The sequence below is a fragment of the Streptomyces sp. NPDC006602 genome, assembly GCF_042870385.1.
GTDB lineage: Bacteria > Actinomycetota > Actinomycetes > Streptomycetales > Streptomycetaceae > Streptomyces.
The window spans coordinates 114,280-171,950 of record NZ_JBIAHG010000016.1; the positions used below are offsets into that span (position 1 = coordinate 114,280).

General features: G+C 70.2%; 46 protein-coding genes and 4 pseudogenes (2 of these 50 only partly in view). 20 read left to right on the forward strand and 30 right to left on the reverse strand.

Annotation, left to right across the window (positions count from 1 at the left end; genetic code table 11):
- Nucleotides 1-1,069, reverse strand: the 5' portion of a protein-coding gene (locus ACFYO2_RS32025) for an aminotransferase class I/II-fold pyridoxal phosphate-dependent enzyme (RefSeq protein WP_388355939.1). The gene continues 395 nt to the left of window position 1, outside the view; only the first 1,069 of its 1,464 coding nucleotides appear in the window; it begins with the start codon at nt 1,067-1,069; the stop codon falls past the left edge of the window.
- Between the two features lie 498 nt (nt 1,070-1,567).
- Here ACFYO2_RS32025 and ACFYO2_RS32030 point away from each other — a divergent pair, with 498 nt between their 5' ends.
- The 3 genes from ACFYO2_RS32030 to ACFYO2_RS32040 all read left to right on the forward strand — a co-directional run bounded on the left by ACFYO2_RS32030 (nt 1,568) and on the right by ACFYO2_RS32040 (nt 4,482).
- On the forward strand, nt 1,568-3,085 hold the full coding sequence (locus ACFYO2_RS32030) for an alpha-N-arabinofuranosidase (protein ID WP_388355941.1): 1,518 nt from the start codon (nt 1,568-1,570) through the stop codon (nt 3,083-3,085).
- 183 nt (nt 3,086-3,268) lie between these two features.
- Nucleotides 3,269-3,376, forward strand: coding sequence for a hypothetical protein (locus ACFYO2_RS32035; RefSeq protein ID WP_388355942.1), 108 nt, complete (start codon nt 3,269-3,271; stop codon nt 3,374-3,376).
- 98 nt (nt 3,377-3,474) lie between these two features.
- Entirely contained in the window at nt 3,475-4,482 is a 1,008-nt protein-coding gene (locus ACFYO2_RS32040) for a LacI family DNA-binding transcriptional regulator (RefSeq protein ID WP_388355943.1), read from the forward strand.
- Between the two features lie 367 nt (nt 4,483-4,849).
- On the opposite strand, the gene ACFYO2_RS32045 is transcribed toward ACFYO2_RS32040, so the two are convergent.
- The 3 genes from ACFYO2_RS32045 to ACFYO2_RS32055 all read right to left on the reverse strand — a co-directional run bounded on the left by ACFYO2_RS32045 (nt 4,850) and on the right by ACFYO2_RS32055 (nt 8,520).
- Entirely contained in the window at nt 4,850-6,043 is a 1,194-nt protein-coding gene (locus tag ACFYO2_RS32045; protein WP_388355945.1) for a glutamate--cysteine ligase, read from the reverse strand.
- Nucleotides 6,044-6,462: 419 nt separating this feature from the next.
- Nucleotides 6,463-7,434, reverse strand: a complete 972-nt coding sequence (locus tag ACFYO2_RS32050; protein WP_388355947.1) for a hypothetical protein — start codon at nt 7,432-7,434, stop codon at nt 6,463-6,465.
- A gap of 390 nt (nt 7,435-7,824) precedes the next feature.
- Complete coding sequence (locus tag ACFYO2_RS32055) at nt 7,825-8,520, reverse strand: TetR/AcrR family transcriptional regulator (RefSeq protein ID WP_388355949.1); 696 nt, start codon at nt 8,518-8,520, stop codon at nt 7,825-7,827.
- 222 nt (nt 8,521-8,742) lie between these two features.
- Here ACFYO2_RS32055 and ACFYO2_RS32060 point away from each other — a divergent pair, with 222 nt between their 5' ends.
- Both ACFYO2_RS32060 and ACFYO2_RS32065 read left to right on the forward strand, forming a co-directional pair.
- Nucleotides 8,743-8,907: a hypothetical protein gene (locus ACFYO2_RS32060; protein ID WP_388355951.1), complete on the forward strand. Its 165-nt coding sequence runs from the start codon at nt 8,743-8,745 to the stop codon at nt 8,905-8,907.
- A gap of 198 nt (nt 8,908-9,105) precedes the next feature.
- Nucleotides 9,106-9,319, forward strand: a pseudogene (locus ACFYO2_RS32065) (pyridoxamine 5'-phosphate oxidase family protein); the annotation flags it as partial.
- A 41-nt stretch (nt 9,320-9,360) separates the two neighbouring features.
- Here the strand turns inward: ACFYO2_RS32065 and ACFYO2_RS32070 are convergent.
- The 9 genes from ACFYO2_RS32070 to ACFYO2_RS32110 all read right to left on the reverse strand — a co-directional run bounded on the left by ACFYO2_RS32070 (nt 9,361) and on the right by ACFYO2_RS32110 (nt 20,153).
- On the reverse strand, nt 9,361-10,275 hold the full coding sequence (locus ACFYO2_RS32070; RefSeq protein ID WP_388355953.1) for a hypothetical protein: 915 nt from the start codon (nt 10,273-10,275) through the stop codon (nt 9,361-9,363).
- The gene (locus ACFYO2_RS32075) at nt 10,272-12,377 is read right to left on the reverse strand and encodes a PEP/pyruvate-binding domain-containing protein (protein ID WP_388355954.1); all 2,106 of its coding nucleotides are present in this window, start codon (nt 12,375-12,377) and stop codon (nt 10,272-10,274) included. The genes ACFYO2_RS32070 and ACFYO2_RS32075 overlap by 4 nt, the downstream gene beginning before the upstream one ends.
- Nucleotides 12,378-12,380: 3 nt before the next feature.
- On the reverse strand, nt 12,381-13,076 hold the full coding sequence (locus ACFYO2_RS32080) for a DedA family protein (protein ID WP_388355956.1): 696 nt from the start codon (nt 13,074-13,076) through the stop codon (nt 12,381-12,383).
- A 5-nt stretch (nt 13,077-13,081) separates the two neighbouring features.
- Complete coding sequence (locus tag ACFYO2_RS32085; RefSeq protein ID WP_388355958.1) at nt 13,082-13,831, reverse strand: hypothetical protein; 750 nt, start codon at nt 13,829-13,831, stop codon at nt 13,082-13,084.
- A 438-nt stretch (nt 13,832-14,269) separates the two neighbouring features.
- Entirely contained in the window at nt 14,270-15,265 is a 996-nt protein-coding gene (gene hpaD / locus ACFYO2_RS32090; protein WP_388355960.1) for a 3,4-dihydroxyphenylacetate 2,3-dioxygenase, read from the reverse strand.
- Nucleotides 15,262-16,743 (reverse strand): 5-carboxymethyl-2-hydroxymuconate semialdehyde dehydrogenase, encoded by a 1,482-nt coding sequence (hpaE, locus tag ACFYO2_RS32095; RefSeq protein WP_388355962.1) that lies wholly within the window; start codon nt 16,741-16,743, stop codon nt 15,262-15,264. Before hpaE ends, hpaD begins: the two co-directional genes overlap by 4 nt.
- A gap of 2 nt (nt 16,744-16,745) precedes the next feature.
- The gene (gene dapA / locus ACFYO2_RS32100; RefSeq protein ID WP_388355964.1) at nt 16,746-17,681 is read right to left on the reverse strand and encodes a 4-hydroxy-tetrahydrodipicolinate synthase; all 936 of its coding nucleotides are present in this window, start codon (nt 17,679-17,681) and stop codon (nt 16,746-16,748) included.
- Nucleotides 17,678-19,138 carry a fumarylacetoacetate hydrolase family protein gene (locus tag ACFYO2_RS32105; RefSeq protein ID WP_388355966.1) on the reverse strand — a complete coding sequence of 487 codons (1,461 nt, stop codon included), beginning with the start codon at nt 19,136-19,138 and terminating at the stop codon, nt 17,678-17,680. The genes dapA and ACFYO2_RS32105 overlap by 4 nt, the downstream gene beginning before the upstream one ends.
- A 10-nt stretch (nt 19,139-19,148) precedes the next feature.
- Nucleotides 19,149-20,153 carry a ketopantoate reductase family protein gene (locus tag ACFYO2_RS32110; protein ID WP_388355967.1) on the reverse strand — a complete coding sequence of 335 codons (1,005 nt, stop codon included), beginning with the start codon at nt 20,151-20,153 and terminating at the stop codon, nt 19,149-19,151.
- Nucleotides 20,154-20,266: 113 nt separating this feature from the next.
- Between ACFYO2_RS32110 and ACFYO2_RS32115 the strand changes: the two genes are divergently transcribed.
- The 4 genes from ACFYO2_RS32115 (at nt 20,267) to ACFYO2_RS32130 (ending at nt 25,472) form a co-directional block, all read left to right on the forward strand.
- Nucleotides 20,267-21,862 (forward strand): PucR family transcriptional regulator, encoded by a 1,596-nt coding sequence (locus tag ACFYO2_RS32115; protein WP_388355969.1) that lies wholly within the window; start codon nt 20,267-20,269, stop codon nt 21,860-21,862.
- A gap of 140 nt (nt 21,863-22,002) precedes the next feature.
- Nucleotides 22,003-22,782, forward strand: coding sequence for a class II aldolase/adducin family protein (locus ACFYO2_RS32120; protein ID WP_388355971.1), 780 nt, complete (start codon nt 22,003-22,005; stop codon nt 22,780-22,782).
- A 96-nt stretch (nt 22,783-22,878) separates the two neighbouring features.
- A complete protein-coding gene (locus ACFYO2_RS32125; RefSeq protein WP_388355973.1) occupies nt 22,879-24,213 on the forward strand; it encodes an MFS transporter in 1,335 nt (444 codons plus the stop codon).
- A 176-nt stretch (nt 24,214-24,389) separates the two neighbouring features.
- Entirely contained in the window at nt 24,390-25,472 is a 1,083-nt protein-coding gene (locus ACFYO2_RS32130) for an MBL fold metallo-hydrolase (protein WP_388355974.1), read from the forward strand.
- Nucleotides 25,473-25,644: 172 nt separating this feature from the next.
- Here ACFYO2_RS32130 and ACFYO2_RS32135 read toward each other — a convergent pair whose 3' ends face one another.
- Nucleotides 25,645-26,664: a LacI family DNA-binding transcriptional regulator gene (locus tag ACFYO2_RS32135; RefSeq protein ID WP_388355976.1), complete on the reverse strand. Its 1,020-nt coding sequence runs from the start codon at nt 26,662-26,664 to the stop codon at nt 25,645-25,647.
- A 101-nt stretch (nt 26,665-26,765) separates the two neighbouring features.
- The gene (locus ACFYO2_RS32140) at nt 26,766-27,239 is read right to left on the reverse strand and encodes a hypothetical protein (RefSeq protein ID WP_388355978.1); all 474 of its coding nucleotides are present in this window, start codon (nt 27,237-27,239) and stop codon (nt 26,766-26,768) included.
- A gap of 370 nt (nt 27,240-27,609) precedes the next feature.
- Between ACFYO2_RS32140 and ACFYO2_RS32145 the strand changes: the two genes are divergently transcribed.
- The 5 genes from ACFYO2_RS32145 to ACFYO2_RS32165 all read left to right on the forward strand — a co-directional run bounded on the left by ACFYO2_RS32145 (nt 27,610) and on the right by ACFYO2_RS32165 (nt 33,371).
- Nucleotides 27,610-28,974, forward strand: coding sequence for an ABC transporter substrate-binding protein (locus ACFYO2_RS32145; protein ID WP_388355979.1), 1,365 nt, complete (start codon nt 27,610-27,612; stop codon nt 28,972-28,974).
- A gap of 75 nt (nt 28,975-29,049) precedes the next feature.
- Nucleotides 29,050-29,982, forward strand: a complete 933-nt coding sequence (locus ACFYO2_RS32150) for a carbohydrate ABC transporter permease (RefSeq protein ID WP_388355981.1) — start codon at nt 29,050-29,052, stop codon at nt 29,980-29,982.
- Complete coding sequence (locus tag ACFYO2_RS32155) at nt 29,966-30,817, forward strand: carbohydrate ABC transporter permease (RefSeq protein ID WP_388355983.1); 852 nt, start codon at nt 29,966-29,968, stop codon at nt 30,815-30,817. Before ACFYO2_RS32150 ends, ACFYO2_RS32155 begins: the two co-directional genes overlap by 17 nt.
- Before the next feature lie 92 nt (nt 30,818-30,909).
- Nucleotides 30,910-31,956, forward strand: a complete 1,047-nt coding sequence (locus ACFYO2_RS32160) for a glycosyl hydrolase 53 family protein (RefSeq protein ID WP_388355985.1) — start codon at nt 30,910-30,912, stop codon at nt 31,954-31,956.
- Between the two features lie 74 nt (nt 31,957-32,030).
- On the forward strand, nt 32,031-33,371 hold the full coding sequence (locus ACFYO2_RS32165; protein ID WP_388355987.1) for a right-handed parallel beta-helix repeat-containing protein: 1,341 nt from the start codon (nt 32,031-32,033) through the stop codon (nt 33,369-33,371).
- Between the two features lie 185 nt (nt 33,372-33,556).
- Here the strand turns inward: ACFYO2_RS32165 and ACFYO2_RS32170 are convergent, their stop codons facing one another.
- Nucleotides 33,557-34,546, reverse strand: coding sequence for a pirin family protein (locus ACFYO2_RS32170; RefSeq protein ID WP_388355989.1), 990 nt, complete (start codon nt 34,544-34,546; stop codon nt 33,557-33,559).
- A gap of 91 nt (nt 34,547-34,637) precedes the next feature.
- Between ACFYO2_RS32170 and ACFYO2_RS32175 the strand changes: the two genes are divergently transcribed.
- Together ACFYO2_RS32175 and ACFYO2_RS32180 are read left to right on the forward strand one after the other, a co-directional pair.
- Entirely contained in the window at nt 34,638-35,132 is a 495-nt protein-coding gene (locus ACFYO2_RS32175; RefSeq protein WP_388355991.1) for a carboxymuconolactone decarboxylase family protein, read from the forward strand.
- Between the two features lie 58 nt (nt 35,133-35,190).
- Nucleotides 35,191-35,460 (forward strand): annotated as a pseudogene (locus ACFYO2_RS32180) (HAD family hydrolase); the annotation flags it as partial.
- Nucleotides 35,461-35,759: 299 nt separating this feature from the next.
- Here the strand turns inward: ACFYO2_RS32180 and ACFYO2_RS32185 are convergent.
- From ACFYO2_RS32185 to ACFYO2_RS32230, 10 genes are all read right to left on the reverse strand, one after another.
- Entirely contained in the window at nt 35,760-40,967 is a 5,208-nt protein-coding gene (locus tag ACFYO2_RS32185; protein WP_388355993.1) for a family 43 glycosylhydrolase, read from the reverse strand.
- A 277-nt stretch (nt 40,968-41,244) separates the two neighbouring features.
- Nucleotides 41,245-41,517 (reverse strand): hypothetical protein, encoded by a 273-nt coding sequence (locus tag ACFYO2_RS32190; protein ID WP_388355995.1) that lies wholly within the window; start codon nt 41,515-41,517, stop codon nt 41,245-41,247.
- A 251-nt stretch (nt 41,518-41,768) separates the two neighbouring features.
- Complete coding sequence (locus ACFYO2_RS32195; protein ID WP_388355997.1) at nt 41,769-42,770, reverse strand: aldo/keto reductase family protein; 1,002 nt, start codon at nt 42,768-42,770, stop codon at nt 41,769-41,771.
- Between the two features lie 227 nt (nt 42,771-42,997).
- Complete coding sequence (locus tag ACFYO2_RS32200) at nt 42,998-43,729, reverse strand: alpha/beta fold hydrolase (protein WP_388355999.1); 732 nt, start codon at nt 43,727-43,729, stop codon at nt 42,998-43,000.
- Between the two features lie 34 nt (nt 43,730-43,763).
- On the reverse strand, nt 43,764-44,462 hold the full coding sequence (locus tag ACFYO2_RS32205; RefSeq protein WP_388356000.1) for a maleylpyruvate isomerase family mycothiol-dependent enzyme: 699 nt from the start codon (nt 44,460-44,462) through the stop codon (nt 43,764-43,766).
- On the reverse strand, nt 44,459-45,292 hold the full coding sequence (locus ACFYO2_RS32210) for a fumarylacetoacetate hydrolase family protein (protein WP_388356002.1): 834 nt from the start codon (nt 45,290-45,292) through the stop codon (nt 44,459-44,461). The genes ACFYO2_RS32205 and ACFYO2_RS32210 overlap by 4 nt, the downstream gene beginning before the upstream one ends.
- Complete coding sequence (locus tag ACFYO2_RS32215; RefSeq protein WP_388356004.1) at nt 45,289-46,446, reverse strand: cupin domain-containing protein; 1,158 nt, start codon at nt 46,444-46,446, stop codon at nt 45,289-45,291. Before ACFYO2_RS32215 ends, ACFYO2_RS32210 begins: the two co-directional genes overlap by 4 nt.
- Nucleotides 46,436-48,109 carry a (2,3-dihydroxybenzoyl)adenylate synthase gene (locus tag ACFYO2_RS32220; RefSeq protein ID WP_388356006.1) on the reverse strand — a complete coding sequence of 558 codons (1,674 nt, stop codon included), beginning with the start codon at nt 48,107-48,109 and terminating at the stop codon, nt 46,436-46,438. The genes ACFYO2_RS32215 and ACFYO2_RS32220 overlap by 11 nt, the downstream gene beginning before the upstream one ends.
- Nucleotides 48,110-48,120: 11 nt before the next feature.
- Nucleotides 48,121-50,208 carry an acetate--CoA ligase family protein gene (locus ACFYO2_RS32225; RefSeq protein WP_388356007.1) on the reverse strand — a complete coding sequence of 696 codons (2,088 nt, stop codon included), beginning with the start codon at nt 50,206-50,208 and terminating at the stop codon, nt 48,121-48,123.
- On the reverse strand, nt 50,205-51,719 hold the full coding sequence (locus tag ACFYO2_RS32230) for an FAD-dependent monooxygenase (protein WP_388356009.1): 1,515 nt from the start codon (nt 51,717-51,719) through the stop codon (nt 50,205-50,207). The genes ACFYO2_RS32225 and ACFYO2_RS32230 overlap by 4 nt, the downstream gene beginning before the upstream one ends.
- Before the next feature lie 203 nt (nt 51,720-51,922).
- Between ACFYO2_RS32230 and ACFYO2_RS32235 the strand changes: the two genes are divergently transcribed.
- The gene (locus tag ACFYO2_RS32235) at nt 51,923-52,732 is read left to right on the forward strand and encodes a PaaX family transcriptional regulator C-terminal domain-containing protein (protein WP_388356011.1); all 810 of its coding nucleotides are present in this window, start codon (nt 51,923-51,925) and stop codon (nt 52,730-52,732) included.
- Between the two features lie 105 nt (nt 52,733-52,837).
- Here the strand turns inward: ACFYO2_RS32235 and ACFYO2_RS32240 are convergent.
- Nucleotides 52,838-53,107, reverse strand: a pseudogene (locus tag ACFYO2_RS32240) (hypothetical protein); the annotation flags it as partial.
- Between the two features lie 135 nt (nt 53,108-53,242).
- The gene (locus ACFYO2_RS32245; RefSeq protein WP_388356013.1) at nt 53,243-54,043 is read right to left on the reverse strand and encodes a class I SAM-dependent methyltransferase; all 801 of its coding nucleotides are present in this window, start codon (nt 54,041-54,043) and stop codon (nt 53,243-53,245) included.
- 175 nt (nt 54,044-54,218) lie between these two features.
- Between ACFYO2_RS32245 and ACFYO2_RS32250 the strand changes: the two are divergent.
- Nucleotides 54,219-54,650 (forward strand): annotated as a pseudogene (locus tag ACFYO2_RS32250) (cation transporter); the annotation flags it as partial.
- A 181-nt stretch (nt 54,651-54,831) separates the two neighbouring features.
- A complete protein-coding gene (locus tag ACFYO2_RS32255; RefSeq protein ID WP_388356015.1) occupies nt 54,832-55,359 on the forward strand; it encodes a GNAT family N-acetyltransferase in 528 nt (175 codons plus the stop codon).
- Nucleotides 55,360-55,442: 83 nt separating this feature from the next.
- Here the strand turns inward: ACFYO2_RS32255 and ACFYO2_RS32260 are convergent, their stop codons facing one another.
- Nucleotides 55,443-55,991, reverse strand: coding sequence for a hypothetical protein (locus ACFYO2_RS32260; RefSeq protein WP_388356017.1), 549 nt, complete (start codon nt 55,989-55,991; stop codon nt 55,443-55,445).
- Between the two features lie 143 nt (nt 55,992-56,134).
- Nucleotides 56,135-56,899: an alpha/beta fold hydrolase gene (locus ACFYO2_RS32265; protein ID WP_388356019.1), complete on the reverse strand. Its 765-nt coding sequence runs from the start codon at nt 56,897-56,899 to the stop codon at nt 56,135-56,137.
- Between the two features lie 231 nt (nt 56,900-57,130).
- On the opposite strand from ACFYO2_RS32265, the gene ACFYO2_RS32270 reads away from it, so the two are divergent.
- On the forward strand, nt 57,131-57,671 hold the 5' portion of the coding sequence (locus ACFYO2_RS32270) for a hypothetical protein (RefSeq protein ID WP_388356021.1). Its footprint extends 53 nt past the window's final position; only the first 541 of its 594 coding nucleotides appear in the window; the start codon lies at nt 57,131-57,133; its stop codon lies off the right edge, out of view.

The window sequence follows — 57,671 nt, forward strand, 5'->3', positions numbered from 1 at the left end:
AGGTGTCGGAGCCGCCGACGTCCACGTGCCGGTGGGGGCGCAGCCATTCGGCCGCCTGCATGCCGCTGATGCCGAGTTCCCGTACGTCGATCACGATCTTCAGGGGGTCGAAGGAGGCGGCGAGCCCCTCCTCGACGACCTCCTTTCCCATGGGCCGCAGGCCCGGCAGGTCACCGGCCGCGACCCGGATCCGTTCCGCGCGCTGCAGCGCGGCGTCCAGGAGTTCTCGCCCGTGCTCGACCATCTGGCGGCGCCAGCCGTCGAGGGTCGCGTAGACCAGGGACGAGGCGCTGGTCGTGCCCAGCAGATCCTCCCGCTGCTTGAGTGCCTCGGGCGACACCCGGTCGTACTGGAGGTGGAAGACGGAGCTCTGCTCGATGGCGCCGCCCATCTTGTGGACGCTGGTGACCACGAGGTCGGCCTCGGCGTCCATGCCCCAGGCGGGCAGGTCGGGGTGGAACGGCAGGTGGGCGCCCCATGCCTCGTCGACGATGAGAGGGACGTCGAACTCGTGGCACACCCGGGCCACGCCCTGGATGTCGGCGCAGGTTCCCCAGTCGGTGGGCGTGATCAGCAGCATGCCCTTGGCGTCCGGGTGCTCCTGGAGGCGGCGGCGTACGTCGTCGGGCTCCGGCGGGTGGGCGAGGTGCCGCTCCCGGTCGAACTTCGGGTGGACCCAGATCGGCTCGACCCCGTTGACGACGACGGCGGCGATCACGGACTTGTGCGCGTTGCGCGACAGCAGCAGTTTCTCGCCGGGACCGGCCACGGCCAGCATGGCGGTCTTCACCGACAGGGAGCTTCCGCACGTGGAGAAGAACGCCTGCTCGGCACCGACCGCGTCGGCCATCAACTCCTGAGCCAGGCTGAGCACGCCCTGGGACTGGCGCCGGTCGTCCAGCCCGTTGAGGGACAGGACGTCCGAGCGGAACACGTCGAGCCCGACGACCTCCGCCACCCGCGGATCCACGCCACGTCCCTGCTTGTGTCCGGGCGGCCCGAAGGCCACGTCCCCACGGCGCCGGAACTCCTGCAACGCCTCCAGTACCGGCACCCGTGAATGATCCATCGTTCCTCCCAAGTAGGTCCCTTCGCACCGCGGCGTCAACGGCACACGGCCTGGGTACACGGACCGTGTTGCACTGGATACGAGGGTCGAAACGCGGAAGCCGGCGCAGCACCCGGACGGTGCAACCGCCACGACGGTACGGACGAGACTCCACGCCGATGCGGGCCGGCCTGCGACGGTCCACCGGCCGTGGCTGCGGCACTCAAGGAGCGCGACCACGTGCGCGGGGCACCACTCGCTCTCACGTTCCTCGGGCGGCGTGAGGGCCGGAATGCCGGTCCCGGCGAGGAATCCCCGCGACCAAATAACTTGAGCGCCCCTCTTGACACGCCCGTAACGCGATGCGAATTTTTATCGATACAAACCTAGGACGGTGACTGATCGGCAGAGCATGAGGCGCGCTGGAGGTGAAGCACTTCGCCGACTCCGGTCTCGGCCTGTGACCTTAAGTCGCACTGCACCGCCCACACACCACCACCCCACCCCTGGAGTACACCTGTGGCCACCGCCACCGCGATCATCAGCCTCGACATCGAGGGCCCGACGATCAACCGACACGTCTACGGCCACTTCGCCGAGCACCTCGGCCGCTGCATCTACGGCGGCTTCTGGGTCGGGGAGGACTCGCCGATACCCAACGAAGGAGGCATCCGGCTCGACGTCGTCCAGGCGCTGCGGGCCCTGAACATCCCCAATCTGCGCTGGCCCGGGGGCTGTTTCGCCGACGAGTACCACTGGAAGGACGGCATCGGCCCCCGCGACCAGCGTCCCCGTATGGTCAACACGCACTGGGGCAACGTCGAGGAGAACAACCACTTCGGCACCCACGAGTTCATGGCCCTGTGCGAACTGCTCGGCACGGAGCCGTACATCAGCGGCAACGTCGGCTCCGGCACCGTCCAGGAGATGAGCGAGTGGGTCGAGTACCTCACCCGCGACGGCGACAGCCCCATGGTGCGGCTGCGCAAGGCCAACGGCCGCGAGGAGCCGTGGCGGGTGAAGTACTGGGGCATCGGCAACGAGACCTGGGGCTGTGGCGGCAACATGCGCGCCGAGTACTCCGCCGACCTGGCCCGCCAGTACGCCACGTACTGCCGCGACCACGGCGACAACAAGCTCTACCGCATCGCCTCGGGCGCGTCCGGCGACGACTACCAGTGGACCCGGACGCTGATGGAGCAGATCAACTGCTTCGGCTGCGAGGCGACCCCGCGCACCTTCTTCCAGGGGATCTCCGTCCACCACTACACGATGGCCGGTCCCTGGGACACGAAGGGCAGCGCCACCGTCTTCGACACGGACGACTACTACCGGACCATGGTCGCCGCCCGGCAGATCGACCGCATCCTCGCCGGCCACTCCACCGTCATGGACATCTACGACCCCGGCCGGAAGGTCGGCCTGGTCCTGGACGAGTGGGGCACCTGGTGGGACGTCGAGCCGGGCACCAACCCCGGCTTCCTGTTCCAGCAGAACACCCTGCGCGACGCACTCGTGGCCAGCACGCACTTCGACATCTTCCACAAGCACGCCGAGCGCCTGTACATGGCGAACATCGCGCAGACCGTCAACGTCCTGCAGGCGATGGTCCTCACCGACGGCGACGCGCTGGTCCTGACTCCGACCTACCACGTGTTCGAGATGAACAAGGGCCACCAGGACGCCGCCTCGCTCGACGTGCATCTGCGCTCCGAGGGCGGCCGCCGCCAGGTGGGGGACGCCGAGTTGGAGACTCTGTCCGCCTCGGCCAGCGTCAAGGACGGGATGGTTCTCATCTCGCTGTCCAACCTCGACGCGGAGGAGGCCGCCGAGGTGACGCTCGACCTGCGCGGCCGCTCCATCGGTGAGCCGACTGCCCGCATCCTGACGGCCGACAAGCTCCAGGACCACAACAGCGCCGACACACCCGCAGCCGTCTCCCCGCGAGCCTTCGACGCCCTCAAGGTCACCGACCGGGGTCTGACTCTGACGCTGCCGCCCCACTCGTTCCTCACCGTTCAGGCCCCGCTGGCCTGATCATCGCCACCACCTACCCCGAGGACCGACCGGGGAGGAGACAGATGGGTAGGAGGGGCGATGAGTGAATCCGCGGCGCACGGAACGGACGCCAATCTGATCCTGGCGGACACCCTGGACGGCCCTGTCGAAACCGGCTGCTGATACTCCATCGGCGCCCGGCGCGACGACCGCATCCGCGAGTTGTGGAACCGTACCGACACGGTGCACGACGGCCACTGCCTGCGGGCCGACCTCCCCGCCCATGGCGCGGCCCTCTACCGCCTCACCCCGCACGACACCGCCGTCTGACCGGGGCGGAGCCTGCGCTGCGCAGCTGAGGCGGGGCCGAGGCAGGGCTGAGGTGTAATGGTGTCGGGTGTGCAGAGACCCGCAGACCGGGGGCGAACGTGACAACGATCCAGGACGTGGCGAAGGCGGCCGGAGTCTCGGCGATGACCGTCTCGAACGTCATCAATGACCATCCCAACGTGCGCGAGGCGACGCGGGAGAAGGTCCTCGACGCCATGGCCCGACTCGACTACCGGGTCAACGTGGCGGCCCGCAATCTGCGCAAGGGGCGGACCGGCACCATCGGTCTCGCCGTCCCCGCGGTGGACAGCCCCTACTACGGCCGGCTGGCCGTCGCCATCATCGCCGAGGCCGAGCGGCACGACCTGCGGGTGTGCATCGAGCAGACCGGCGCCTCCCGGGAGAACGAGCTGGACGCGCTGTCCCTGTCGCGCAACCGTCTCTACGACGGGCTCATCCTCAGCACCGTCGGTATGGGGCCGGCCGACGTCGAGCGGCTCAAGGTGGACTACCCCGTGGTCATCCTGGGTGAGCGGATCTTCGGCGGCCCTGTGGACCACGTGGCGATGCCCAATGTGGAGGGGGCACAGGCGGCCACCCGCCACCTGGTCGAGCGGGGCTGCCGACGTATCGCGATCGTCTGCGGGCCGGTGGTGGAAGAGGTCAACGTGTCCAGCCTCCGCCTCGCGGGCTACCGCCAGGCCCTTCGCAGCGGCGGCCTGCCCGCTGATCCCGACCTCGTGCAGCCCATGGCGGCGCTCACCATGGCCGAGGGCGTGCGCCGCGCCCGCGAGATGGTGGCGCGCGGGCTCGACTTCGACGGCGTGTTCAGCGTGACCGACACCGTGGCCATGGGCGTTCTGCGCGGCCTGGCCGACGCCGGGGTGCCGGTGCCGGAGCAGGTCAAGGTGATCGGTTTCGACAACGTCGCGCAGAGCGAGTTCCTCATCCCCTCGCTGTCCACGGTGGATCCGGACCACGACATGATGGCGCGGCGCGCGGTCGACCTCCTGGCCGGACGGATCGAGAACACGGAGCCAGTCGCGGACCGCGAAGAGTTCATCAGCCGGTTCTCCCTGGTGGTCCGGGGGTCGACAGGCGGCTGAACCGGACTGTCCCGTCGGTGATGCAGTCCATGTCGCCGGAATACTGTTCACGGGCTGCTGCGCGAGATGATCCTCAGCGGTGAGCTGTCCTCCGGGGTCGGTGCTGCTCCCGGCCGAGATGGCCCGGAAGCCGGGTGTCAGCCGTACGCGGGAAGAGCGGCCCGGGCCTTGGCCGAGGACCAACCGTGCCGGGCCAGGGCCGCCTCGATGCCCTGAGGCCACGTCCGCGGACCTGGTGTACGGCGGCGGGTTGCTGAGGGGCGGGGCACGGGCGTACGCCGCGCGCCGCTGTCGGCGCCGGAGACCGCGGCGGCCGGCCCCCAGGGCGCGCCGCACGGCCGCCGCGTCGGCGCGCGGGACGGGCCCCTCAGCGGCTGATGACCTCCGGCGCCCCCGGGCCGACAGACGGACCCGCCATGCCCGCGCCCGAGGACGGGACGTTCTTACGGCCGACGGATGCCGATCTGCGTCCCGTGCGCTCGCCGCGGGTCTCGGCGATCAGCATGTCCACGCAGGCCAGCAGATCCTCTTCCTGTGCCGTCCGGCGCATACGGCGAGCGGCACTGCCGTCCGCGAGGGCCGCCTCTGTCAGCGCACTGACGGTCTGCCAGTCCCCGTGGGCCTCGAGCGCGGGGCGCAGCCGCGTCAGCAGCTTCCGTACGACCTGCGGCGCAGGTGCTTCCTGGTGGGTCTCGGGGTCCACCAGGGTGCCCTCGAGGCCGGACCGGGCGGCCCGCCAGGCGGCGCCGCGCAGCCATTCGTGCCGGCCGTCGCACGTCCGTGCACCGCCCGCCCGAAGCCGCCCGCGGGCCTCGGTCACCAGAGCGCGGAACAGTCCGGCGATGAGCACGAGGGTCTCCGCGCGCGGGCAGGCGTCACAGATACGGAGTTCCAGCGTCGGCAGATGCGCGGACGGGCGTACGTCGTAGTAGATCATCCCCGCGTCGCTGATGATCCCGGCCCGGACGAGATCGCGCACCACGGCGTCGTACTCGGCCGCGCTCGCGAAACAGCCGGCCGGGCCCGCCGTGGGCCAGCGCTGCCACAGCAGTGTGCGCCAGCTGGCGTAACCGGTGTCGGACCCCTGCCAGAACGGCGAGCTGGCGGACATCGCCAGGAGCACGGGCAGCCAGGGGGAGACCGCGCACATCACCCGTACCGCCATGTCCCGGTCGGGGACGTCGACGTGGACCTGGGAGCTGCAGATGAGCTGCTCGTCGGCGACCTTGCCGTACTCCTCGATCATGTGGCGGTAGCGCGCGCCGGCAGTGGGGTGGGCGGAGACGCCGGGTGCCAGGGGCGCGGTACCCGCGGCCACCACCGCGAGCCCCAGCGAGGACGCGGCCGCATCGAGCCGCCTCCTCGTCCTGGCGAGGTCGGCGTACAGATCGTGTAGGGACGTGTGTACCTCGCTGTTCGACTCCACGGTGGTCTGGTGCAGCTCAGTCGTGAAGGTCCGCCTGGGAAGCCGTCGCAGGACGGGGTCGGCGCGCGGCACGAGCAGCCCGCTCTCCACCTCCAGAATGTGGAACTCTTCCTCCACACCGATGCGAATGCTCACGGTCACTCCTCGATGTGCCTGAACGCCTTCCCGTCCCCGGGGACGGTCCCTGACCGGGGGATGCGGCGGCGGGTGGTGACCTCCAAGTGCCCAGGACGGTGATGTGTAAGCACAGCGATGCGCGTCTGTCGCAGGCGCATCTCAGATGAGCGGCATCTGTTCGTACGGGGCGGCCGTCGAGCGCCTGGCGGTCGTCGCCGTCGGCCGCGTGGAACGACTCGCGGCGGAGGCCGCCGCGCGAGTGCCCCCTGCAGAGTGATCGGACGGGGGGATCTCCGCTGTCCTCAGGCTCAGGACGGAGCGCGGTCACGGCCTTCGGAGGTACCGAAGGCTGCCACCCCCACGCAGGGAGATGGCCGCCTGACTGGGACCGGGCGGGGCCGATAGGCGGCCGGTCGCCCGTAGCCGACGGCGGGGCGTCACTCGTGCTCGTGCTCCGCCGAGCCGCTGTCCTCGGCGTGCTCGTCCTCCTCGGCGGCGGTGCCGCCGCCGAGGCCCGCCTGCACCGTGAAGTTCGCGGTCCGCACCTTGCCCTCGTGCTTGAAGTCGAGGAAGAGGCGGTAGCCGTGGGCGCTGGGCGCGGTGGCAGTGAAGGAGACGGTCGGCCCGGGCTTCGTCTTGGCGTCGCCGGCTTCGCTGTTGGGGTGGACGTGAAGGTAGGCCAGGTCTCCGGTGCGCAGCGCGACGAGGTGCCCGTATGCGCCGAGGTAGGGCTGCAGATCGGTCACCGGCTTGCCGTCCTTGCGCACCTCGAAGGTCAACTCCCGCGGGGAGCCGGCGTCGAGGTCCCCGCGCAGGGTGACCGTGTAGCCGTCGACCTCGCTGGTGCTCACCTGCTTGGGCAGCTCCTGTGGCTGGTAGCTCCCCGCGACCGCCAAGTCTGTGCCCAGGGTGAGGCTTTCGACGCTCCCGCCCGCCTCGGCGGCCGGGGCGAAGTCCGCGAAGAGGCGGTAGTCGCCGGCCGTCGGCAGGTCCACGGGCATGCGCCACGTGCCGTCGGCGGAGCGGGTGGGGTGCAGGTGGCGGTAGACGGTCAGGTCGCGGGAGGCCAGGATCAGGTGGAGCTCCTTCTCCTGCTCCACCTCGTAGTCGGTGACCGGTCGCCCCTTCGCGTCCAGGATGGCGAACCGTATGTCGGTGGTGCGCCCGCGCTCGATCCGCGGGGTCTTCAGGTCGATCGAGTAGCCGTGGGCCGAAACCTGCAGCCCCTCGGGTACTTCTGCGGCACCGTCCGCGCCGGCGGCCTCCGCCGCCTCGACCTCACGGGCGGTTTGCGTACCCGGTTTGGTGCCCGCGTCGTCGGATCCGGCAAGGCTGCCCACCCCGTACGCCGCGCCGAACACGACGGCGAGTGCCGCGGCGAAGCCAGTGATCTTCGGCCAGGTCTTCATAAGAGTCTCCCGGGAAGGGCCGACAGCAGGAAGGTCATACGGAAGAACATATACCCCCACCGGGTATGTCGCAACGATCCAAACATACGCCCTGGGGGTATACGCGCATCCGCAGACAGCGCCGCAAGAACCCGGCAGGCCGGGTCGGTGGAGTGTCTGCGTCGGCGGGGCGGGGACGAGCGCCGCTCATGAGACCTGACCTCGTATCGAGCAGGATCTGGCGGGGACCGCTTCGACGTCACCGAGCGCAGTGGCTACGGGATCGTCGCGGTGGCGCTGTCGGCGTTCAAACGCATCGCCGAGCCGGAAGAGGTCGCCGACGCGATCGTCTTCTCTCCATCGACATGTTGCCGTCCCGCCCCCCTCGGCACGGAGATCCGGCCCTCAAGGTCAGTTGCTCTTGCCCGCAGGCGGTGTGGTGGTGCCCTGGCCCGCACGCAGCATGGCCTTGTAAAGGGGTTCGTGCCCGGGTGAGGCGGGCAGGGGGCCGCGGGCCGGGGCCTCAAGGGATTGGATGATCATGGCGACGACGCGCCGCCAGGCGTCGGGGGCGGCGTCGCCGGTGGCATTGACGACGCCGGCGTTGGCCATGTGGATCAGTACCAGGTCCGAGGGGTCGAAGTCCTCACGCAGGCGGCCGGTGGCCTTGGCGCGCTCGATGAGGCGCAGCATGGCCTGGTACGCCTCGTTGCGGCGTTGCTCCAGGACCTTGGCGGTGGGGAAGGTCATGGTCAGGACGTCGGCGAAGCCGCTGTCGGCGGCCTGCATCGCGCAGGCGGCCTCGACGTAGCCGACGAAGCCGTTCCAGGGGTCGGGGTCGTCCAGGGCGACGGCGACCGCGTCGGCGTAGGCGCCCATGCGGTCGGAGAAGACGGCGTCGACCAGTTCCTCCTTGGCGGGGAAGCGGCGGAACATGGTGGCGATCCCCACGCCCGCCTCGCGGGCCACGGACGCCATGGAGGCGCTCAGGCCGTCGCGCGCGAACACCGTCCGCGCGGCGGCGATGATCCGCTCCCGGTTGCGCTCGGCATCACTGCGCAGAGGCTGTGCGGCGGGACCGTCAGAGTGCTGGGCGCCAGGATTCATACCGGTCAGCCTAGCAATCGGATTGACCTATCCATTTTCGGCGCCACGCTGTCCGAAGCGAACCGGGAGAGCACTATCCGACTCCAGAATCGGATAGGCGACTCCAGTCTTTGTGCGGCGGCATCGGCGAGCACCACGGCCCGGACTCGGCCGTCGCCGACCCCGCCATTTCCACCGGCCGCGATTGCCCAGGCCACCAGCCGCATCCACCTGGTCGGCGCCGTGTCCGTGATCCTCACCGAGCACGAACTGTCCGGCCTCGACCGGTCCCTCGGCCAGGTCGACTTCGGAGGCATGCCCGCCCGCATGGTCCACGAGTCCATTGACCCCCTCGCCACCGAGATCGCTCCCGCCATTCGCGAGGAACTCGGCTTGTCGGCAGCGTGAAGGCCGGCGTCACCGGCTCCATGCCCGCCCTCGGCCGATCCCCCCGCCAGGTCGCGCAGGGAACCGGTCTCCCGGGACCGGACCACGCATAGGAAGCGTGTCGCCGCCCCGGGGTCGAGTACGCCGGGGACCAGTACGCCAAGACCGTTCGGGGCGTGCGGCTGAACGGGCTCACCCCTGCTCAGTCTTCAGGCACGGTACGGGGAACTGTGCGGAGTCGAACTGTCAGGCACTGCGGAGTTCGTGGGCGAGATCCCCCGCACCGGGGGACCCTGCATCGAACTCGACACCCTCGAAACCGCTGTTCGCCCGTAGAAACTTCGGTCTCGAGGCAATGCCGCACGATGGCCGGCATGCGTGGATCCGTCTGACACCGTCGAAGACGGTCTCCTGGGACTTCCGCAAGCTGTAACCACCACGGGGCACCTCGACCGTCTTCTCGCCAGAGAGCGGTCAGCCCCGGCGCTCCGCCTGCCCCTCCCCCAGCACGACGGCGCTGGTGCGGTTGGTGTTGGCGTCCTCGATGCACCCGCGCAGCCGCATCACGTCGTGCGAGGGCAGTGCGGGTCGAACGACGCCCGTATACACGCCGGCGTCCATCCGGTTCAGCGTGGCGTCGCCGTTCTCCGAAGCGGTGGAGCGGCGGCAGGTCTCCCACAGGTCCTGGGCGGCGAGCTGGACTGCCTGCGGGCTCTGGTCCCCGCGGGTTTCCACGCGAAAGACCATGGTCGTGCTCGCGGCGTCCGGCGCCTTTTCGGCCCGTGTCTGCGTCGCGTCCGCCAATGCGGACCACAACAGGGGCACCAGCACCAGGCCGGCCACGGCCGCCACCACAGCGATCGCCCTTCGGCCGGTGCGGGCGGGCGGTACGGCCGGCTGGTCCTCCAGGGCGGCCGTCCCGGCGGCCGGCGGGGCGGTCAGGGCCGCCAGCCGTCCGGCCAGGCGGCGCTCCGCGCCCGGCCGTGCCGTGGCTCCGGCGACCTTCTGCAGGACCATGGCGACCCCCGAGAGCGCGGCACCGGCCACCATCAGCACGGGTACGAAGACGAACGTGCGGCTTCCGTTCACATCCGTCAGGTCGCCCGAGCGCAGCCAGTTGAAGCGGTTCGGGACGGGGTCACGGGTCTGTTCGAGGCGCTTGCGCACCTCCTCGACGCGGGCGTCCGACTGTTCCAGCCGGTCCTCCAGCCGGCTCAGGCGGGTGAGCAGCAGGACGGTGGCGAGGAAGACCTCGACGACGATGAGCAGGGCCGCGGAGATCAGAGCCCGCTGCCATTCCCAGCGGGTCAGGTAGAGCACGGTGTAGTAGCCGGCGTAGGCGGCGGACAGGCCGCCGAAGGTGTAGCCGACCAGTCTGATGGCCTTCATGCCGCCGACTCCTCTCGTGTCGTGGCGGCTTCGGTTGCCGCATCGGTGCTGTCGTCCGCGGTGACCGCGCCGGTCCCGCCGTCGACGGTGAGTGCTGTGCCGGCCGGGAAGCGGTCCACCGCTCCGGGTACGCCGACCGCCGTGGGGACGCGGTACTCGCGGGCGAGCACGGCGAGGTGGGACAGGGCGCTGCCGGTCTCCGCGACGAGACCGGCCAGACCGGGCAACAGCGGGGCCAGGGCCGGGTCCAGGGAGCGGACGACGAGGACGGGATGGTCGGGGCGTGCGCCATGGCCGTCCCAGGCCATGCCGGTGCCGAATCCGCCACCGGCTCCCTGCCCCTCGCCGGACGTACGGTGTCCGGGCGGGAGTTGGGCCACCGGGTGGCCGTCGGCCAGACGGAACGCGGCGGGCAGCGGTCCGGTGTCCTCGCGGGGCTGTCGTTCGGCGAGGTCGGCCGGCAGTCCGCCGCCGTCCGCGGCCTTGACCAGTTCGTCCCAGCGCAGCAACGACAGTCGGGTCAGTCCTAGGTGGCATTCACCAGGGCCCAGTCGGCGCGTCATCTCCCGCACCATCTGCGCCTGCATCTCCTGCACCCAGCGGATACGCAGCCGCAGTCCTTCGCGCACCGGCAGTGCTCCGACACCGCGTGGCGCCGTCGTCCAGCCGGTCTGTCCCGGCAGTTGTGCCCGGTCGCCGAGCGTGGGCGGCAGCAGGGCCAGCAGCACGGGGTGGCGTTCGACGAGCTGTTCGTCGGTCAGACCACGGGAGCGGCCCTCGGCCAGCTCCGCCAGCGCCTCCCCCGCGGAGGTGGCGCCGGTCCCGGCGCCGAGCAGGGCGCCCGCGAGGGATTCCTGGGCGTGCAGGGAGGACAGCACTTGCCGGCCCCAGGCGACGGCGTCGAGGAGTTGGCCGCTGAGCATCTCGCCGGGTGGCGGGAAGTCGGCCAGCGCACGGTCCACGTCGGCCATCAGGTCGAGGGCCAGCATCGGCAGCGCCGAGCGCAGTCGGCCCACGCGCCAGGCCGCTCCCGCTTTGCGGGCATTCGGCGCGGGGTTGATGAAGTCCAGGACGGGATGGGCGGATGGTACGGCGCCCAGCAGCTTCAGATCGGCGGCGGCCCGTCCCTCCACGGTGGTCACCAGGTGGACTCTGCGCAGTCGGCGCCGCGGTGCCGCCCCGGCGATGTCGAGGGCCAGGGTGAGGCCGTGGGACATCGGGGTGACCCACAGGTCCTCCTCCAGTGGCTGAAGTACACCGGGCAGGGTCTCGGCGACCGGACCGGGCCCCAGCAGGCGGGCGCCCCGCGGCGGCCGAGCGGCCATCGCCGTGATGGGACGCGCCTGGAACAGCCACAGCCGTTCTTCGGCGTCGAAGCCGAATTCCATGTCCTGCGGCCCGCCGAACACCCGCTCGGTCTGTTTGGCCAGGCCCACCAGGCGGGTCCGCTGCCGGTGCGACAGCAGCCGCTGCCCGCGGGGCTCGGCCGGCTCCGTCCGGACCAGCCGGGCCATACGGGTCAGTTGGTAACGCACGCCTTGCGTACTGCCGTCGACCAGCTGGTCCGGTCCGCCACGTACCGCGCTGACCAGGATCCGGTCGGTGCGGCCGTCCACCGGGTCGGCGCCGAACATCACGCCGCCGACGGCCGACGTGAGCATCGGCTGCACCAGTACCGCCATCCCGTCGTCCTCCGGGGTGTCCTGCGGTGGTCGCAGGGGCCGTACCCGCCGCGCGGAGTCGAGCACCGTCTGCACCGCGATGGTGAAGTCCTCCCACCCCCGCACGTCCAGTACCGACTCGAAACGCCCCGCCATGGAGGATTCCTCGGTGTCCTCGTGGGCGGAGGAGGAGCGCACGACCAGCGCTCTCTCCTGCCCCTCCGGCCCGGCCAGGGAGCGCCACGCGGAACGCACCGCGTCTTCCCCGGATCCTGCCCCCGGCGCCCGCTTCACGGGCACCAGCACGAAGCCTGGCAACGCGGGCAGACCCGCCACCGCCGCCCGAGCGAGATTGGCGGCCTTCGCTCCGGCGACGGTCGCGTCCTCGGCCCGTTCCGAGTCCAGCGGCACCACCGCCAGTTCAGCACCTTCGAATCCCATGGGTCATCCTTCCTGTGAATACGTGAACGTGTGCTTCTGGTCGCGTGCGGAGCTCCGCGCCGGTCCGCCTGAGGCCACGACCGTCGACCTGGCGCGCATGGCGCCGCGACGGCGCCTGCGCAGCCGTGCCACGGCGAGGACCACGACACCCGAGGCGACGAGCCCGGCCATGGCGATCAGGCCGACCGAGTGCAGCAACTCGGTGACAGCCGCGCCGGCGAAGTAGCCGAGGAGCACATTGCCGATGCCCCAGACCAGCGACGCGAGCGTGCTGAAGAAGAGGAACCGGCGGTACGGCAGGCCGGACGCCCCTGCGGCGAAGGGCAGGAAGGCGCGGACGAAGCCGATGAACCGGCCCGTGAACACGGCCGTGCCGCCGTGCCGCAGCAGGAAGTCCTGCGCCCGTTCCATCCCGTTGCCGGGCCGGATACGGCGGGTGAGTCGCGTGTGCGGGCGTCGCTTGCACCGGTGGCCCAGCGCATAGCCCAGGTTGTCGCCGGTCATACCGCCGGCCACGACGAGGACCGCGAGCAGCAGCACGTTCAGGTCGCCCTGCCCCGCGATCGCGGCGGCGAGGAGGATGGCCGTTTCGCCCGGCACCAGCAGGCCGAGGAAGGCGCTGGTCTCCGCGGCCGTCATGGCGAACACGACGACGTACGACCACCATCCGGCGGCCTCGATCAGAGCATCGATGTTCACAGCCGTCAGCCCGCCCGCCGCGGCGGCGCGGATTCCGCGGCGGACCGCGACGGCTCGGCACGGGACGAGGCCGGAGCCATGTGCCCCTTCCTGCCGCGCCGCGCGCCCAGCCAGTCGAGGAACGGCCCGACGGCGTACCAGGCCAGGAGCGGGGCGCCCACGGCGAGCAGCGCGCCGAGCAGGTGACGGTCCGTGGCCAGTACCGCCACCGCGGTCGTGGTGAGGGCGATGAGCAGGACAACGGCCCGGACTCCTGCCCTCGTGCCCGCGGCGACCACCGCCAGCGCGATCAGCACATACGAGCTTGTGCCCGCACCGGGCAGTGCCAGGTAGTCATGGACGAGGGACGTCTCGCGGTCCGGCCAGCTGTGCGAGGCGGCGAAGACGGTCAGTCCGCCCATGGCGGTCAGCAGCACCGCAAAAGCCAGGCGCGCGTAGACGACCGGATCCCGGCGGGCCAGCCAGAGCAGCGTCAGCGCCAGCAGGGGCCACTGGGCCACAGTGTGGATCCAGGAAAGGACATGCCCCGCGTCGTGTCCGAACGCCACGGCGCTGTCCGCGAGGGCGGCCACCCGGGGGCGCAGCTGCTCCGCGCCGGACGACACGAAACCGACGGCGGGGAAGGGCTCCTTGCCCGCGAAGGCCACGAGGAGAACGACGTACACGAGCGCGGCCACCGCCACGCCCACCGCTCCGTGGCGCAGGTTCCGCGGCACTCGCACTCGTCGCGAAGCACAGGCGGTCACCGAACTCACCTGATGGCTCCTCGCACGAGAGCCCCGCCACGTCCGCCTGGCTCACCGGGGGGCGGGGCGGGGGCCAGGCCGAATATCTCGGCCGCCCGCCACAGGGGGATGACGGCGGTGACCTGCTGGTTCGCCACGGACGGCGTCGTGGTCCCGCCGTCTTGCACGGTGCCGATCGGGTCCACGGCAGCCTCCTAGTGGTTGATACATCAACAGCCATCTTTCGCCAAGCATGGTTGATATGTCAACGGAAGGCCGCCCATAGTGGCATCCATCACGCGAGTTCATGACTCCGTCCGAGCCGCACGCAGCGCAAGGCCGTTAAGTTGCCGACACTACAGAGAACGCATGATGCGTCAACTACCCTGCAGTGGGTGCTGCAGCCCCGCCAAGGACCGGCGCCCCGGTGCCGGGGCTTGGGTGTCTGCCCCTCGCGCCCTCTTTGCCTCAGCCGAGGCCGTCGGCTCCCACGGTCACGGCGGATTCGTCGAGGAGGGCGTCGGTGACGGGCTGCGGACGGCCGTGGAGGTCGAGGACCGGGGTGGCCTCCTTGTACCAGGATTCGATGACGGCGTTGCCCCAGAAGTCGCGGCGGCGGTCGTCGTTGACGTTCCACCGGTACGTCTCGTGATCGGGGTCGCCGGTGTAGTAGTCGGAGGTGTAGATCTCGACCCGGTGGCCGTCGGGGTCGCGCAGGTAGAGATAGAAGGCGTTGGAGACGCCGTGCCGTCCCGGGCCGCGCTCGATGTGGTGTTCCTTGCGGATCGATCCGAACAGGTCGGCGCAGCGCAGGACTTGGTGGGATTCGTGGGTGGCGACGCCGAGGTGGTGCAGGCGGGGGCCGGCGCCGCCGGTGAAGGCGACGTCGTGGACGGTCTGCTTGCGGTACATCCAGGCCGCGTACAGCTCGTGCTCGTCGCCCTCGATGGTCTCCGAGCAGCCGAAGCCGAGGGACTGGTAGTGGGCGTAGGCGGCGGGGATGTCGGGGGTGCAGATGTTGAAGTGGTCCAGGCGGGCGACCTCTGCGCCGCGTCGGAGGTCGTAGCGCTGGATGAGGCGTTCGGCGCGGTCGATCTCGTGGAAGAACTCGACGGGGAAACCGAGCGGGTCGATGACGCGGACCGCGTCGCCGATGCCCGGGGTGCCCTCGCCCTTGCCTATGCGCCGGACCGGGCGGCCGAGCTCGGTGAAGAACTTCTCCGCCTTGTCGACGTCCTCGGGGGTGCGTACGCGGTAGGCGATGTGGTCCAAGGCGGCGACATCGCCCTGGCGCAGGACCAGGGAGTGATGGGTGAGCTCGTCGGTGCCGCGCAGGCAGAGGGTGTCGGTGTCCTCGTACTGGACGTGGAATCCCAGCATCTCCACCCAGAACCAGCGGGCCGCGGCGAGATCGGTGACGGCGAGCTGGGCGTAGGCGGAACGGACGACATCCGGTGCGTTCATGAGGCGGCTCCGAAGCGGGGGGTGTGCACCTCGCCGAGGGCGACGTGGACGATCCTCGATTCGGTGTAGAAGTCGATGGAGTGAGCGCCGCCCTCGCGGCCGACGCCGGAGGACTTGACCCCGCCGAAGGGAGTGCGCAGGTCGCGGACGTTGTGCGAGTTGATCCAGAGCATCCCGGACTCGACCGCGTGCGCGATGCGGTGGCCGCGCTTCAGGTTCGAGGTCCAGATGTAGGCGGCCAGCCCGAACTGGGTGGCGTTGGCCAGCTCGACGGCTTCCGCCTCCGTGTCGAAGGGAGCGACGGCCACGACCGGGCCGAAGATCTCCTCCTGGAAGATACGGGCGTCGCGCTCGACGTCGGCGAAGACCGTGGGCTGGAGGTAGTTGCCCTCGGCCAGGTGATCCGGGCGGCTGCCACCCGCGACCAGCCGGGCCTCCTTCTTGCCGATCTCGACGTAGTTCAGGACGCGTTCGTAGTGCTCGGGGTGGACGAGTGCGCCCACTTCGGTGGCCGGGTCGGCGGGCTCACCGACGCGGACGCTCGCCGCCCGCTCGGCCAGGCGGCGGGTGAACTCCTCGTACACCGGCCGCTCCACCAGCACCCGGGAACCGGCCGTACAGCGCTCGCCGTTGAGGGAGAAGACGCCGAAGACGACCGAGTCGAGGGCGGCTTCGAGATCGGCGTCGGCAAAGACGATCGCCGGTGACTTGCCGCCCAGCTCCATCGAGGTGGTCTTGAGGTGCTGGGCGGACGAGCGGATGATGTGGCGGCCGGTGTCGGTGGAGCCGGTGAAGGAGATCAGCGGCACGTCAGGATGGTCGACCAGGGCCTGGCCGGCCTCCTCGCCGATGCCGTGGACGATGTTCACGACACCCGCCGGGACCCCGGCCTCCGCGAGGATCTCCGGCCACAGCGACGCGGACAGCGGGGTCCACTCGGCCGGCTTCAGCACCAGCGTGCAGCCCGATGCCAGGGCAGGGGCCAGCTTCCAGCTCTCCAGCATGAACGGGGTGTTCCACGGCGTGATCAGTCCGGCGACCCCGACGGGGGTGCGAACGACGTAGCTGAACTGGTCGTCGCCCTGCCGGAACGCCTCCTCACCGAGGGCGACTATCACGTCCGCGAAGTAGCGGAAGTTCTCGGCGGCGCGGCGCGCCTGTCCCTTCGCCTGGGTGATGGGCAGCCCCGTGTCGTACGTCTCGAAGGCGGCGAGCCGCTCGTGGCGGGCCTCGACGGCGTCCGCGATCCGGTTGAGCACAGTAGCCCGCTCACGGTTGGAGATCGCCGACCAGGCCGGAAATGCGGCCCGGGCGGCGGCCACCGCCTGGTCGACGTCGGCCGGGCCGCCGGCGGCGGCCTGGGCGTAGGGCGTGTTGGAGACCGGCTCGGTCACCGGAAACGTCCGCCCGTCGGCGCTGTCGACCAGTTCTCCACCGATCCAGTGCCGGATGACAGAGGGCAGGTTCTCGACGGTCATGGTCAGGCTCCGATCGGTGCGGTGAGGTCGGCGCCCTCGGCGAGCAGGCCGCGGATCTTCGTCAGGCCCGCCTCGGTGGGCGTCGTCAGCGGTGGGCGGACGTGGGGGGAAGCAATGCGGCCCTGCTGGGCGAGAACCCACTTCGCCGGCGCGGGGTTGGTCTCGACGAACAGCAGGTCCACCAGCGGGTGCAGCCGGTAGTGCAGGTCACGGGCCGCGTCCATGCTCTCGGGGTCTCCCGCCTCCCACAGCTCGTACATCCGCGCCACCGCGGTCGGCGCCAGGTTGGCGACAGCCGACACGAAGCCGGCTCCGCCGAGCGCGAGCAGCGGCAGGCACAGCAGCTCGATACCGGACCACACCAGCAGTGACCGGCCGCAGGCGTACAGCACGCGGGAGAAGTGCTCGAAGTCCTTTGTGGTCTCCTTCACTCCCACGAAGTTCTCGAAGTCGGTGAACAGCCGCCTGACCGTCTCCGGGTCGATGTCGACGGCCGTACGGGAGGGCACGTTGTACGCGACGATCGGCAGGTCGGGGAACTCCCGGGCCACCGTGGCGTACCACTGGTAGAGGGCCTCCTGCGTGGGCCGCGCGTAGTACGGGGTGATGACGAGGGCCGCGTCCGCCCCCAGCTCCTGTGCGGCCGCGGTGAGCTCGAGGGTCTCGTCGAGCTTGTGCGAGCCCGTGCCGGGCAGGAACGGTACCCGGTCGTCGATCACCCCCACCGCCGTACGCATCGCCGCGATCCGCTCGGCGACGCTCTGCGCGCTCGGCTCACCGGTCGACCCGCCCAGCGAGATACCGTGCGAACCGGACTCCAGCTGGAAGCGGATCAGCCCGGCCAGGCTGTCGTGGTCGACCGCTCCTTCGGCGGTGAAGGGGGTGACGACCGGGGCGATGGAGCCTCGGATCGTGGACGGGTCACTTCGGAACTTCACGATTGTTCTCCTTCGATGTCGTTCTTGGCGGCGTTCTTGGAGCACCAGGTGCGGTACTGCTCACGCCAGGCCGGCCCGAGCGGGTACAGGCCGTCGATGCTCGCTCCGGCCCGCACCTGCTCGGCGAGGAACCGCTCCTGTCGCTCCTGCTCTCGGCAGGCGGCGATCAGTTCGGTGGCGAGGTCGGGCGGTACGACGACCACGCCGTCGTCGTCGCCCACGATCAGATCGCCGGGCTGGACCAGGGCCCCGCCGCAGGCGACGGGTACGCCGGTGTCCCACGGGACGTGCCGGCGGCCGAGCACCGAGGGATGGGCTCCGCCGTGGAACACCGGCAGTCCGAGGTCGGCGACGGCCACGCTGTCCCGCAGCCCTCCGTCGGTCACGACCCCGGCCGCGCCGCGTTGCTGGGCACGCAGGGCGAGGATGTCGCCCAGGGTTCCGGCGGAGGTGTCCCGCCGGGCGTCCATCACCAGCACGTGTCCGAGCCGGAGCTCCTCGATCGCCCGCTTCTGGGCGTTCATTCCGGTGCCGTGCTTGTCGAACAGGTCCTCGCGCAGCGGCAGATAGCGCAGGGTGTGCGCGACGCCCACCATGCGGGTGCCGGGCGTGGCGGGATGCACCCCGTCGATCGACATGTGAGGCAGACCTCGCTGCCGCAGCTTGGCGCTGAGCGTCGCCACGGCCACGGAACGAAGACCGTCGGCGAGGTCTTCGTTCAGCAGCGGAGGGGGTTCGTACGCGATCCCGTACGCCGATTCCTCCTCCGTCCGGTCCTCCTTGGGCTGCGCGCCCCACGGCTCCAGGTCGTGGTCTGCGGTGGCGATCGGGTTGCGCAACACCCCGGTGCTCACCTTGCCGTCGCCCACCTCCACTTCGACCACGTCCCCCGGCACGACCACCGAGGCACCGGCCGGTGTGCCGGTGAGGATGACGTCCCCCGGTTCCAGGGTGACCAGCCGGGACAGGTCGGCGACCAGCTCCCCGAACGGGAACAGCAGGGTGTCCGTCGTGTCGTCCTGCACCAGCTGACCGTTGACCCAGGTACGCAACCGCAGTGCCTCGGGGTCGAGTTCGGACGCGTCCAGCAGACGCGGCCCGAGAGGGGTGTAGCCGTCCGCGCCCTTGGAGCGCAGGTTGGAGCCCCGGTCCGCGTAGCGCAGGTCATAGACGCCCGCGTCGTTGGCGGCGGTCACCCAGCGGACGTGTGACCAGCCGTCCTGCGGCCGCACCCGCTGCGCCCGTGTGCCGATGACGAGTGCGATCTCGCCTTCGAAGCCCATGAGGTGGCAGCCGCGCGGGCGGACGATCGGCTCCTGGGTGCCGGCCAGCGACGACGGCGGCTTGAGGAAGTAGGAGGGATGGGCGGAGGTCCGTCCGCGTTCAGCGGCGCGGCTGCGGAAGTTGAGGTGGACGGCGATGATCTTCGAGGGGGAATTCCCCAGGGGATGCGGCAACGGTGCTCCTTCAGGTGCCGGGTGTCTCGTCGTGGCCGCGGACGCGCTCGCGCAGGGCGAGCAGTCCGTGCACCGCGTCGAGGAAGGGGGACGGGACACCGGTACGGCGCGCGAGTTCGCGTACGGCACCGACGACGGCGTCGAGTTCGAGGGGCCGGCCACGGTCCGCGTCCTGCAGCATGGAGGTGCGGAACGCACCGAGGCTGCGGGTGACGTCGAGCCGTTCCTCGGCCGTCATGGCGCTCTTGATGCCCAGTGCCGCACCGACGGCCGCCGTCTCCTCGAACATGGCGACGCACACACGCCGTACCTCCGGGTCATCGAGGATGTCCGCGGTGGTGGCGCCGGTCAGTGCGCTGACGGGGTTGAGATTGACGTTGCCCAGGAGCTTGTCCCAGATGTCCCGGCGGATGTCCGTGCCGGGTTCCGCGTGAACGGGGCCTGCGGACAGGGCCGCGGTGCACCGCGCGACCCGGTCGGAGACACCGCCGACCGGGTCGCCGACGATCAGCCTCGTGCCACTGACGTGCGTCACGTGGCCGGGCCCGTCCAGGGCGCTGCTGAAGTGCGCGACGCCGGCCATCACACGCTCGGCGGGCAGGAGGTCCAGCAGTTCCCTCTCGGGATCGACGGACCGCAGGACGGGGTCCTCTCCGGCGTCATCGGCTGTGGACAGCAGCCACCAGGGCACTCCGTTGGCCACGACCAGCACGTCCACGCCGTGCTCGATCCAGGCCCGGATGGAACGGGCCGCTTCGAGCAGGTGCTGGCCTTTGACACAGAGGACAGCCAGATCCGGGACGGGGAGCCGCCCGGCGTCGTACGCCGTGGGAAACCGGTGCCGGTGCTCGGTTCGCGTCTCCCGGCTGCGCAGGACGAGCCCCTGCGCGGTGATCGCGTCGAGGTGCGGGCCCGGCCTGCCGAGCAAGGAGACGTCGGCGTCCGACGCGGCGAACGCCCCGGCGAGGGTCGCGCCGACGGCACCCGGCCCGACGATGGTGATCCGATGTCTCATGGCAGCGAGCATGGGCTGCGGCTCCGCCCGCGACAATGTCGCTACCTATACTCACCGGCGCTGGTCAATGTAGGTTTCGACACCCCTCACCCCCCTGAAGGGCAGGAACCCGTATGACCACCATGCCCCTCGAACAGCTCGTCGAGGCCCTGCAGGACGGCATCGTCAGCGTGCTGTCACAGGGCGCCGAGCCCGAACCGCGGATCGACGGTGTCGAGTTGCTGGACTGTCCGGAGGTCGTGCGGGCGACCGCGCCGGGCCACTTGCTGCTCGGCGTCGGCGTGGACGTCGCGGACCTGGACGCGCTGGACGCCGCCCTTCGGACGGCGGCGGACAGCTCGTGCGCGCTCGCCGTCAAGTGCACCGTTCCCGCACGACCGGACCTGGTGGCCCGGATCCGCGACAGCGGGGTCCCCGTCCTGGCCGTCAATCCGCAGATGCCGTGGACGCGCGTCCAGCGCCTGGTCACCACCATCCTGGCCGCGTCGGCGGTGGATTCCGTACCCGGTGGTGGAACCACGGGCGGTGACTTGTTCTCCCTCGCCAACGCGGTCGCCGGCATCGTCGGTGGGGCTGTCGCGATCATGGACACACAGCAGGTGGTGGTCGCCTACTCGAACCTGCCCGACCAGCCCATCGACGAGACCCGGCGGCGCGGAATCCTGGGCAGGCGGGTGCCCGAGGACGCTCTCGCCGACCACCTGGACCGGGAGGTGTGGGTGAGCGACACGGTCGTACGCCAGCACCGGGCCGGGGATCTGCCGCGCACAGCCGTGGTCATCAGAGCGGGCGAGGACGTACTCGGTTCCCTCTGGGTCGCGTTTCCCGACGAGGCCGCGGCCGCCGACTGCGGGCCCACCCTGCAGGAGGCGGCCCGGGTGGCGGCACTGCACATGCTGGCCCTGCGCCGCCAGGTCGACGCGGAGCAGGAGAGCCGCGACCGCGCCCTGCGTTCCGCACTGGAGGGCCGGTCGGGGCAGAGTGACCTGCCCGGCGGCGTCCGCCTTCCGGCCGTGCTGGTGGGGCTGAGCGAGGCCGTAGTGGAGGGCGACGGGTCGTCGGACTCCGGGGTCGCGGCTCGGCGTCGCGCTGCTCTGCTGCGGCTGGTGGATCTGGCCGTTCTCGACGGCCGCTCGCTCGGCTACGAACCCGCGGCGGCCCTGATCGGCGACCGCGTCTACGTGCTGCTGCCGACGGCCGGTTCCGGACCCGTGTCCACCGGTGTCCTGCTGGACCACATCCTGGACCGGGCCCGGCACAGCCTGCACCGGTCGTTCGTCGCCGTCAACTCACCGACCGCGGGCGCACTTTCCACTCTGCTCCGGGCCCGCCGCGACATCGACGCCGCGCTGGACCACCTCCTGGAACAGCACGCGGACCGGGGCGCGTACCGCACCGAGGACCTGCGTCCGGCGCTGGTGCTGCGGCGGCTCGTGGGCGCCGTACGCGACGATGCCGACCTGCGCACCGGAATCGCGGAACGCCTGCGAGCACACGACGCCGACCACGCCACCGAGTACTCGGCCACACTCCTCGCGTATCTGCGGCACTTCGGCGATGTCGCCGCGGCCAGCGGCGAGTTGCACATCCACCAGAACACGCTGCGGCTGCGGCTGCGGCGGGCCGAACAGCTCTTCGAGGTGTCCCTCACCGATCCGACGCGGCGCCTCCTGCTGGCGCTGGAACTCACCGCCCTGGCACGACCGTAGTGTCGGATCGCACAGCGTAGGCCCGCTTTCCATGGCGGCCACGATATTGGCCCGCCGGGCGCTCGGGCCACATGCTCCTGCACACCGAGGCACGCCTCCTCGCAGCGGCGATGCCCATGGAGCAATCAAGGAGCACGGCAGTGACCGTTCTGGACGCCCCTACGAGCACCAAGAAGCCCGCGGGCATGAGTGATGCGGAGTGGCAGGCGCGGCTCGAGCTGGCCGCGTGCTATCGGATCTTCGACCATCTGGGCTGGGTCGAGATGATCTTCAACCACATCACCGTGCGGGTGCCCGGTGAGGAAGGGCATCTTCTGATCAACCCGTTCGGCCTGACGTACGACGAGGTCACCGCCTCGAACCTGGTGAAGATCGACCTCGACGGAAACATCCTGTCGGACTCCGACTGGCCCATCAACGAGGCGGGGCTGCTGATCCACTCGGTGGTCCACGCCAACCGGCCCGACGCGCACTGCGTGATGCACACCCACACCACCGCGGGCACCGGAGTCGCCTGCCTGCGCGGCGGACTGGACCCGGACAACTTCTACGCCGCCCAACTGCACGACATGGTCGCCTACCACGACTTCGAGGGCATCACCGTCGACCCCGAGGAGCAGCCACGGCTGGTGGCCAACCTCGGCGACCGCAACCTGATGATTCTGCGCAACCACGGCCTGCTGGCCTTGGGGGCGACCGTGCCCGCCGCGTTCGCCGCCCTGTGGACCCTGCAACGGGCCTGCGAGATCCAGCTCGCCGCCCAGTCGTCCGGGCAGCCGCTCATGCCGGTGACCCTGGAGGCCGCCGTGCGCTCGACCACGGAGTCCTTCCAGATGGGCGACCGCACCCAGGCCGGCAGGACGCTGTTCGACGCGCTGCGCCGCAGGATCGACCGGAGCGCCCCCGACTACGCCATCTGACACATCCCCGTCCCCACCCCCCGCCCCCCGTCCCCACCCTCTACTGCTCCCTCCCCGCTCCGGGTCAACGATGACCCGACGACGATCGGACTTGCCATGTCCCAACCCACACCGGCACCCGGCAGTCAGCACCGCACCGTCGCGCTCGCCGCCATGGCGGGCACCACCATCGAGTGGTACGACTTCTTCATCTACGCCCTGTCCACCGGTCTGGTCTTCAGCAGGGTGTTCTTCGACGGGCTCGGCAAGGACTCGCTGATCATCTCGTTCGCGACCATCGGGATCAGCTTCTTCTTCCGGCCGGTCGGCGCCGCGCTCGCCGGACACCTCGGTGACCGGCTGGGCCGCCGCGCCATGCTCATCGCGACCCTGCTGCTCATGGGCGTCGCCACCACCCTCATCGGCTTGGTGCCGACACAGGACGCCATCGGCACCGCCGCTCCCGTCATCCTCGTCCTGCTGCGGATCCTGCAGGGCCTGTCCGCCGGCGGCGAGTGGGGCGGCGCCGCACTGATCTCCGTGGAACACGCGCCCACGGACCAGCGCGGCAAATTCGGGGCCTACCCGCAACTCGGAGCACCGCTGGGCCTGCTCCTTGCCAACGGTGTCCTCGCCTTGATCACCGCCCTCACCACGGACGACCAGTTCCTCGCCTGGGGCTGGCGCATCCCCTTCCTGCTCAGCGTCGTCCTCGTCGCCGCCGGGTTCGTCATCCGCCGCAAGGTGGAAGAGAGCCCCGTCTACCAGGAGCTGAAGGAGTCGGGGAACCACGCACGCACCCCGCTCGCCACCCTGTTCAAGAACCACTGGCCGCTCGTCCTGGCGGGCGCGCTGCTCTTCGCCGCCAACAACGCCGTCGGCTACATGACCACCGGCGGCTACGTCCAGGCCTACTCGGTGAACCACCTCAAGATGGACCCGACGACGATCCTGATCTGTGTGATGGTCGCCGCCGTGGGCTGGCTGGCCAGCACCATGGCGGGCGGCCGGCTCTCCGACCGGTTCGGCCGCCTGCGCGTCTACCGCATCGGCTTCGTCATCCAACTCGCCTGGCTGTTCCCGTTCTTCGCACTGCTCAACACGGCGAACACCGGCCTCATCGTCCTTGCGCTCGTCCTCTACAGCATCGGCCTCGGACTCACCTACGGGCCGCAGGCCGCACTGTTCTCGGAGATGTACCCCACCGCCGTCCGGTACAGCGGCGCGGCACTGTCCTACGCCATCGGAGCCGTCCTCGGCGGCGCCTTCGCCCCCATGATCGCCGAGGCTCTGCAGTCCAGCACCGGCACCGTGTACTCCGTCGGCGTCTACCTCGCGGCAGTCACCGTGGTCGGACTCGTCGTCACCTTCTTCCTGAAAGAACGCAAGGGCGTCTCCCTCAGCGACGCGGCGGCCGACCAGCAGGACGACCGGGCGGCCGTGACCGCCTGAGAAACCGCTGACCGGCCCCAAGGACCCGAACCGAACACCGACGGCCGGCCACCACAGGCAGCACACGACTACCTCACCCAACATGTCCCCCCGGCCCACAGGGCCGGGGGGGACCGCCCTCCTGTCGCACCCCCACCGATCCCCCGATCCCCGTTCCCACCAAAGGAGTCACACGCATGAACGACCCGAAGGCCGACACGACCCGCCAGGCACCCTCCGAGGACCACCGCCACGGGGCACTCACGCGCCGACGCTTCTGGCAGCTCGGCGCCGCCGCCACGGCCACCGCCGGCGCGGCGTCGCTGTTACAGGGGCGCGCCGCCGAGGCCGCGGCCGCCGGGACCGCACAGGACTACTTCGACAAGGCTGCCGAACTGGCCGGTGACGACCCGGTACTCAAGAGCATCGTGAACGCGCTCACCGCCGGCTACACCCCGCCGCGCCCACCCGCCCCCGCGCCGCTGCGGATATTCGACAACGTGGCGGTGGTGAGCGTCGGCTTCGTCTCGGCGACGGCGATCCTCACGTCGCGCGGCATCATCCTCATCGACGCCCTCAACTCACCGGACGAGGTCGAGCAGTACATCGTCCCGGGACTGACCTCCCTCGGCGCCGACCCGTCGACGATCAAGTACGTCGTTGTCACCCACGCCCACGGTGACCACTTCGGCGGCGCGCAGCACCTCGCCGGCCAGTACGGGACCCGCGTCATGATGGCCCCGGCCGACTGGGACCTGCTCGCCACCACCGCCCCGGCCAACGCGCCCACCCGCGACCTGGACATCGCCGACGGCCAGAAGCTGACCCTGGGCGACACCACGGTGACCCTGCACCACACGCCGGGCCACACGCCCGGATCGGTCTCGCCGATCTACCCCGCACGGTGGCAGGGCCGCGAACACGCCGCGATGCTGTGGGGCGGCACCAACCCGCCCGCGGCCACGGCGGACAAGGAGACCTACCTCTCCTCGATCCTCACCTTCGCCTCCCGGATGCGGCGGGCAGGGGTCGTCGCCGAAGTGAGCAACCACGCGTTCGCCGACTACGGCCTGGAGCGCATGGACCAGCTGCGCAGCGCGTCCGACGGCGCCAAGAACCCGTTCCTCGTGGGCACTTCGGGGGCCCAGCGCTTCATGAAGGTCATGGAGAACATGCTGCGCGGCCGTATCGCCGCGGACCAGGAGGCGGCCACCGGTACGACGACAGCGGCCCCGGCCACGACGACCGCCCTTACCTCCGACGCCTGCTGCGGCCACTGACGCCGACGACCAGGGAGCCTGCCCGCCGGCCGCGCCTCTCCCGCCGGGCAGGCCCACCCAGGTCGCATCCTTCTGCAGCTTCGGCCTGACATCAGCCGCTGACCTTCCGGAGTGCACCGCGCCTCCCGCCGACTGATGGAGTCGGTGGCGGGCCACGGCCTTCGCTGCGTCGTCAGCCATCCCTCGGGCCGGACGGGGGCGCCGTCGTGGCGCGGAGGACGAGCTTCGTGGCCAGGCGGATGTCGTCGGTAGCGAGGGGTTGGCGCGCGATGAGGGACATCAGGGCTCGGGTACCCGCTCGGCCCATCTCGTGCAGGGGCTGCCGCACGGTGGTCAGCGGTGGTGCGCTGTGCGCGGCCTGCGGCAGGTCGTCGAAGCCGACGACCGACAGGTCGTCAGGTACGGACAGCCCGAGCGCTCGGGCGGCGTCGAGGGCGCCGAGGGCGATCGGGTCCGCGCCGGCGACGATGGCGGTGGGGCGCTGTGTGGTCAGCAGCCGCGTTGCCGCGTGTACGCCCCCTTGGTGGTTGAAGTTGGACGATGCCACCAGGGCGGGATCCGGTTGTATGCCGGCCAGGCGCAGTGCGTCGGTGTAGCCGCGGTGGCGCGCGTCGGTGCTCTCGTGGTCGTCCTCGCCTCGGATGTAGGCGATACGCCGGTGGCCGAGCTCGATCAGGTGGTGGGTGCCGGCCCGTACGCCGTCGTAGTTGTCGACCGTCACCCTGGGCAGGTCCAGGTCGAGGCGGCGCGGATCGATGACCACGACCGGGAGGCCGCCCGCGTGGATGGCCTGTTCCGTTTCCGGGGCGAGGACGGGAGCGATGAGCAGCAGCCCGTCGACGAGACCGCCCGCGAACAACGAGATGCGCTCGCGCTCGCGGGCGGCGTCGAGGGCGGCGTTCAAGAACAGTTCGCGTTCGTCGTCGGCGATTTCCTCAGCGATGCCACGCACGATTTCGAGGCTGTACTGCCCGGTGAGATCCAGGGTGAGAACGCCGATGAGACCGGTGCGGCCGCGCTTGCCGTTGCGGGCGCCGGGTGGGGTGTAGCCGAGTCGTCTCGCGACTTCCAGGACGCGCTGCCGAGTCGATTCCGACGCTCCAGGGCGTTCGTTGACGACATTGGAGACGGTCATGGCAGACACACCGGCCTCAGCGGCGACCTGCGCGATCGTGACTCTCGGGGTGGACATGACCCTCGTCCGGTTCGGACCTGTTCGGCGCCTGATTGTAGCGCCCGCACCGGTCGGCTCGGGGTCGACGACCGTCTTGCGTTTGTTGCCGGGTTGCCGGGTCATCCGAGCAAGGGAATCTTGACGGCGCCGAAGGCATGGGGCACAAGCTGCACGTGCAGCATGCCGTCCGCGATCCACGTTTCGCCGTACGGCTGGAGGCCTGCGGGGCACGCGTCTTGCGGGGTGCTGTCCAAGTCGAGCGTGTCGGCGGTGCATACGGTCGCCGCGGCGGTGCCGAGGGGTGCGTCGCGCAGGTCGGCCTCGCCGGCGAAGCCGCGGTCGGTGGCAAGGCTGGTGAGCGACAGCGGTGCCCGGCCATACCCACGAGTGGCCGTGGCACGCCCAATCGCCGGAATGGTGCGCGCGACCCGGCCTACGAGCGACGGCACCGGCCGCCGGACGGCCGGTGAGTCGGCGTCCTGGTGGGCCCGGCTCATTGCAGAGATGCGGCACTTGGCGGCCAGGACGACTGCCTTGCCATCTGTCGGCAGCACGGTCTGCGGAACGGTGGCGGTCTGGCCGATGGGGGCCATGCCGCGGCTCGGCGTGCCGTCCCGCGTCGGTGCCGACCACGGCCGCTGACGGAGAGTTGGCGGAGCGGGCGACGCCTGCACAGCCGAGTGCATGAGGTGCTCCTGGTCGCCGAAGGGACGCGGGCTGTCGAGAATTCTCGAAACTTTATAAAGCTCTGTAGTTGGATTGACAGAGGCACTTTAGAGGGGCCAGCGTGTCGCTGTCATGAGCTCGACACCTTCCGGAAGCGGAGTATTCGGCAGGGGCGGAGCGGCATCACCGCGACGGGGCTTGCTCCCGGCCGGTCGCGCTTCCGAGGGCACGGTGACTGGTTACAAACCCGTTCGTGTCGGCAACCCCGCCGTCGCCGGGTGGGGAAAGGAACGCGCTATGTCTGATGGACAAGCCTCGGCGCCGGTCGGTCGCCGGCGCTTCCTGACCGGATCGGCCGCGCTGGCCTCGGGCGCGGCGGTCGCGCCACTGCTCGCCGGCTGCAACGCGAGTGCGGGTGGCTCCGGCAGCGGCAAGACCACCCTCACCGTGATGTACAACAGCAACGAGCTGACCAAGAAGCACATCGCGGAGTTCGAACGCCTCCACCCCGACATCGGGATCCGGCTCATCGAACCGGGCGGCGACGACGCCAAGCTCAACGCCATGCTCGCGTCCGGCAAGCCGCCGGACCTCGTCCGCGGAGCGGCCACCGCCAGCGCCAACAACAACGCGCGGGGCCTGGCCACCAACCTGGACCCGTACCTGGCCAAGAGCTCCGCGCTGAAGAAGAGCGATCTGCTGCCGGTCAACGACAACTGGCGGTGGGACGGCCACCGGATCGGCGCCGGCCCGTACTACGGGATCACCAAGGACTGGAGCCAGGACGCCACGCTCTGGTACAACCGGGCGCTGTTCGAGCAGGCCAAGGTGGACGAACTGAGCACGACCGAGCCGGTCACCTACGACGAACTGCTCGACGTCGCCCGCAAGCTGGCCGTGAAGAAGGACGGCAAGACCGCCGTGTACGGCCTGGGCATCGAGTGGCAGTGGGGCCTGTCCGGACCGCTGTTCCAGATGGTCCTGTCCCAGGGCGGGCGCATCTACAACGACGACCTGACGCAGACCGACCTCACCACCCCCGAGGCCAAGCGGGCCCTGCAGTGGTTCGTCGACCTGGCGCAGTCCGGCGCGGTGCCGTCCTCGCTGAACCCCCTGCCCGACGAGGCGGACCTGTCCACCTTCATGGCCGGGCGGATGGCCGTCTCCCAGGACGGCTTCTGGTACGGCGGCAACTTCACCGAGGCGGGCGGCGACCTACAGGCGAACATCCGGATGGCTCCGGCACCGGTGATGGGCGGCAAGCGGGTCAGCCCGTGCTACGCCGGGCAGGGTGCCTGGATCCCGGCCCAGTCGAAGAACAAGGACGCGGCGTGGAAGCTCATGGAGTACTTCATGGCCGGGCCGCCGGCCGAGGAGCGGGCCAGGAGTGGCTGGGGCCTGCCCGCCCTGAGATCGCTGCTGCCGAAGCTGCCGCAGGAGCTTCCGTACCAGAAGGAGGCGTTCCGGACCTCCCAGGCCGAGCTGGCCCACCAGGTGCCGATGCCCGCCTCGCCGTACATCACCGCCGCCAACTGGATCTCCACGCTGAACCAGTACGTCGACCAGGCGGCGCGCAAGAAGATCACCGCCGACACCGCGGCCCGGAAGATCACGGACGACATCAACAAGCTGCTCAAGCAGGGCAAGGACCGGATCGGATAGGTGGCCGACGTGGTGGTCCAGGAGACAAAGGGAACGGCTCCAACGGCTCCGGCGCGGCCTCGCTCCTCCCGCCCGGTGCCACCGCGGCCACGCCGGCGGTGGTCGCGGTACTCCGGCCGCACCTTCTACCTGTTCGTCTCACCCTGGGTGCTCGGATTCCTGCTGCTCACCGTCGTTCCGCTCGGGTACGCCTTCGCGATGAGCCTGACCAACTTCGACGGCAGCTCGTCGCTGTGGCGGTGGGTCGGCCTGAGCAACTACCGGGAACTGCTGCACGACTCGGACGCCTGGGCCAGCCTGGTCCGCACGCTGGCCTACACGGCGATCGTCGTACCGCTCAGTGTGGCCCTCTCGCTGGGCCTGGCGGTGCTGCTGAACCGGCGGCTGCGAGCCGTCGGGTTGTTCCGGACCATCTTCTTCCTGCCCTCGGTGGTCCCGGTGGTGGCCACGGCGATCATGTGGAAGCTCGTCTTCAACCGCGACTCAGGGCTGCTCAACGCCGTCCTGGACCGGCTGGGGGTCGGCGCGGTCACCTGGCTGGTGGACCCGACCGCCTTCTACGCGCTGATCATCCTGACGCTGTGGGGACTGGGCACCGGGGTGGTGATCATGCTGGCCGCACTCCAGGGCGTACCGATCGAGCTGGAGGAGGCGGCGATCGTCGACGGGGCCGGCCGCTGGCGGGTGTTCTGGCACGTGACCGTGCCGATCATCTCACCGGTGATCTTCTTCCAGGTGGTCACCGGCGTGATCATGTCGTTCCAGGTGCTGGTGCAGCCGTTGCTGCTGGCGGAGACCAACAGCATCGGCGCCGCCGGCAATGTGCCGAGCAGCACCCACCTGTACATGGTGCAGGTGTACCAGGAGTACTTCGCCAACCAGCGGTTCGGATACGGCTCGGCGATGTTGTGGGTGTTCTTCGTGATCATTCTGGCCTTCACGCTGCTGGTGCAGCGCTCCAGCCGGTTCTGGGTGTACTACGAGGTGGATCGTGACGAGAGCGGCTGACCGGACCGCCGCCCGCCGCCTCGACGCGGGCAGAACCTACCTCCTGCTGATGGTGCTGGCCGTGCTCTTCGCCGGACCGTTCCTCTGGCTGGTGCTCGCCGCGCTGAAGGAGCAGTCCGAGTGGGTCGCGATCCCGGTCCACCTCCTGCCCGAGACGCCGCGGTGGGACAACTTCACCGACGCGCTCACCCAGATCAACTTCCTTGCCTACCTGGGAAATTCGCTGTTCCTGTCCGCCACCTACGCCGTCCTGGTCACCTTCTCCAGCGCCGCGGTCGGGTTCGGCTTCGCCCGGCTGAGGGGACCCGGCAAACGCCCCCTGTTCGTGGTGCTGCTCGCCACGATGATGCTGCCCAGCATCCTCACTCTGATCCCGACCTATGTGCTGTACTCGCGGCTGGGCCTGGTGGACACCTACTGGCCGTGGGTGCTGTGGGGCCTCGCCGCCTCGCCCTACCTGGTGTTCCTGTTCCGGCAGTTCTTCGCGGCGATACCGAAGGACCTCGAGGACGCCGCCATCATCGACGGCTGCGGGTACGGCCGTATCTTCTGGCGCATCTTTCTGCCCCTGTCCCGGCCGGTGCTGCTCACCTCGCTGCTGCTGTCGTTCACCTGGATGTGGGGCGACTATCTCGCGCCGTCCCTGCTGCTGGACATCGACCACACCACGCTCTCGGTGGCGATCACGCAGTCCTACCGCAACCCGCACGGGGACTACCTGCCGACCGTGCAAGCCGCGGCCGCAGTCCTCTACGTGGTCCCGGTCATGCTCATCTTCCTGTTCACCCAGCGGTACTTCGTGCGCAGCGTCGCGACCTCGGGCATGAAGGGGTGAGCCGGTCCGGCAAAAAAATTTCGCACAGCAAGCGCTTACGCCCCCGAGCCATGACGGCCCGGACGGACAACCCCCAAGGAAGGGAACCCGCAATGACCGACAACCACCGAACCGAGGCTCCAAGCTTACGGCGACGCAGCGTCCTGCTCGGCGCGGCCGCCGGCGCCGGTGCGCTCGCCCTGGGCGCGGGCCCGCTGGCCACCCCGGCGGAAGCGGCGAGCTTCATCAAGGGCGCGGATGTCAGCTGGCTGCCGCAGATGGAGGCGACCGGCTACTACTGGAACAACGCCGCCGGCGTGCGGCAGGACCTGTTCACCATCCTCAAGGGCTACGGCATCACCGCGATCCAGCTGCGGACCTGGGTCAACCCGTCCAGCGATCCGGCCAACGGGCACTGCAGCATCGAGGAGACCGCGCAGTTGGCGAAGCGGGCCAAGGACGCCGGTATGCAGGTCCTCATCGGCTTCCACTTCGGCGACACCTGGAACTCGGTCGGCGTGCAGAACCCGCCGGCGGCCTGGGCCGCCATGAACTACAGCCAGATGCTCGACGCCATGTACGACTACGTGTACCACTCGTGCAACATCATCAAGTACTACGGCGTGACGCCGGCCTGGGTGAAGATCGGCAACGAAACCAACTCCGGCATCTGCAAGCCGATCGGCAGCGTCACGCGCCCGGCTCAGATGACGGGCCTGCTGAACGCCGCGTACGACATGTCCAAGCAGGTCTTCCCCAACACCCCGGTGCTCGTGCACCTGGCCCAGCCGCAGAACCTGGCCAGCGTCCAGAACTTCCTCAACGCCTACCGGGACAACGGCGGGAAGTGGGACATCACCGGCCTGTCCTCCTACGCACAGGGCGGCAACGTGCCCACCGTGCTGGCCAACATGCAGACCATCCAGTCCAGTTACGGCAAGCCGATCATGCAGGTGGAGTACGGCGGGCCGGTGGGCAAGCCCACCCAGGTACGCGACTCGCTGAAGGCGTTCATCACCGGGCTGAAGAGCTTCGGCGGTCTGGGCACCTTCTTCTGGGAGCCCGAGGGCTACCCCTCGTTCAACGGCTACAACAGCTCGGCCTGGGACGAGAGCACCCGGCGGCCCACGGCGGCGATGGACGGTTTCCTCGGCGTGTGACCGTGTCGCGCGGGCGCGGCACCGACGCGCCCGCGCCCCTTCTTCCGAGCGAACAACAAGACCTGGAGTGAGTGATGAGACCTGTCAGGATCGTCGGACGTGCCCTGCTGATGTCGGTGGTCGCGGTGACCCCCTTCGCCGTCCCCGCCGGTTCGACGGCCGCGGGCAACGCGGCGGCGGCGAGCGTCTATTACGTCGCCCCGAACGGCAGCGACAGCGCCGCGGGGACGCAGGCCGCCCCCTGGGCGACGATCGCCCCTGCGCAGGCCGTCGCCCAGCCGGGCGACACGGTGTACTTACGGGGCGGCACCTACAGCTACACCCACGGGATCAAGAGCTGCGCGAGCCAGACCGACCGGGTCGACGCCATCACCCTGAGCAAGAGCGGCAGTTCGGGCAGTCCGATCCGGTACTGGGCCTACCCCGGGGAGAAGCCGGTCTTCAACTTCTCCGGCATGAAGGACGACTGCCGCATCAAGGGCTTCGACGTCACCGGCAGCTGGATCCACCTCAAGGGGCTGGAAGTCACCGGTGTCCCGCAGAACAACAAACTCAACCACGAGTCCTGGGGGATCTGGATCTCGGGGAGCAACAACACCTTCGAGCAAGTCAACACCCACCACCACATGGGACCCGGCCTGTTCATCCAGAACGGCAGCAACAACCTCGTCCTCAACACCGACTCGCACGACAACTACGACACCAACTCCTCCAACGGGGCCGGGGAGAACGCCGACGGATTCGGCGCGCACATCTCGGCGAACAATCCCGGGAACGTGTTCCGGGGCTGCCGCGCGTGGTGGAACGCCGACGACGGATTCGACCTCATCAGCGCCTACTCGTCCGTGACCATCGAGAACTCCTGGGCGTGGCGCAACGGGTACATGCCCGGATCGACCACCGCGGCAGGCAACGGAACCGGCTTCAAGGCGGGCGGCTACGGCGGTGACTACGACGCCGGCGCCGTCAAGCACACCGTCCGCACGTCGGTGGCCTTCCTCAACAGGGCGTCGGGGTTCTACGCCAACCACCACCCGGTCGCCAACGACTACTTCAACAACACCAGTTACGGAAACCACCCCGACTTCAACATGCTGGGAGTCGACTCGAGCGGCGCCGCCGTCGGCCGGGGCAATCTGCGCAACAACCTGGCCTACACCGGCACCCTGACGTCGAACATGACCGGCACGAGCGCCGCGAACAACTCGTGGAACCTGGGCATCACCCTGTCGGACGCACAGTTCCAGAGCGTCTCGACCTCCGGATGGGACGCGCCCCGCGGGGCCGACGGCAGTCTGCCCGTGCTGCCCAGCCTCCACCTCGCGGCGAACAGCGCCCTGATCGACAAGGGCGTCAATGTCGGCCTGCCGTACAAAGGGCAGGCCCCGGATCTCGGCGCCTTCGAAACCAACTGAGGACCAGCACCGGCACCGCGGACCTGCCGTAACGCCGCCACCCGCAGCTGACACCCGCCCCTGGCGATGGCGGACCGCTCACCGGCCCTGCTGGTCAGCCAGGGCCAGTGGGGCGATGCCCCACGGCTCGTCCCGGTCATGGAACGCGTCCGCGTCGGCCAGGCGCCGGACACCCGCCCAACGGATCAGCGACGCGGCGGGTTGCGGCGCGGCCTGATGGTGGCGTTGGGCAGGGTGGGCGCGGGAAGCCGGCCCCCGGGAAATCCCTCGATCGTGCCGAAGCGCTCGGAGGATGCCTCCCAGTCCTCGCGGGCCTTGACGATGTCCTCGTGAGTGCGGCCGACGAAGTTCCACCACATCACGATCTCCTCCTCGAACGGGGTGCCGCCGAGCAGAATCACCCGCGCCGGACCGTCCGACTCGTTCGTCAGCGTCAACGCGTCGGCACCCGGCGGGACATAGCCCAAATCCGCCCGGTGCAACAGGGCGTCGGCCACACGGACGTCCCCGCTGTCCACGAGAACGCCGTGCTCGAAGCCGGTGTCCACGGAAAGGGAGACGGTCATTCGCGGTTCGAGGATGATCTCGGCGCCGAGCAGCGGTGTGAACGTCCGCACCGGAGAGACCTCACCGGCGAGCGAGCCGAGAAAGACCCTGATCTCGGCCCCCTTCATGCGCACGGGCTCGGGCGCGTAGTGCTGGAAGTCCCGTTGCGCGTTGCGGTGCTCCTCCGGCAGCGCCACCCACAGCTGAACGCCGTGGACGACGGTCGTGCGCGGGGTGGAGACCTCCGAGTGGGCGATGCCGTACCCGCCCGTCATGAGGTTGATCTCCCCGGGGCGCACCAAGGCGTGGGTACCGAGCGTGTCGCGGTGCTCGACCTCCCCGCCGAACAGCCAGCTCACCGTCTGCAGCCCGGTGTGCGGGTGCGGGCCCAGCGCCATGCCGCCCCTGTCGGTGACCTCGTCGGGACCGTAGTGGTCGGCGAAGCACCAGGCTCCGATCAGCGGGCGGTCCCGCTGCGGCAGCGTCCGCCGCACCGTCATCGAACGCGGTCCGCCCAGGGGAACCTCCCGCGCGGGGAGCACGTCGACCCGTGGCACCCCGGTCGGCCGTACGCCGTCGACCGACGCCCCACATCTCATCACTGCCGGCTCGGCTTCGACATTGCTCACCGAGACCACCTCCCATGGAATCTAGTTGTTGCGTCAACTATGATGCCATGATCATAGAGTGAGGGCCACAACAAGTAGACAACGAGGAGACATGCGGATTTTCATCGACAAACAGAGCCCCAAGGCTTTCCACGCCCTGGTGCAGACGTCGGTAGCGGTGCGCGCGGTCGCCGCCGAGGCGGGTCTCGACCGCACCGTCGTGGAGCTGGTCAACCTCCGCGTGTCGCAGATCAACGGCTGCGCCGTCTGCCTCGACACCCACACCAAGGCGGCCGTACGCGCGGGTGAGTCGGCGCGGCGGCTCGGAGTGCTGGCCGCCTGGCGGGACACCGAGTTGTTCACCCCCACGGAGCGTGCGGCCCTCGCACTGGCCGAGGCCACGACCGACCCCACCGATGCCGTCGCACAGGAATCCGCCTACGACGCCGCTCGACAGGTCCTCACCGATGACCAGATCTCCGCCGCGATCTGGGTAGCGGTCACCATCAACGCGTTCAACCGGGTCTCGATCATGAGCAGGCATCCGGTACGGGCGAATCGAGGTGCTCCGGGCGAGGAGAGCGGTGTCACCGTGTCCGGTGGGTGATGTGGCCCCCGGTCATCGTGAGCCGGATCGGGGCGTCGGCGAGTTCGTCAGCGGCCGGCTCGGCGTCGGCAGCGACGAGATCGCCGCCTTCGGCGACATGCCCAACGACCTGCCCATGCTCACCGCTGTGGGTCACTCGTACGCCATGGCCAACGCCCATCCGGACGTCCTGCGGGCCACACGTCATCGCGCCCCCGCCAACGACGAGGACGGCGTCGCCCAGGTGGTGGAACGGTTCGTCGACACACTCGTACGCCGACCGTCCCGGCACATCCCCGTGCCGACCGTCCGGGACGGTGACGACGACCCCACCGACGCGCTCGCCTGACGCCCGCGCCCGCGGGGGCTTTTCCCACGTCCCACCGCGCCCATCGCGCGATGTCAGAGCCGTGGGCAAGAGGCCGGCCGCGCCACAGGCGACAGCGGTCATCGAGGCGAAGGGTGCCCTGCTGATTCCCGGCATGGTCGACACCCACCGCCACATGTGGCAGTCCACGCTGCGCGCGGCCTCGGCGTCAACTGGCCGCCAACGCCTTGTGTCACACGTCATCCAGACCCTGTGCTGCTGCGCAGCACAGGGTCTGGATTCGATTCCCGCACCGGCTGAAGCCGGACCGTTCGTGCGGTTCAGTGGGTGCCGATGGTGATGACCCCCACGGTCTTCGGAGTGGTGACGTTGTCGTAGACGACATCACCCGTGGATTTCCACCAGATCCTGATTCGGAAGCTGTCCGGGCCGTCGGTGGCGGTGACCCGGAAGCCGTAGCCACCGGTGCCGTCGACGGTGCCGGAGCCCTGGTACACGGCCTGGGAGCCGGTGACCACGAGCCAGTCGGACGCGGTGGAGCGGAACTTCAGCCGGGCCGGACCGAAGTCGAAGGTCGCCTTCCCGAGCGGGGCAGTCGCTCCTCTCGGGTACGCCGCGGAGAAGGAGAAGGCCGCCTGGCCGGCCACGTCCGGTTCGGCGGGGTAGGCGCCGGCCGGGGAGGTGATGACGCCGACGCCCAGCGCGGGCCCTGCGGCGCGGTCGTAGACGATCAGCTCGGGCAGGGTCCTGCTGTCCGAGGCCCCGTCGTCGTCGGTGACGGTGATCACCGGACGGCGGATGCCCGCCGTGGCGTAGGCGTGCTCGGCCCGGCAGCCGGTGGCGGTGACCGTGCCGGACTGCGGCCGGGTGCCGTCCTTCCAGTCGACCTCACAGGTGTGGGTGTCGTCGGTGCCCGGGTCTGTGAACGCGGCCGTGACGACTGCCTGTGTGCCGACCGGCGCCGCTGACTGCGGGCCGGTCGCCGAGGTGATGGCCGGCGCCGCGTTGGCGACCTCGACGGTCGCCGTGTCGCTGCTGCGGCCGCCGGTCAGTGTGACCTCGTAGGTGCCGTCGTCGGCACAGGTGATGGTGGTCTGGGCGGACCCCGGGTCGGCGACCGTGCAGGGCGCTCCCTTCTCCACCGCCCACTTCGGGCTGCCCGCCCCGGAGAGCGTGCCGTTGAGTCGGATCGCGTCGCCCTCGGTGCCGTCGGCGTCGGGCCCGGCGTGCACGACGGTGACCGGGTCGATGCTGGTGAGGGTGGGGACGACCTTCTTGATCAGGCCGTCGGAGTCGAACTCCAGCTTGTCGACGGTCGTTTCGCGGTGAGTGCCGTCACCGCCGGGAATTGCGAAGCGGTGGTAGGCGATGTACCAGTCATCGGTGTTCGGCACGTGGACGACCGAGTGGTGGCCGGGGCCCTTGATGCCGAGGGAGAGATCCTTCTCCAGGATCACGCCCCGTTTGGTCCAGGGGCCGGTGGGAGAGGAGCCGGTGGCGTAGGCGACGCGGTAGTTCTCGTCCCGGGTGTCGTTCTCCGACCACATGAAGTAGTAGGTGCCCTTGCGCTTGATGACGAAAGTGCCCTCGTTGTAGCCGCTGGGAGTGATGTCCTCGACCTTCGAGGTGTCGATGGAAGTCATGTCGTCGTTGAGCGGAGCCATGTAGGCGTGGCCGTTGCCCCAGTAGAGGTACGACTGTCCGTCGTCGTCGGTGAACACGGCCGGGTCGATCATCTGGCCGCTGTACTGGCCCGCCTTGAGCAGCGGCTTGCCCAGGGCGTCCTTGAACGGTCCGGTCGGCGAGTCGGAGACCGCGACGCCGATGTTCGCGTCGGCGCAGAAGTAGAAGTAGTACTTCCCGTCCTTCTCGGCGATCGTCGGTGCCCAGGCCCTGCTGTCCGCCCAGGAGACGTCCGGCCCGAGGTCAAGGATGACGCCGTGGTCCTGCCAGTGGACCAGGTCGGTGGAGGAGTACGCCTTGAACTGGGTGCCGCTCCAGCCCTCGAAGCCGTCGGTGGTCGGATACAGGTAGAAGGTGTCGCCGAAGCGCACGATGTTCGGGTCGGCGTTGAGCCCCGGCAGGACCGGGCTCTTCATGATGAGCGCGGCCACCGTCCAGGTGCGCTTCTTCCCGTCGGAGCCGGTCACCTCGTACGTCACCGGCTTCGTGAAGTCGTGGACGCTGCCGGAGGCGGGGCTGATCGCCGCGCCGTGGGCGAGGGTGAACTCCGGTGCCAGGGCGGTGAGATCGGTGCCTTCCTTCAGCGGCAGCGTGATCCTGCTGCTCCCGTTGTCGATGAGGGCGTCGACCTTCAGCGCCGGGTGCGTCGCCTTGGCGATGCCGGCGGTGTTGCCGCTGAGCTCCATGACGTCCGTGGCCGACAGGGCCCGGTCGTAGATGCGGAAGTCGTCGACCTCGCCGCCGAAGTACGGGTCGGCCGAGTACAGGGACCTGCCGATATAGCCGCTGTAGTCCTTGGCGGCGTCGTACAGCTCGGACGGCTTGGTGGTGACGCCGGTCGCCCGGGCCGCCTCGATGCCGTCGACGTAGAGGACCATCGTGCCGGTGGAGCCGTCGAGGGTCACGGTGACGTGCCGCCACTGGCCGGGGGTGAGCTGCGAGCCGGCCGTCAGTTTCGACTCAGCCGACCAACTCGCCTTCGTGATCGCCGAGTAGAGGCTGGAGCCGCCGTTGGAGGGGGTGGCGAAGATGTACCTGTCACTGTTGGGCCCGAGTCCGAACAGCCACTGGAAGTTGTCGCCGCCCTTCCACTTGGCGTACGTCGACACGGTCACGCTGTCGGCGTTCTTCAGCACACCGTTCGGGATCTTCACATACGGCGAGGTGGTGGAGTCGCCCGACATCTTGAACGAGCCGCCGTCCACGCCGGTGCCGAAGGCGGGCGTACGGACATAGGTGCCGTGGTAGCCGTGGCCGCTGGAGTCACGGGCGATGTTGCCGCCGGTCTCGTCGAAGCCGTAGTGCAGGACGAGGTCGGCGGGGACGTCCGGGCCGTCCGTCGAGACGGTGACCTCGGCGCGCACGGGGAGCACGGCGCCGTCGGGCAGGCTGCCGGTCACCGTGAAGGTGCCGGCCTGCGCGTACTGCGAGGCCGGGACGTCCTGCCAGGTCACGGCCACGGGTCGCTTGACGCCGTCGGCGTACTCGGCGATCACGGTGGCCGGCAGGACCGGGGCGTCGCCGACGCGGGTCTTCACCGAGACGTCCTCGACGCTCTCCACGAGCTGGTCGGGCTGGTAGGCGCGCAGCAGCCGGTCGTACTCGGCCTGGGTGACCGGGAGCACCGTGCCGTGGCGCGGCTTGGCCGGCAGGTCGTAGCCGGTGGACGGGGTCCAGGAGCCGGAAGCGAGGTCCGTCGTCTCGAACGGGAGGTAGCCACGGCCACCGAACTCGTCGAGGAAGGCGTACCACTTCTCCTCGGTGTTGGACTTGAACACCAGTGGGCCCTCGGCGGCGTTCATCGCGCCCTTGCCGATGCCCTCGGCGACCGCGGTCCAGGACAGGTTCAGGATCGAGTCGCTCTTCTCCTCGAAGATGAACTTGCTGTTCGGGGTGGAGGATGTGTTGTTCCGCTCGTCCTTCGACAGCCGGTAGTACGTCCCGTCGTGCTGGATCATGGTCGAGTCGATGACCGAGTAGCCGCGGTCGATCCAGACCTTGGGCTCGCTGAAGGTGTAGAAGTCGCGGGTGGTCGCGTACATCATGCGGTTGTAGGTGTCGCCGGAGTGCGCCTCGTTGTCGTACAGCTTCGACGCCCAGAAGACCACGTACTGGCCGAGCTTCGCGTCGTAGAACGCCTCCGGCGCCCAGGTGTTGCCCGCGCTGTCGGGCGAGACCTTGACCAGCCGCTGGTTCGTCCAGTGGACGAGGTCGGTGGACTCCCAGACCATGATGGACTTGCTGCCGGTGCGCTGGGAGGCGTCCCAGTCGCCGTTGCCGTAGATCCTGAGGTCGGTGGCTATCTGGTAGAACTTGTCGCCCTCGGGCGAGCGGATGATGAACGGGTCACGCAGGCCCTTCTCACCGAGCGTGGAGGTCAGGACCGGCTTGCCGTCGTTCAACTCCCTCCACTTCAGCGGGTCGTTGCCCTTGCTGAGGGCGGAGTAGAGCTGCTCGCCGTCCGCGGTGCCCTCGCCGGTGAAGTAGCTGAACATATAGCCCTTGAGGGCTTCCTTGACGGGGAGTTCGGGGACCTTGGCAGTGAAGGCGCGGGGCGTACTCGCCTCGCCCTTGGTGACGGTCGCGGTCAGCTCGACCGTGGTGGCGCCGGCGCCGTGCGCGGGGCGGTGGACCACGCCGTCGGCGGAGACGACGTCCGGCTTCGCGGAGGACCAGGTGACGGCGGTGCCGTAGGAACCGGTCGCCGGGAGGGTCAGGTTGCCGCGGACGTCGTCGAGGTTGTGGACGGCGAGCGCCTCGGCGGCCTGTCGGGTGGCCGTCGCGTCGTCGAAGGCGGGCAGGACCGTGACGTCGAAGGTCCGGGTGTCGCTCACGGTGCCCTTCTTGAGGGTCGCCGTGAGCGTGGCGTGGCCGTCCGGTTCGCCGGCGGCGGGGCGGGTGACGGCGCCGGCCGCGGAGACGACGGCCGGGTTGTCGCTCGCCCAGCTGATCGTGGATCCGCCGGCCGTGCCGGTCCTCGGCAGAGCCAGGTCGGCCGTCACGGCGCTGGTGTCGCCGAGGCTCAACGCGGCCTTGTCGTCAGCGACGCCCTGGGTGGCGACGGGGAGGGCGAGTTGTTCGACCTCGGAGCCGTCGAGCGCCCGGTCGTACACCCGGAAGTCGCGGATCCTGCCCTTGAGGAGATTGTCGCCGGAGTACACGGACTTGCCGATGTAGTTGGCGGTGGTGGTGCCGGAACCGATGGCACCGGGAGTGATGGTGACCGACGTGTTGCGGCCGACCTCGACGCCGTCCTCGTACAGCACACCCGTGCTGCCGGTCTGGGTGTAGGTGATGTGCTTCCACACCGCGCGCGTCAGGTTGTGCCCGTCGGTGGGCTTGGTGGTCTGCTCCGTCGACCAGTTGCCCGTCGCGACGGAGGTCCGCAGGCCGTTGCCCGTGGTGAACAGGTAGCCGTTCCCGCTGCTGCCGCTGGAGTTGCCGAAGCCGTAGACGAAGTACGGCGTCTTCTGGGCGGAGTCGATCAGCACGTCGGTCGAGACGGTGATCGCGTTCATTCCCTTCATGACGTCGTTCGGGGCCTTGACGTAGGTGTCGGAGCCGTTGAAGGCGAGCCCCTGGCCGGTGCCGGACCAGTCGGCGGTGCCGCTCACCGTGCCGTCGCGGCCGTTGCCGGAAGCGTCGGTGACGGTGTTGCCGGAGTCCGCGTCGAGTTTGTACCAGAGGGCCAGCCCGTCGGTGATGTCCGCGGTCTGCGCCGGTACGGCCGCCTGTGCGGGGACGACGGGCGCGGTGAGGCCCAGGAACAGCGACGCGGTGGTCAGACCGGCGATGCGGCCCGCCCAGCGTCTCGCGCGGCTGCGCGGACCTGCGGTGTACGTCATGTGGGGTTTCCCTGCTGAGGCATGGCCGACGGCGGACGGGGGGTGAAGGCAAGGGCGATCGGGCAGGCGACGCGGGAGCCTCGGCCGTGGGCACCGGGTCGTTTCGGCTGTGTGACGTCGTGTTGCGAGAGTGTCAATCGGGGCGTGGGGCAACGTCAAGAGTTTCGAACGAAGTTCGACAGGCCGAACGAACGGTCCGCGTCCTCTCAACGGCCGCCGTCCGGCCCCGGGTTGGGGAGGGGGAGCTCAGCGGTTGCTCCCCTCCCCCGTGCCGGCCTCAGCTTCGTACGAGTTCGCCGCCGTCGACGACCCGTGCCACGCCGTGCAGGGTCACGACGCCGTGCGTGTCGAACGCCCCCGCAGCCGCGGGATTCCAGGTCACCGGAAGGTCCGTCCTGCCGCCGTGCCGACCGACACCGACGACGGTGGCCGCAAGCTCGGGCTTCCCGGCAGTTCGTGAGTTGCGCAGGTTCAGCGAACCGCGCCGGCCGCCGCCGACATCGTGGTGTCCGGGCAGACCATGTACCGTCCGGTCCTCCGGGCACACCATGTACGGACCGGTCCTCCGGGCACACCATGTACGGACCGTCCGCGGCGCCGGCAGCGGGGCGGACCGCCAATGCGATCAAGGCCCGGCGCGGGCCGAAGCTTCGGCAGGACCGCGCCGGGCCACAGGCGGCCCGCCCTCTATGGGGAGCGCCGCCATCCTTCCAAAACGTCCGGCCCGCACCGCGACCAGAACCGCGAACAGGGGCTGCACCAGGGATCCTCGCCCCCAGAGCCCACTGCCGAAAAGCCGGTTCAGGGGCGCTGCGCCGGTACGCTCTGATGCACCAGATGCGCATCCGTCTCCGCCACCGGCAGCACGATCTCATCGATGCGCGCCATGAGATCCACGTCCAGCCTCACACCGGCCGCCTTCGCGTTCTCCGCCACCTGCTCCGGCCGGGAGGCGCCGACGATCGCGGCAGACACGTTGCTGTTCTGCAGCACCCACGCGACCGCCAGCTGAGCCAAGGTCAGGCCGGCCTCGTCGGCCAGCGGCTTCAACCGCTGCACCGCCTGGAGCACCTCGTCGCGCAGGAAGCGGCTGATCATCGCCGAGCCCTTGTCGTCGGTCGCCCGTGACCCGGACGGCGGCTGCTGCCCAGGAAGGTACTTGCCGGTCAGCACACCCTGGGCGATCGGTGACCACACGATCTGTCCGATGCCCAGCTCCTCGCTGGTCGGTACGACCTCACCCTCGATCACCCGCCACAGCATCGAGTACTGGGGCTGACTCGACACCAGCGGGATCCGCAGCTCCCGCGCCAGAGCGTGCGCCCACCGTATCTGATCGGCCGTCCACTCGGAGACACCGATGTACAGGGCCTTACCGGAGTGGACCACGTCGGCGAACGCCTCCATGGTCTCCTCCAGCGGCGTGAACCGGTCGAACCGGTGCGCCTGGTAGAGGTCCACGTACGAGGTCTCGAGCCTGCGCAGGGAGTTGTCGATCGACTCCATGATGTGCTTGCGCGACAGCCCGCGGTCGTTCTTGCCGGGGCCGGTGGGCCAGTACACCTTGGTGAAGATCTCGATGCTCTCGCGACGCTCGCCCTTCAGCGCACGCCCGAGCACCGACTCGGCGCGTGTCTCGGCATAGACGTCAGCGGTGTCGAACGTCGTGATGCCCGCGTCGAGAGCGGCGCGCACACAGGCGACGGCGGCGTCCTCCTCGACCTGCGAGCCGTGGGTGAGCCAGTTGCCGTAGGCGATCTCACTGATGACCATGCCGCTGTTGCCAAGATGCCGGTATTCCATCGTTGAACCTCTCATCGCGTAGGTGTGCCCATGATCCCCCTTGGGCCGGTCGCTGATGCGACCGGCCCAAGGGGGATCATCCACTGAGGGCAAGCCGGGCGCGAGAGCGGCTTGCACCTCGGGCGCTCGATGAGTTCCCCGATCCGGGCGGTCCTCCCCCGAGTCGTCGAGCAGAGCCGGCGCCGAACGGTCCGCCCGCGGCATCCAGCACCGGCCGCGACCGCCGCCTACCGGGCGGCGCAGGCCCGGACGAACGCGTCGGCCAGTTCGGCGGGGCGGGTGAAGAGGGCCTCGTGGCTGCCCGGCGTCTCGATGACCAGCGGGTTCTTGAGTCGTGGCAGGAAGCGGTCGGCCCAGGCCCACTCGCCGGGAAGGGCGAGGTCTTCCGTGCACAGGATGTAGGCGGTGGGGATGTCGAGTGCGGCGAACGCCGTCGTGTCCGGCTTCTCGGTGAAGGTGCCCAGGGGCTGCGGGACGAGCAGGGAGTGGATCAGGCGCTGCGTCTCCTCACTGGCGTCCTGCATGAACGCCTGCTGGAAGACCTCGAAGGGGAATGTCACCGTGTCGTTGCCGGAGGCCGCCGCCACGGCGTGGAACATCTCGCCGTAGTGCGGTGGGCACGCGTCGATGAGCGACTCGCCGTCGTTCGGGACGAACGCGTTCCAGAAGACCAGGCGCCGAATCCGGGCCGCGAGCTTCGGCGCCGCGCCCGTCAGGACGTAGCCGCCCCAGCTGTGGCCGAGCAGGGTGATGTCGGTCAGCCCGGCATTCTCGACGTAGTCCACGAGGCTGTTCACACAGTCGGTGAGGGTCACGCCGCGCGGGTCGTCATCGGCGCCCAGCCCGGCCAGGGTGGGGGTGTGCACCTGGTGCCCGGCGGCTCTCAGCTCGGCCGCGACCGGGCGCCAGGCCCATCCGCCGTGACAGGCCCCGGTCACCAGGACGAAGGTCTCGCTCATGTCGATCTCCTTTGATCGATCAGCCACATCAGGCTCACAGCCAGCGTGGAATTTCAGGGAGTTCACCGGTGATGTGCAGTGCGTCGGTACCGCTGCGGCCGGTGAGCCAGGCGGCCAGGGCGTACGGCGGTCCGGTGACCGTGACGCCGGGGGCGGGTGTGCCCAGGACCACGGGGTCGTGGCCGTCCGCCGACAGTTCGGCGCCGATACCCGGGGCCAGACGGGCCGACATCCACCCGGCCACCTCCCGTACGAGGGCCCAGGCGAAGTCGGGCGGCAGCGCGTCCATGCCGACGCCCACGCGCAGATCCACCAGGTGGATCCACACCTCACGAGCCCGCAGCCACGGCACTTCCGACGCCGGGATCTCGCGGCCCTGCGCGCTGACGACGGTGGCCGACCAGGCGTCGGGCGAGAGCGCCTCGGCAGCTTTCCGGAAGCCTTCGGCGGACTCTCGTACGTCGGCCTGCTGTTCGGCCAGCGGCCGTCCGGCGCCCGCCTCGATGTCCGTGACGCGCTGGTCCGGCGAGTCGTACATGGGCGTACGGATCCCCGTCCTGGCCCAGGTCAGCAGGTTGACCAGGGCGTCGGCATTGCGGGCGAGGTGGGTGAGCAGGTGGCCGCGGGTCCAGCCGGCCAGGGCGGACGGCTCGGTCACCGCATCGGCGGGCAGCGCGTCGACCGCCTCCTGCAGCGCGAGCTGCCCCTCCCCCACCCAGTCCAGCGGTGTCACTGCTTGTCCTCGACGATGGTGTTCACGCACTCCCCAACTCCCTCGACGACGGTCCGTACGACCTGCCCGGGCTTCAGGAACACCTTGGGATCGCGGGCCGCGCCCACCCCGCCCGGTGTACCGGTGAGAACGAGGTCACCGGGCTCCAGCGTCGTGAACGTGCTGAGGTACACGGCGATGTCCGCCGGGGTGAAGAGCAGGTCGGACGTGCGCGAGCGCTGCATGACCTCGCCGTCCACCTCGAGGCGGATCTCCAGATCGGCCGCGTCGTCGATCTCGTCGCCCGTGACCAGCCAGGGCCCGGCCGGGGTGCTGGCCTCCCACGCCTTGCCCTGAAGCCACTGCGGGGTACGCCACTGCCAGTCCCGCATGGAGATGTCGTTGACGACCGTGTAGCCGGCGATCGCGGCCGCCGCCTCCTCCTTGGTGGCCCGGCGGCGCAGCCGGGAGCCGATGACGAAGCCGAGTTCGGCCTCCCAGTCCAGTTCCTCCGTCTCGCCCGGATGGACGATGTCGTCGCGGGCGCCGAGCAGGACGTTGGCGAACTTGCCGAAGAGAGCGGGGTACGACGGCATCTCGCGGCCCATCTCCGCGATGTGCGCACGGTAGTTGTGGCCCACGCAGAAGATCTTGGCCGGGGTCGTGACGACGGGGGCCAGGTCGAGGGCCGCCACGTCGTGCGTCGGACCGTCGGCGGCGGCCGCGTACGTACGCCAGTCGGGGCGGCGCAGCAGGGCGGCGACGTCGGTGGCGCCGGTCTCCACGGCACGGTCGCCGTCGAGGCGGACGGCCGCCGTGCCGTCGGCGGTGCGGATGGTGGCGAGCTTCATGCGCGGGTACTCCCGGTCGTTTCGGTGCGAGCGAGTGTTTCGGTGGCGGTGAGTGTGTCGGCGGGGGCGAGTGTTTCGGTGCGGGCGAGGTCGAGCGCCTCGTAGACGGGGGCGTCGTTGAAGGTGAACAGGTCGAGCCGGGTGTCCGCGGCGATCGTGAGGGCGCACCAGGAGGGAACCGCGATCAGGTCGCCGTCGGCCACCTCGATCACGCGGTCGTCGAGGGTGACCGTGCCGCTGCCGCGGAAGACCTGCCAGACCGAGGAGCCCACAGTGCGGCGGGTGGCGGTGGTGGCGCCCGGGCGCAGGCGGTGCATCTCGGTGCGCATGCTGGTGAGGGCGTCGCGCCCGGTGGCGGGGTTGGTGAAGCGGATCCCGGCGTGGCCGGGTTCGATGACGCCGGGGTGTCCCTCGTCCTCCAGCTCCAGCTGGGCGGTGAGGGCGTCGTCGGTGTCGGCCCATCGGTAGGCCATGAGGGGGGAGTTGGGGGTGGCCGGGACCGCGATCGGCCGCAGGCCCGGGTGACCCCACAGCCGCTCGTTCCGCGATCGGGACGGGGTCGACCGGTCCGACACGCCGTTCTCGCCGAACTCGAAGAAACCGGCGTCGAGGCGGTGCACGAGCGGGATGTCGAGACCGTCCAGCCAGACCATGGGCTCGTCGCCGACGTGGTGGTGGCCGTGCCAGTGCATCGACGGGGTGAGCAGCAGGTCGCCGGGGCGCATCTCGACCGCGTCGCCGTTGACGACCGTCCACACTCCCTCGCCCTCCAGGATGAACCGGAAGGCACCCTGCGCGTGGCGGTGCGCGGGCGCCACCTCGCGCGGGCCCAGGTACTGGACCGCCGCCCACAGATTGGGAGTCGCGTACGGGCGGCCGGGCAGGCCGGGGTTGGCGAGCGCGATGGCCCGCCGCTCACCGCCGCGCCCGACCGGCACCAGGTCACCGGCCCGGCGGGCGAGCGGCAGCAGCGTGTCCCACGGCCAGACGTGCGGGACGGCCGCCGGCTGCGGGGTGAGCGGCATGAGGTCGCCGATCTCTGTCCACAGGGGGATGAGCCCGGCCGCGGTGAACCCGTCGTACAGCTTGCGGAGTTCGGGGTCCGTCTCCTCCGGGGCTATGACGGGTGTGGTACCGCCGGTGTCACTGGTCATCGGGGGTTCCTTCGGCGTCGAGCCGGCGCGTGATGTCGGCGCGCAGGGCTTTCTTGTCGATCTTTCCGACCTTGGTGGCGGCGAGTTCGGGGACGGTCACCAGCCGGTCCGGGAACTTGAAGGGGGCGACACCGGCGCGCTCCATGACCTGGTGGACGTCGTCGAGGGCCACCGTGTGGCCGGGTTCCGGTACGACGTAGAGGCAGACCCGCTCGCCGAGCCGGGCGTCGGGCATCGCCACGGCGGCGGCGCGCGCGACCCCCGGGGTCTGGTAGGCAAAGTTCTCGATCTCCTCCGCGGAGATGTTCTCCCCGCCCCGGATGATCATGTCCTTGTCGCGGCCCTCGACGATGAGATTGCCGTCGGGCAGCAGCCTCACGATGTCGCCGGTGCGGTACCAGCCGTCCTCGGTGAACGCGCGGGCGTTCTGCTCCTCGGCGCGGTAGTAGCCGCGCGGTGTGTAGGGACCGCGGGTGAGCAGCACACCGGGTGTGCCGTCGGGGACCGGATCGCCCAGCTCGTCGACGACGAGGAGTTCGTCGTCCTCGCACATGGGGCGCCCCTGTGTCGTACAGATGACGTCCTCGGGGTCGTTCAGGCGCGTGTAGTTGAGCAGCCCCTCGGCCATGCCGAACACCTGCTGGAGCGTGCAGCCCAATTCGGGGCGCACGCGGCGGGCGACGTGGTCGGCCAGCCGGGAGCCGCCGACCTGGAGGACGCGCAGGGAGCCGAGGTCGGTCCCCGGGTGCTCCCGGTGGTGGTCGAGCCAGCGCTGGGCGATGGCCGGGACCAGGGCGCTCGCGGTGACGCCCTCGCGCTCGACGACCGGGAACGCCTTCTTTGGGTTGGGGGAGCCGAGGACCACCCGGCCGCCGTTCAGCAGCGTGCCCAGCAGGCCCGGGCAGGCGAGCGGGAAGTTGTGCCCCAGGGGAAGGGCGGCGAAGTAGACCGTGTCGGGGCCGAATGCGCAGACCTCGGCGCTGCGGCGGGCGTTGTAGACGTAGTCGTCGTGCGTACGGGCAATGAGCTTCGGCAGTCCGGTGGTGCCGCCGGAGAGCAGGAAGACGGCGATCGAGCGGCTGTCGGGCCGGTAGGCGTCGACGGCGGCCCGGTCCGTCCCAGTGCCGGGTGCGGCACACAACTCCCGCAGGTCCACGGCTTCGTCGCCGACCTTGTCGCCAAGGACCAGAATGTGCCGGAGAGTTGGTGAGTCCTCGGCGATCTCGAACGCCATCGTCTGGTGGTCGTGGTCCTTGAGGACGTCGGGGACGGCCACGGCGACCGCCTCGCTGTGCTCGACCAGGTAACCGACCTCGTGTCTGCGGTGTCCGGGCAGCGCCATCACCGGGATGACGCCGAGGCGCAGACAGGCGTACGTGAGGATCACGAACTCGGCGGTGTTGGGCAGTTGCACCACGAGCCGGTCGTCCGGGCGGAGCCCGAGCGCGGCGAGGCGCAGTGCGGTGGCGTCGGCGTGCTCGGCGAGTTGACGGTACGTCAGCCGCCGGTCGCCGTCGACGAGCGCGACCGCGTCGGGAGCGGCGTCGGCGGCGGCGTGCAGCCGGTCGCCGATCGCGTGGCCCTCCCAGTAGCCCTTGTCGGCGTAGCGCCTGGCGTACTCCGCGGGCCAGGGCACAGCGCCTTCGCTGCTCGGCCTGGGCATGGTCGTTCTCCTTAGCGGTGCTGTGCGGGTGGAGCGGTGGGGACGATCACGGCGTCCAGTGCGATCAGTCCGTCGGCGGTGAGGCGCAGCGGGTTGATCTCCATCTCGGCGGTGTCCGGGCTCGCCGCCAGGGCGGCGGCGAGCGCGGCGGCGACCCGCCCGAACTCGGCGCGGTCCAGTACCGGCCCGCCGCGCCAGCCGTCGAGCAGGGCGCGGGCCGCCAGGTCGCCGGGCATCCCGGCGGCCTCGGCGACGGACAGCGGGGCGAGCCGGATCGCCACGTCGGCGAGCGCTTCGGCGGCCGTGCCGCCCAGCCCCGCGAGGACGACCGGCCCGAACACGGGGTCCCGCCGCACGCCGAGCACCAGGTCGACGCCTGCCGGGGCCATCGCCTCCACCAGGTAGCGGTGGCCGGTGCCGATGGCGTCCAGTGCCGCGTCGAGTTCTTCGGGGGTGCGCACTCCGAGGTGGACCCCGCCGATCTCCGTCTTGTGCAGGATCGCCGCGTCGAGCACCTTGACCGCGACGGGCCCGCCCAGCAGGTGCAGGGCGTAGTGGGCGTCGGCCCGGGAGTCGCAGGCGACGCGGTCCGGGGTGCGGATGCCCAGCCCTCCGAGGAAGGTCTTGGCGGCGTCCTCGTCCAGCGCGCCGGACGGCACGGATGCGACCGTCTCGGGCACAGCCGGCACAGAGGACACAGACGGCACAGACGGCACAGGCGCGTCGTCCCGCACGGCCCGCTGTCGCGCATGGGTCACCAGCGCCCGTACGGCACCGGCGGCCGAAGCCGGTCCGGTCAGCGCCGGAATCCCCGCCTTGTGCAGCCGCGCCCGCTGTTCGGCGACGTCCTCGGGCAGGCCGCCGACGACCACGACGGCCGGGGAGTCCGCTCCGAGTCCGGCGGCCTGCGCGGCCGAGGCGAGGTCGACGCTGTCGGGCTCGGTGAGGGCGTAGACGGCGAGCAGGTCCACCGCCTCGTCCGCGGCCGTGGCGGCGAGTACGCGGGCGAAGGTCTCGGCGGGCCGGCCGGTGTCGACCGGATTGCGCTGGTAGGTGAGTGGGGGCAGGAGCTCCCTGAGCGTGGCCTGGGTGGTCTCGGTCAGCTCCGGCATGCGGATGCCGTCGGACCCCGCCCGGTCCGCGAGCAGCAGTCCCGGCCCGGCCTGGGCGGTCACGATGCCGAGGCCCGGGTCCGGGTGGGGGCGCAGCTGGATGCGGGAGAGCGCGGTGAGCGCGTCCACCATCTCCCGTTCGTCGTCCACGACCACCGTTCCGGCCTGCCGCAGCGCGGCCCGCGTCGTGCGCCAGGATGTGGCGAGCGCCCCGGTGTGCGAGCGGGCGAAGTCACCGACGTCGCTGCGCCCGACGACCAGAGCGACGACCGGCTTGACGGCGGCCAGCAGGCGTACGGCGTTCACCAGCCGTGGCCCGTCCGGAACCGTCTCCAGATGCAGGGCCACGGCCGTCGTACGACCGTCCTCCACGAGGTGTTCCAGGACGTCCGCGGCGGTGACGTCGAGGCCTGCCCCGATGCCTACGCCGAGGCTGATGCCGTTACCGGCGGCGACCAGGTCGAAGGAGAGCGCGTGGTTGACGCCGCCGCTGGCCGCGACCACCGCGATGTCCCCGGCCGGCAGCTGCCCGGCCGCGGGCACGAAGCTGGCCGTGAGTCCGAGGTGAGGGGCGAAGAAGCCGGAGGTGTTGGGGCCGAGGATGCGGATCCCAGCGTCCCGGGCCACGCGGCGGACTGCGTCCGCGTGTTCCTCGCCCTCCGGGCCCGCCTCGCCGAAACCGCCGGCGCACACCAGCGCGGCACGGCAGCCGGCGGCGGCCGCTTCGGCGAGCGCGTGCGCACTGCCGGCCGCGGGCACGCACAGGACGGCCAGGTCGAGTCGTCCGGCGGTGTGCGCGACCGCTTCGGCGACCGAGGCGTACACGCCCTCGTCCGGCTCGGGGCGGCGCGCGTTGACCAGGGCACGCGCTCCGGGGAAGGCGGCCAGGGACCGGGCCATGGCGGCGCCCAGCTTTCCGCTCTGCCGCGAGGCGCCGATCACGACCACGCCCTCGGGCGCGAACATCGGCGTCAGTTTCATGGTCATGCCTGCTCCCGCCCTACCAGATCGGCGCGCCCCACCAGATCGGCGCGCCCGGACAGCAGCAGCGTCTCGGCCCGGTCGTCGTCCATCCCGTCCTCCACGATCAGCACGGCTACGCCGTGCACCAGCCGGGCCTGCTCCGCGAGCAGCGACCGGGTGAACGGGGTTCCGCCCTGTACGGCGATCAGGTCCGGCGGTGCGACACTGCTCAGGGCGTCGGCCAACTGGTCGTAGACCTCAGGTAGTTGAGCCTCGCCGTCAGGTGCGGTGAGCCACAGGCACCCTTCGGTGCGCAGTGCCGCGAGCTCCGCCGCGGTCAGTCGCCGTCCGTCGAACTCCCTGAACGGCGTGTCCAGGGGATCGAGACCCTCGTGCGCCGCCCGCCAGTCCCGTACGACCTGTTCGACGAAGTCCGGGTCGCGGCGCGCGATGCGTTCCTTGCCGATGCTGCGGGAGATGAAGTGGAAGGCGAACCGCGTCGGCTCGAACGCGTCGTGGTAGCGCCCGAAGTGCTCCCACCAGGACAGGCTCGGCCGGGCGGAGCCCTGGATCTTCTCCACCGAGGGCCGCCGCGCCGCCTCGTACGCCTCCAGGGCGCTGGGCAGATCGTCGCGGTGGGCGAGGACGCTGTCGGCGAGGGCGACGGCGTCCTCCATGGCCATCTTGGTTCCGGAGCCGACGGAGAAGTGCGCGGTGTGCGCCGCGTCGCCGAGGAGGACGACGTTGCCACTGTGCCAGCGGCGGGTGCGCAGGGTGCGGAAGTTGCCCCAGCGGGAGTTGTTGACCAGCAGTTCGTGGCCGTCGATCTGTTCGGCGAAGAGCTTCTCCAGGTACTGCTTGCTCTTGTCGTCGCTCGGGCCCGGCGGCTGCGCGGTGTCGAACTCGTCGAGCCCGGCCCGCCGCCAGGACTCCTCGTCCGTCTCCACGATGAAGGTGCTGACGCCGTCGCCGATCGGGTAGCCGTGCACGGCGAAGGTGCCGTGCGGGCCCCTCTCGTGGACGAAGGTCAGGCCGTCGAAGAGGTAGCCGGTGCCGAACCAGATGAACTTCGCGGTCGCGACCTCCACCTCCGGCACGAGCACGTCGGCGAGCCGGTCACGGAAGCGGGAGTTCGCCCCGTCGGCGGCCACGATCAGGTCGTAGTCGGCCAGCTGCGCCGGATCCGCGGGGACCTCGTGGCTGAAGCGGAGCTCGACGCCGACCTCCTCGGCGCGTCGGCGCAGCAGCTGGAGGAGGGTCTTGCGGGTGATGGCGGCCATGCCGTTGCCGCCGCACCGGATCCGCTGTCCCTTCAGCCGCACCTCGATGTCGTCCCAGTGCCGGCCGTCCTCGGCGAGAGCCGTGCGCAGCACCGGATCCGCCGCGTGGATGGCGGCCAGGGTCGCGTCCGAGAACACCACGCCGAAGCCGAAGGTGTCCTCCGCGCGGTTCCGCTCGAAGACGGTCACTTCGACCGACGGATCGGCCTGCTTGATGAGTGCGGCGAAGAACAGCCCGCCGGGGCCGCCTCCCACGCAAGCGATCCGAGAAACCATGGCTCCTGCCTCCACGTCGAGTACAGGCCCAGCCTCAGCCCGCGAGCGTCTTGTGTCAATGGATACACGGACGTCAATAATTTGTCGCGCATTGAAGAGGCTGTTTTCCGTGTCCAGAAACGGGCTCTCGTGGCTGTACGGCCCATCTTCACGACGGCCGTCCGTGTGACATAGTCGGTTCGGTGAAGCCTCGATCGATCGTCTTCGACCTGTTCGGCGACTACGTCCGCTACCGCGGCGGCACCGCTCGGCTGCGCACCCTCAGCACCCTGATGGGCTGTTTCGGTGTGGGCGAGAGCACGGTGCGGGTGGTCCTCGCGCGCCTGCGCAAGGAGGGCTGGTTCGACGTGCGGCGTGAGGGCAGGGAGACGCTCTACGCGCTCAACAAGCGCAGCCTCCAGCTCCTCGACGAGGGCCGCTCACGCATCTTCGACCGGGCGCCGTCCGACTGGGACCGGCACTGGTACATGGTCATCTACTCGGTCCCGGAGACCGAGCGCGGCATCCGCGACCGCATCCGCAAGGACCTGGCCTGGCTGGGCTTCGGCCCCCTGGCCCCCTCCACCTACGTCTCTCCGCACGACCGGCTGCAGCAGGTCCGGGAGAAGTTCGCGGACGAGCCGGCCGTACGCCTGGACACCCTGCGCTGCCAGTCCGGCGGGCTGCCCGTCGACCGCGAGATGGCGGCACGCAGCTGGGACCTCGCCACCCTCAACGAGGACTACCGGGAGCTGCTGCGCACCTACCGAAGCCGGATGCCGTCCTACCGGGCCGGGCACCTCAGCCCCGAGGAGGCGCTGGTCGAACGCATGCGGCTGACGTACGACTACCGCAAGTTCCCCTTCCGCGACCCGGACCTGCCCACCGAACTCCTCCCGGCGGGCTGGGTGGGCCACGAGGCGCACGAGATGTTCCTGGAGGCCCACGAGATCCTCGGCCCGTCGGCCGAGTCCTACTACGACCAGGTGGCCGGTCCGCGTCCCGTCGAGTAAAGCACCTACGACAGGTACCCCAGCTCGCGCGAGGCCGAGGCACACGGTGTCGTGCAGTTCGCCGGTCACCTCTGCGAGGTGCTCCGGGGTGGCGAGGCCCTCGCTCAGGACGACGGAGACGGCGAGCGGCAGCGGGTCGTTGGCCGCGAAGACGGGCGCGGCGACCGAGATGATGCCCGGGATGACGCCGCTGTGCGTCACGACGTGCCCCTGTTCACGGACCTGTGCCCGGGTGGCCGCGAGGCGCTCGCTCGTCCACTCCGCCTCCTTGCCGCGCAGCTCCCCCCAGCACCTCGTCGGTGAGGCTCTCGGGCAGGTGGGCGAGGAAGACCTGGCCCACGGTATCGGCTCGCAGATCCTCGGCAACGCCTTCATCGTGACGCGCTACCCGGACGCCCTGCGCGTCTACGGCCTCGCGTAGGCCCTGTCGGTGGGACGGTTCGGCGCGATCGTGGGTCCCTCGCTGGGCGCGTTCGTCCTCGGCTCGGGCGCCGGCGTCGAGTGGGCCTTCTAGCGATGCGCGGTGATGAGCCAGGCGCGGGAGTCGAACCGGACACCGTCGTCGCTCAGGTGCGCGGCGAGCGTCACCCGCAGACGCTCGACGGCACGCGTCGCGGCGGCGGGATCCAGCCGCTTCAGGCGTTCGCTGGTGCACGTGAAGCCGCGGACCCAGTCGAGGGCGGTTGCCACGTCCGGACCATAGTGCACCGGTTCCTGGACGTCGGTGAAGGCGACGTCGGCGAATCCCGCGGCCTGCAGGATCTCCTGCACGGTCGGCGGTTCGGCGAGCGAGAACGGATCCGGTCCCCCGGAAGCCCTGGTCACCGGCTCTTCGGCTGCTGCAAGGGACTGGTGGACAGCGACGTCCCACTCGTTGCGCTCGCGGGCCTGCCAGACCATCATCACCAGGCGCCCGGTCGGGCGCAGCGCCCGCCCGATGTTGGCGAACGCGGCGACGGGGTCGTCGAAGAACATGGTGCCGAACCTGCTGATCGCCAGGTCGAAGCGCTCCTGCGGAAAGCGGTGGACCTGCGCGTCGGCATGCTCGAACGTGACGTTGCCGAGTCCTTCCGCGCGTGCCAGTTCGCGGGCGCGCTCGATCGCGGTCGCCGAGACGTCGACCCCGAGTGCACGGCCCGCCCGGGCCGTCCGCGCGGCCTGCCGGGCCGTCTGCCCGGTCCCACAGCCGATGTCGAGGACGTGGTCGTGGAGCTGGACGCCGACCGCACGGCGCAGCACCTCGTTGTGCCGCCGCAGTTCGGCGTCGTAGCCGATCGGGCCGGGCGTGTGTCCTCCTGTGGCCTGTCGCATCACGGTCCCTTCACGGCGGCTCGGGGCCGCGCCGCCTGGGCGCTGTCGGTCCCCGACATCCATCTTGAATGGCCTCCCCCCTTTCAGCCCCCTTGGGGCCGGTTGGCTTGAGACCGGCGAGGATCCTGGCGGGTGGGGAGGCATGCCGCGATGCCGACCAGTGGCCATCGAGCAGTCCTTGCTCGGTGGCGTATGCCTCGAGGCGGTCCGCCGGCTCGTGCGGGCCGCTCAGGGCGGGGGCGTGTCCACCGTCGATTTGCCCGGCATCGCGCTCGCCGGTCTCTCCCTGGTGGTCATGCCTTTCCTGTCGGCCGCTCAGCGCCGTGCCGGCCGGGAACTGGGATCCGCCTCCGCCGTCGCGGACTCCGAACAGACCCTGTTGTGCACCTATCTGTCCGGTGTCCTGCTGGTCGGCCTGCTCGCCAACAGCCTGTTCGGTTGGTCCTGGGCAGACCCGATCGCCGCTCTCGTCATCGCTGCCATGGCCCTCAAGGAAGGCCGCGACGCCTGGCGCGGGGACGCCTGCTGCGGCCCGATCCCGACCGCGGTCTCGTCAGCGTCCACGGACGACTCGTGCGGCTGTCAAGCCGGCTGCACCTGCTGCTGACGCCCGGCCGACAGCCCTCCGTTCCCGTACGTGGAGGCAGCTCCCCCCTGCAAAGCCAAGCAGGGCGGCTGCGGGCCGAAATGCCGGACGGATTGAGTCCATTTCGGAAGTGCTGGTCCGGAGTGGTGGTGCGGTCGGTCGTGTGTGCTTCGATCTTCCGGTGAATCAACTGACTGTCTCCATGGCTGAGGGATCTCGGGTGGCTTGCGTGGTCAGGCCGCGCGACGCGTCTGACATCGATGAATGCGTCCGGGTGCTCGCCCAGGTCCATGACGGTGACGGCTATCCGGTCAACTGGCCGGAGCGTCCCGGCGAGTGGCTGACGGAGCCCGTCCAGTTCGCGTCCTGGGTGGCGGAACTGGACGGGCGCATCGTCGGGCACATCGCTCTGTCCGGCAGTGGGGCCGGGGATGTGGCACCTGCCCAATGGAGCAGCCTGGAGGGCAAGCCCATTGAGTCCACCGCGGTGGTCAGCCGTCTGTTCGTCTCACCCGCGGCTCGTGGGCACGGAATCGGCGCGCTGTTGGTGGCTGAGGTCGGGCGGGAGGCGCAGAAACGGGATCTGCACCCGGTCCTCGACGTCGTGGCCACCGACACGGCGGCAGCCGCGTTGTACGAGCGTATGGGCTGGCGCTTGCTGGCCACGGTCGACCAACAGTGGAGTCCGGCCCAGACCGTGACCGTCCACTGCTACGCCGCGCCCGCATGACCACTGTCATCACGGCACACCGCGTCACCGCCACTCGTCGATGAATACGTCCCGATAGGCATCCATCCCACCGCCGGCCCTGCTCAGGGTTGAACGGGTTGGCCGGGAGGTCGGGTGGGATCGTAGTGCGTGCGCGCGAAGGTGTCGTTTGCGCGGTGGACGGTGTCGGGTTGCGGCGGTGCCGGCCAGACGCTCAGGAAGTGCTCTTCCACAGGGGTGTCGCCTGCGTGTGCATGGCCTTCATCGCGTCCGCGTGCCTGGACGCGGACGCGGTACCAGCCCGCCCCGGCCGTGGCGAAGTTCCCGGCATCCTCCTCGACATCCCCGCCCCACCGGAACAGCCGCAGGATGCCACTCGTGCTGCAGATGCTCACGTCCACCACGGTCTCCCACTCCTGCCCCGGCAGGGGTGGTTCATCCGCGCACTGCTGGGTGGTCAGGCGTATCCGGCCGGTGTGCGTGCCCGCGAGCACCGTGAGGTGTTCTGGGCCCCCGGCTGCCAGGCTGTTTCCCTCGAAGATCCGCCCGACCGTGTCGGTGTCGTCGTACTCGGTGAGGAAGTCGTCGCCCTGCAGGTAGTACTGCCCATAGGAGACGAACATGCGATCCGAAGTCCACGTTGTGTAGCGCATCCATCGGATCATGCCCTGACCCACTGACAACGCTGAAACGCGCCGCACCTCGGGCGCTGTGGCAGTTCAGCGAGGTGGACGACCTGCGCGAGAGCGGACGCTGCTCGCCCAGGCGGCCTGACCTGGACACCCGGTGATCGCGCTCAGCCGGCAGGGACCGTCTCGCGCAGGAAGCCGGTCAGCAGGTCCGTCACCGCGGCAGGCCGCTCCATGCTGGGGAGATGACCGGCCCAGGGCAGTTCGATGTGCCGGGTGTCGGCGAGCAGACCCGGCAGTCGGGCCGCGATCTGCCGAAAATCCGTAAGGTCGCGGCCGCCCGAGAGAGCCAGACAAGGGGCTTTGATCGCTGACAGGTCGATCTCCACGTCGATCCGACCGGCACCCCCGGGGGCGGCCAGTTGTACCTCGAAGGCATGCCTCTGCATCTCGCGCACCTCCTCCCGGACCGCCTCCTCGGCGTCCGGCCCCAGCCAGGTGTCGACGTTCAGTTCCACAGCCCCCGCGATGTCGCCCGCCTCGAGCAGCGCGTCCTCCCGTTCGCCGAACGCGCGTAGCTCATCGGTCGGTTCATGCCCCGGCAGCCCCGCGCACAGCAGCGCCATGGCGGATACCCGGTCCGGACGGCGTGCGGCGATCTCCAGGGCAACGCGTCCGCCGTAGGAGGAGGCGATCAGCGCCGCTTGGCCGATGCCGAGGGTGTCCAGCAGGTCCAGTACATCCTCGGCATCGTTGTGGCGCCGGTCCGGCAAGGGCGTCCGGCCGAAGCCCCGGAAGTCGCAGCGCACCACCCGGTATCCGGCATCGACGAGAGCCGGCCACTGCGGATCCCACATCCTCCGGTCGCACACGCCGGAGTGCAGCAGTACCAGTGCGGGGCCGTCTCCGGCCGCATCGTAAGCAAGAGTCATGCGGCAGACCCTAGGCGGCGAGTGATCGATGCACCCTTGAATTTCACCGCCGACCCCCTCGCTCGCGGGACGGGCCCCTCAACCCTGCGTACCTTCGTTCGGAGCACGGGGGCGAGGGACAGAGGGCGCAGTCGAAACAGTGCAGTCATGACAGGCCGGCCCCCGGCGTCTGCACGCCGCGTTGGTCGAAATGGCAGGGAGCGATTCGGTAAGTCCAGGCAGGATGCTCGGATGCTCTCCGTGAACCGTGTCCTGTGCGGGCTTGCTGCCAACGCGGCCCTGCCGTCCGAGCTGGTTGACCGGCTGATCGCGGTCGCGGACGCCGACATCGCCGCGGACCTCGCTTGTCGCGCGGACCTCGGCCATGCGCAGGCGGTCGCGTTGGCCTCCCGCGTTGAGGAAAGCGCTGTGCAGCTTGTGTACGAGGGCCGGCTGTCCGCCGCCGACGTCGATCCCGTCGCCCAGCCGGACGCGGCCCTCGCCTTCCTCCAGGAGCGAGCCGGCACCCGTGAGTGGGCACGCCTCGTCGCGGCAGATCCGAACCCGGACGCGACTCCGGCGCTGCTGGAGGACCTGACACGGCGCGAACCGTCCGTACACAGAGCGTTCCGCGAAGTCGCCCGGCACCGCAATGCGACGGCCCCGGCACTGCTCGCCTGCTTGGCGGACAAGCAGGCGAGGCCGATCGCCGCCGGCCATCCGGCACTCCCGGCGCCGGTCATCGTGGAACTGCTCACCGACGCCGACCGGCAGGTGGTGGCAGCGGCGGCGG

Excerpts from the sequence above, each read along its gene's own strand:
- hpaD (WP_388355960.1), bottom strand. The coding sequence starts at position 15,265 with ATGAACGCACCGGATGTCGTCCGTTCCGCCTACGCCCAGCTCGCCGTC.
- ACFYO2_RS32135 (WP_388355976.1), bottom strand. The coding sequence starts at position 26,664 with ATGTCCACCCCGAGAGTCACGATCGCGCAGGTCGCCGCTGAGGCCGGT.
- ACFYO2_RS32185 (WP_388355993.1), bottom strand. The coding sequence starts at position 40,967 with ATGACGTACACCGCAGGTCCGCGCAGCCGCGCGAGACGCTGGGCGGGC.
- ACFYO2_RS32160 (WP_388355985.1), top strand. The coding sequence starts at position 30,910 with ATGACCGACAACCACCGAACCGAGGCTCCAAGCTTACGGCGACGCAGC.
- ACFYO2_RS32165 (WP_388355987.1), top strand. The coding sequence starts at position 32,031 with ATGAGACCTGTCAGGATCGTCGGACGTGCCCTGCTGATGTCGGTGGTC.
- ACFYO2_RS32255 (WP_388356015.1), top strand. The coding sequence starts at position 54,832 with ATGGCTGAGGGATCTCGGGTGGCTTGCGTGGTCAGGCCGCGCGACGCG.
- hpaE (WP_388355962.1), bottom strand. The coding sequence starts at position 16,743 with ATGACCGTCGAGAACCTGCCCTCTGTCATCCGGCACTGGATCGGTGGA.
- ACFYO2_RS32110 (WP_388355967.1), bottom strand. The coding sequence starts at position 20,153 with ATGAGACATCGGATCACCATCGTCGGGCCGGGTGCCGTCGGCGCGACC.
- ACFYO2_RS32125 (WP_388355973.1), top strand. The coding sequence starts at position 22,879 with ATGTCCCAACCCACACCGGCACCCGGCAGTCAGCACCGCACCGTCGCG.
- ACFYO2_RS32140 (WP_388355978.1), bottom strand. The coding sequence starts at position 27,239 with ATGGCCCCCATCGGCCAGACCGCCACCGTTCCGCAGACCGTGCTGCCG.
- ACFYO2_RS32200 (WP_388355999.1), bottom strand. The coding sequence starts at position 43,729 with ATGAGCGAGACCTTCGTCCTGGTGACCGGGGCCTGTCACGGCGGATGG.
- ACFYO2_RS32225 (WP_388356007.1), bottom strand. The coding sequence starts at position 50,208 with ATGACCATGAAACTGACGCCGATGTTCGCGCCCGAGGGCGTGGTCGTG.
- ACFYO2_RS32215 (WP_388356004.1), bottom strand. The coding sequence starts at position 46,446 with ATGACCAGTGACACCGGCGGTACCACACCCGTCATAGCCCCGGAGGAG.
- ACFYO2_RS32050 (WP_388355947.1), bottom strand. The coding sequence starts at position 7,434 with ATGAAGACCTGGCCGAAGATCACTGGCTTCGCCGCGGCACTCGCCGTC.
- ACFYO2_RS32055 (WP_388355949.1), bottom strand. The coding sequence starts at position 8,520 with ATGAATCCTGGCGCCCAGCACTCTGACGGTCCCGCCGCACAGCCTCTG.
- ACFYO2_RS32145 (WP_388355979.1), top strand. The coding sequence starts at position 27,610 with ATGTCTGATGGACAAGCCTCGGCGCCGGTCGGTCGCCGGCGCTTCCTG.
- ACFYO2_RS32130 (WP_388355974.1), top strand. The coding sequence starts at position 24,390 with ATGAACGACCCGAAGGCCGACACGACCCGCCAGGCACCCTCCGAGGAC.
- ACFYO2_RS32265 (WP_388356019.1), bottom strand. The coding sequence starts at position 56,899 with ATGACTCTTGCTTACGATGCGGCCGGAGACGGCCCCGCACTGGTACTG.
- ACFYO2_RS32190 (WP_388355995.1), bottom strand. The coding sequence starts at position 41,517 with ATGGTGTGCCCGGAGGACCGGACGGTACATGGTCTGCCCGGACACCAC.
- ACFYO2_RS32210 (WP_388356002.1), bottom strand. The coding sequence starts at position 45,292 with ATGAAGCTCGCCACCATCCGCACCGCCGACGGCACGGCGGCCGTCCGC.
- ACFYO2_RS32070 (WP_388355953.1), bottom strand. The coding sequence starts at position 10,275 with ATGAAGGCCATCAGACTGGTCGGCTACACCTTCGGCGGCCTGTCCGCC.
- ACFYO2_RS32195 (WP_388355997.1), bottom strand. The coding sequence starts at position 42,770 with ATGGAATACCGGCATCTTGGCAACAGCGGCATGGTCATCAGTGAGATC.
- ACFYO2_RS32175 (WP_388355991.1), top strand. The coding sequence starts at position 34,638 with ATGCGGATTTTCATCGACAAACAGAGCCCCAAGGCTTTCCACGCCCTG.
- ACFYO2_RS32245 (WP_388356013.1), bottom strand. The coding sequence starts at position 54,043 with ATGCGACAGGCCACAGGAGGACACACGCCCGGCCCGATCGGCTACGAC.
- ACFYO2_RS32075 (WP_388355954.1), bottom strand. The coding sequence starts at position 12,377 with ATGGGATTCGAAGGTGCTGAACTGGCGGTGGTGCCGCTGGACTCGGAA.
- ACFYO2_RS32220 (WP_388356006.1), bottom strand. The coding sequence starts at position 48,109 with ATGCCCAGGCCGAGCAGCGAAGGCGCTGTGCCCTGGCCCGCGGAGTAC.
- ACFYO2_RS32260 (WP_388356017.1), bottom strand. The coding sequence starts at position 55,991 with ATGCGCTACACAACGTGGACTTCGGATCGCATGTTCGTCTCCTATGGG.
- ACFYO2_RS32115 (WP_388355969.1), top strand. The coding sequence starts at position 20,267 with ATGACCACCATGCCCCTCGAACAGCTCGTCGAGGCCCTGCAGGACGGC.